Here is a 55852-nt window from a genome sequence, read left to right as displayed (position 1 = left end):
CCGCAGAAGAGCTGTCAGCAACGCCGCTTGTCCGCGCGCTCTGGTCCTCCCCCCTTTTCCGAGAGAATGTTCCATGCGTAGCGCATGCAACTCCTTCTGGAGGAACTTCCGGTAGAAGATGGCGCGATCCGCAATCCGCTTCTCCCCCGCGACCGCCTCCCGCTCCGCCTCTCGGAGAGCTTTCTCCAATGGCTTCAGGAACGGCGCCACCGGATCCGTCAGAATTTCCTTGTCAGCGCTTCCCATGGGTATTCAAAGACTCTCCATGGCTAGTTTGGGTGTAAATATCGATCACGTAGCGACCTTGCGACAAGCCCGGTATCGGGCGAATCCGTTTTCTCCGTTCGCGGAGCCCGATCCACTGGAAGCCGCACGGCTTTCGGAAGACGCGGGCGCTTCCCTCATCACCGCCCACCTTCGAGAAGACAAGCGCCACATCCAGCCGGAAGACATCCACCGGATTCGGAGCGTCGTACGCCGTTTCAACTTAGAGATGGCCGTCCTTCCCGAGATGATCGCCTTCGCCTGCGAACTCCATCCCGATGAGGTCTGCCTCGTTCCCGAGCGACGGGAGGAAGTGACCACCGAAGGAGGGCTGAATCTTCTCGGCCACGAGGAACGGTTTTCCCAAGGGATCGCCCAACTCCGCTCCTCCGGAATCCTCGTCACGGCGTTCATCGATCCTGACGAATCCCAAGTGCGCGCGGCCAGAACGGCGGGGGTCGACTGTATCGAGCTCCATACGGGCGGTTACGCGAATGCAACCCGTCCGGAAGCCGAGGAGGTCGAGTTGGCGAAGCAGGCGGCTGCCGCCGAGCTGGCGCACTCCCTGGGTTTGGAGGTTCATGCGGGGCATGGACTCACCTACCGGAATGTGCGCCGCTATGTCGCGCGTATTCCCCACGTGCGCACGCTCAACATCGGCCATTCCATCGTCTGTCGCGCTCTCTGGGTTGGATGGGAGAAAGCAGTCCGAGAAATGGTTTCTCTGGCGACGGGAGAATAACCTCCCCCGCGTCAACGGGCCAGCCGTGCCGGATTGGGATAGACGCATGGACAGCAGCCCATGACCCGGCAAAAGGCCTTGCTGAAATGGCTCAAGCTCGAGTATCCGACGGCCATGGCTGCTTCGGTGACATTGTGGTCCCCCTTCCGAAGCAGCTCCGCGGCCTTTTCCATGCGGAGCCGGCGCAGATAGGCGGGCAGAGTCTCTCCTACTTGCTCCGAAAAGATGCGGCTGAGATAAAAGGGACTGCAGCCGACCTCGCGGGAGAGAGCCTTCAAGCAGAGCGGTTCCGCAAGATGCGCCCGGAGATATTCCTCGGCTCGCTCCGCCCATCGCCGCGCGTTCCAATGGAGCCGCCGCTCCGCTTTCCGCGGGGATTCTTCGAAGAGGATCACTCCCGCAAGCTCAAGAGCACGACCCCAGAACCAGAGAGAGCGCGCTCGACCGGGCACGTCCGGAGCCACCCAGTGATTCCAGGCGTGGCCCCAATACTCCGGGAATGGACGAACTTCGCCGATCAGGGGAGCTGAGCTTCTTCCGGCAAGCCATTTCCGAACCGTCGCCGGCAGATTGTCTTCCAACCCTTCGAGTTCCTTCGCCAAACGAGAGCGAGACCACTCAAAAGTCAGAAACCGATTCGACTCCCCACCCGAGCGGGTTGCCTCCAACCCCTCTCGGCGTATCGCGTAAAAGCCGAAGAATCCCGGGAGAAACATCAGGCTCTGCTTCCCGGCCCGCACGAGTCCATGTCCGGCAAAATTGACGCAAATTTCCAAACTGTCCGGATGAAAGCTTCGCGCCCAATCGACCGCTTCCGCTGCGGAAAACTCAAGAGCTTCGACGCTCCAGCCAAGAGTGAAGATGTCTCCTTCGAGCTGTCTCCAGCCACCGACCGGCTCCCAGACGTCGGCTTCCATCGGCCTCTCTCGGGCGGTAGACATTCGGGAGAAAAACTGCCACCAACGCGTCCCAGGGGCAACCCGATTCTGTACCTGGCCGCAGGAGAAAGCTTGCGAGAAAGGGCGACTAATCCAAGAGAGCGAGACGATATCCGACCCCGGGCTCGGTCAGCAGGAGAAGCGGCCGCGCCGGCTCGACTTCGATCTTATCGCGCAACCGGCCGATGTAGACGCGCAGGTAGTGGGTCTGCTCGACCGACTTCGGCCCCCAGACCTCCTGGAGGATCTGGCGATGCGTGAGCACCTTACCGGCGTGGCGGACGAAAAGACGCAGCAGAGCATACTCCGTCCCGGTCAGATGAAGCTCCTCTCCCTTTATCCAGAGGCGTCGGGCGCTCAGGTCGACCTCCAGAGCGCCGCTGCGGAAAAGGGGGCTCTCCGCGGGACGAAGGGCCCGGCGCAGCATCACGCGGATTCGCGCGAGCAGCTCCTCGATGCCGAACGGCTTGGTCAGATAATCGTCCGCGCCTGCGTCCAGGGCGCTCACCTTCTCCTTTTCCTGGCCGAGTGCCGAGAGCACAAGGATCGGGACCTCGCTCCATTCGCGGATGCGCCGGATCACTTCCACTCCGCTCATATCCGGCAACAAGAGATCCAGCACGACCGCATCCGGCCGATTTTGTGCGACAGCCAAGACTCCATCCCGGCCGTTCACCGCCTCCACCACGGGATAGCCATGACCCTCCAGGGCTAGTTGCAGCAAGCGCCGGATTTGCGGTTCATCGTCGATCACGACGAGCCGAGGCGGATGCTCTCCGCCGGTCTCACTCTCCATTTTGACTATCCTTTTGTCGATGCCGCCGCTTCCGGAACGCGCTCCAGGGGAAAGAAGAGGGAAAACACCGCCCCTCCTCCCGGCCGATTCGCCGCTTCGACCCGCCCGCCGTGAGCCTCGACCACTCCTTTGACGATCGAAAGACCCAATCCCGTTCCTCCCGGAGGAGCTCCACTCCCACGGTAGAACTTATCGAAAAGATGGCTCCCGCCATCGGGTCCGAGCCCCGGTCCACGGTCGGAGACGCGGACGACCATCTCTTGCCGGGATCGGTCCTCCTCGACCGTCAACGCCACGGGAGTGGCCGGCGGCGTATGCATGGCGGCATTGAGCAAGAGATTCGTGAGCGCCTGCTGCACGAGTGGGAAATCGATGCGAACCAGTGGAAGATCGCTCGAAACGCGGACTTCGACTTCACGCCCTTTCAGCTCTTTCTCGGTGTCGCGAAGCGTCGCATTCACCAGGTCCTTTCCATCGCACCACTCTTTTTTGAGCTTGAAATGGCCGGAGCTAAGCCGAGCCATATCCAGCAGATTTTCGACCAGCCGGTTCATTCGAGTCGAAGCCGAAGCGATCTCCTCCAAGTAGACCTCCTCCGAGCCGAGTTTCCTGCGGGATTCCGCCGGGAGGCTCGAGACCGCTGCCGTGATGACCGCCAGTGGCGTGCGCATCTCGTGTGAGATCGAATTGAGAAGGGTTTGACTCAGACGCTCCGACTCGGCTGCCAGCCGGGAATGCTCGGCCACTTCGCAGAGATTTTGGCGATCCACCACCAGCGCGATCTGATTGGCGCAAGCCTGCAAGAGCGTCTTCTGATCGAAGGTAAGGGTCTTTTCTTCCAAAAATCGCACTCCCAGCACCCCGACCGCGTTGCCCGAGCTGACCAACGGGATGTAGTGTCCTTGCGAAAGGGGGAGATTGTCGGTGAATCGGCCCGAGGGCCGCACGTTTTCGAACGCCCATCTGGCGACAGCCACCTCGCGTTCGCTCACCCGAAAGCTGCTCGCCCAGTGCGGCACCGAATAGAGCCCCTTCTCCATCGGATTCGCCAAAAAGAAAGCGACCTCCGCATGAAACGTCCTGCCGACATGCTCCACGACCCGGGAGACAATGTCATCCATAACCGTCGCCGACGAGAGTTCCTGCGTGAGGAGATACAGGGCGGTCACCCTCTGCTCCCGCCGCCGTTCGGCCTTTTCCTGCGCTCGGGCGCGGGCAATGAACTGCCCGAGAACCAGAGCAACCACCAGGTAGGTGCCCACCATGATCCCGTTGTCGAACCCGAATACGCCCAGGGTGAAACGCGGAGAGAGGAAGAAGAAATCCCAGAGCACCGCGCTCAAGAAGGCCGCAAAGAGGACCGGCCCCCTTCCGACGAAGAGCGCCAAGAGGACGATTGCGAGCAAGTAGATCAGCCCGATCGACCGGCTGCCGAGCCAATGGTGAAGGGCGAGATTGAGAAAGCTCAAGCCGAAGACGACGGCGGCGGTCACTCCGTACGAGGAGCCGGGAGACTCTACCAGATGCCATCGATTCGGGGAGCGCGCAGGCTTCGCTTCTCCCTCCACTCGAACGATATGGAGATCAATCTCCCCACTCTCTCGAGCCAGGCGGTCGAGTAAGGAATGGCTTCGAAGCCTGTTGAGGAGACCCCTGCCTCCGGGTTTACCGAAAACGATCTGGGTCACATTATGCTGCCGGGCGACCCGAACGAGCCCGCACACTAGGTCGTCGTCGGTCGCCGTGGCGACCTCCCCTCCCAGACGGCGAACCAGATCGAGGTGATGCCCCAGTCGCGCTTCTTCCTCGGTGGAGAGCGGATGAATCGATTCCACGTAAGCAGCGACCCAGGGGCAGCCCAGGCTGTCGGCCAGCCGCCGGGTCCACCGGATCAGCGGCTCGGAAAATGGGCTTGCACTCACGGCAACCATCAGTCGATGACCGGTCTTCCATGGTCCCAAGACATGCATGAGCTGCATGTACTCGTGCACATCCTTGCCCGCCTTTTCGGCCGCCAGCCGCAGGACGATCTCGCGCAGAGCCCGCAGGTTTCCTTCCCGGAAAAAATGGAGCGCGGCGGCCCGCGCCCGGTCCGGAATATAGACCTTTCCCTCCGAAAGCCGCTTGAGCAGATCCTCCGCCGAGAGGTCGATCACCTCGATTTCCGCCAGATCGACGAACCGATCCGGCACGGTCTCTTGCACGGGAGCGCCGGTGATCTGTTGGACGGTGTCCGTTCGGCTCTCGATGTGCTGCACATTGAGCGTCGTAAAGACATCGATTCCCGCCTCCAGCAACTCTTCGACATCCTGGTAGCGCTTCGGATGGCGGCTGCCGGGAGCGTTGCTGTGCGCCAGTTCGTCGACGACGGCCAGATGCGGCCGGCGTTCGAGAAGCGCATCGAGATCCATCTCCTCCAACCGAAGCCCTCGATACTCCACCAAGCGCCTGGGAATTTTCGCAAGCCCCTCGACCAAGGCTTCCGTCTCCTTGCGTCCGTGAGTTTCGACGTAGCCAATCACGACATCGCGCCCATTCGCCTGTTCCACGCGGGCGGCCTGAAGCATCGTGAAGGTCTTTCCGACCCCTGGGCACATTCCCAAGAAGATTTTGAGATTCCCCCGGCGCTTCTCCGCCTCTTCCTTCGAGATGACGGCCAATAGGGAGTCCGGATTCGGACGCTCGTCTGACTGAGCGGGCATGCGCGGAGAAGAGTAGCATCCCCCCCTGCCCCCTTCCAACAAAACGAGGAGCGGCGCTCCTCCGCCTCGCGCCGGAGCCTCCATCGCGAGCGGAAAAAAGGAGAATTGTCGTGCACAGCCTAGGTCTTTGTGTTAATCGCTCCTTTTTCCAACCGATTCGGAGGTTCAGGTATGGCGCGTACAGTATCGCTCAAGGCTCAACAGCGCTCGGCAGTAGGAAGACACCGAGTGCGCCGTCTACGGGCGGAAGGAAGAATTCCCGCGGTGCTCTACGGCAGAAAAGGCCATCTGGCACTGGAGATCGGTGCCATGGAGTTCGTAGAGGCTTTCCAGGGGAGAGAAACCGAAAAGGTTTTGATCGATCTCCTTGTCGAGGGCACAGAGCCCTCCCAGCAGAAACTCGCTTTTTTACAAGCCGTTCAGCAGCATCCTCTGACCGATCGCATCTTGCATGTTGATCTTCACGAGCTTTCCGCCGACGAGAAGATCCATACGGAAGTCGAAGTGCACCCGGTTGGGGACCCGGTCGGGGTTCGTACCGGCGGAGGGTTGCTTCAGGTTCCGCTCCGCCATCTGCGCATTAGCTGCTTGCCGCACGATCTTCCCGAGTCAATCCTGGTCGACGTCGAGGCGCTCGGCGTTGGGGAGTCGATCCATGTCGGCGACGTCGCCCCTCCGGCCGGGGTCGAAGTTCTCAATCCGAAAGATCAAGTGCTCTTCACGATTACCGCTCCGCAAACCGAAGAGACTCCAACGGTGCAGGAAGCCAAAGAGCCCGAACTGGTGCGAGCGCGAAAGGAAGCCGAAGAGGAATCCAAGGAATAGCCTCATCCAAGAGGACGGGAACCGCGGAGGCCCGAGCCGAAGGCTTATGACAAAGCCGCTGGTCCGTCCTCAGGCTCGTCGCTCAACCGAGAACGCGAGAAGGTGTTTTCCCTGATCTTCGGATTGGGCAACCCCGGACCAGAGTACGGCGGCACGCGACACAACGTCGGCCGGATGGTCTTGGAAACCGTCGCCCGGCGCCAGAAGCTCTCCTGGCGTCCGGAGCGTTGGGGGCCGGCCTACGTTGCGGAAAGCAAGCAAGCGCTCTTCATCTTTCCGCTCTCTTATATGAACGAAAGTGGGATGGTCGTGCGTAAGTTCTTACAAAGGTTAAGAAAAAAACCCGAGGATATCCTTGTGATCGTCGACGACATCGCCCTCCCGCTCGACAAGCTTCGCCTGCGTCCAGAGGGATCGCCCGGAGGCCACCGGGGGCTGCTTTCCATTGCTTCCGCGATCGGTACGGACGCTTTCGGAAGGCTCCGGTGCGGCATTGGTCCTTTGCCCCGGGGAGTCGCCTTGGCGGATTTTGTCCTCGCCCGTTTCCGCGACGACGAATTACCCGCTCTCAAAGCCATGATCGAGCGGGCTGCCGATGCATTTGAATGTTGTCAGGAGTTCGGCATTGCGGTAGCGATGAACCGGTTCAACGCATAATCAACCAGAACGTCTTCGCAGATAGACGATAGATCGACCATGAAAGCAATTTACGACGGATTGTACATCTTAAATGTTCAGGGGAAGGATGAAAACGTGAAGGAGGCCATCGAGGAACTCGAGTCGACGATTCAGGCCGAAGGGGGAGAGTTGCTCGGCTGCCAGAAAATGGACCGACGACGCTTCGAGCGAGTGGCTGAACGAATCGACTCGGGCTACTACGTCAACTTGATCTTTTCGTTGGAGCCGAGCCGCATCGTGGCGCTCGCGGAAGGGCAGAAGGCCCATCCCTTCCTGCTTCGACAATTCTACCTTCGGAAAAAGCATGCGCCCGAGCCGGCAGGCTCCCCGGCGTAAACTGAGGATCCTTCCGTGGCTGACCTCAATCGCGTCTTTCTGATCGGCAATTTGACCCGGGATCCAGAGGTGCGCTATACCCCCAAGGGGACCGCAGTCGGCGATCTCTCCGTGGCCGTCAATACTTCCGTCCGAGGGCAAGACGGACAGGTGAAAGAAGAGACCTGCTTCGTCGACATCGTTGCCTGGGGACGTCAGGCGGAAACCTCCAAGGAGTTTCTCCACCGTGGGTCACCGATCTTCGTCGAAGGCAGGCTCCAATTCGAGCAGTGGGAAACCCGAGAGGGAGAGAAGAGAAGCCGACTCCGCGTCCGTGCGGAACGAATTCAATTTCTGGCCCGGGGCAGGTCGGCGGAGAACCCTCCGTCCGGAGAAGAACAGGGACGACATCGTGAGGGCGGAGAACCCTCCGTTCCCACCGAGGGGAGCGGCGGCGGGACGGACGAAGTTCCTTTTTAAACCCGGCTTTTTTCACCACGCTTCTGGGACCGCTCGAAAAACGATCTTCGGGAAAAGAGAATAGACGGCCGCCGCGAAGACCAATCTGAGAATCAATCAAGGGAGAAACAAGCAATGCTGGTAGAAGTGCTTCTGCACACGAAAATCGACAAGTTGGGAGCGGAAGGGGACTTGGTGAAGGTAAAAAGCGGCTATGCCCGCAACTTTTTACTGCCCAAGCGGATGGCGACCGTTGCGACCATGGCGAGCAAGCGCCATATCGAACTCTTGCGCAAGCGGCGCGCTGAGAGAGAGGCGGCCGAGTTCCAGACCGCCCAGGAGCTCGCCTCCCGCTTGCAAAAGCTCAAACTGCTCTTCACTCTGGCCTCGGGCTCCGAGGAGCAAGAGAAGGTCTTCGGCGCCGTCACGGCCCAGAACGTCGCCGATCGCCTGAAGGAGGAAGGGCTCGAGATCGATCGGAAGAAGATCCACATGGATCGGCCGCTCAAAGAACTGCGGATCTACAGCCTTGAGGTAGACATTCATCCCTATGTGACCGCCCAGTTGCATGTCGAGCTCGTTCCTCCCGCAGAAAAAGCCAAAGGGAAGGAGACGAAGACAAAGGGTGAGGCGCGCAAAAGGCCGGCTTCGAAGAAAACCAAGCATTCCGCCGCATCGGAGGCAGAGGCTTCCTCCTCCGACACCTCCGTGTAATCCCTAATGCCTGGGAAAAAGGAGACGAGGAAGAGGATTCCCTCCGGCCAAACGGCACGAGCGCGTGAAGCGAACAAGAGAGCTCCCGCCTCGGTGGCTACGCGGTGGGTCATCCCTGTTTGCTTCCCTGGTCCTTATTTTTACGTTTTGCTCTTGGGGCCAGGAAGCTCATCCAGCGGCCTCTTCCTCGGATGGCGGCGAGACGACTCCTGCGGCTTCCCAAGGGGGAGCACCCGCGGGCAGCCAATCCCTGCTTCCGCTAGAAAACCTTCCTCAAAATCCCCCGGCGCTTTTGGACCAACCTCCGACGTCAACCCTCTCTCCGCCGGGAGAAAGCCCGGCAGCTACTCCGACGCTCTCCGAGCCCCAGTCCACTGAGCCCGTCGTTCCGACTGCTCCCCGACTCACTCCGCCTCCTCCGCCTGCCGAAGAACCCTCTCCGCCGGTCGCTCAGCCGGTCCCACCCGCTGAAGAGCAGCCTCCCGTTGCCCCGCCGGCTCCAAAAGAGCGACCGAAGAAAATGATCGCTCCGCCGAGCGCATCGGGTGCGCAGGCGACCGGACCGTCCGTGAAAGAGATCGAAGTCGTCTACGTGGGACCCAAGTCGGTCAACCGGAGCATGATCCTCTCCAACATGCATACCACGGTCGGGCAGCCCTATGTCGCGACCACCGTGGAAGAAGATGTGCGCAACCTGTACGCAACCGGCCTCTTCACCAACTTGCGCATTACGAGCGAACCGATGGGAGACGGTGTCAAGGTGCTCGTCGTCGTTCAGCCTAAACCGTTGATCAAGGAGATCGTGATCAAGGGAGGAGAAGGGGTGAAGACCGAGACGATCAAGCACCAGATGAAAGCCAAGGTCGGTGATCCCTTGAGCGAATTCCAGATTTCCGCCGACGCGGAAAAGATCAAGGAATACTACCAGAATCACGGATTCGGCGACGCACAAGTCAACTACAAGATCGACGTAAACGAGGAGTTCGGTCGCGCTGTCGTCACCGTGCTGATCACGGAAGGGGAAAAGCGGTTCATCACCTTGATGAACTTCACGGGTAACACCAGCTTTCCCGCCAAGGAGCTGCAGAAACAGTTCAAGACCAAGAAAAAAAATCTCCTCTCCTTTTTCAATAAATCCGGGCTGATGAAAGAGGAGCAGTTTCAGGAAGATTTACGGAAGCTTAAGGAATTCTACCAGAATCACGGCTACATCGACATGAGCATCCGAGACATCAAGATCGAGCATCCCACCAAGGACCAGACCACCATCACCATCGCCATCCACGAAGGGGTTCAATATCACGTCGGCACGATTCAACTCTCCGGAAATCAGGTCTACTCCAATGCGGACATTCTCTCTTCGATCAAGATGACGGAAGGCTCCGTCTTTTCTCCGAAAGGGCTCGACGATGACCTCAAGGACCTGCGCGACTATTACGGTCAGCGCGGATACATCGACACGGAGATCCGGCCGGAGCGTCTGCCCAATGTGGAAAACGGGAAGATCGACCTGCTCTTCAAGATTGCCGAGGGGAGCCAGGCGTATGTGGATAAGATCGTCATCCAGGGTAACACGGTCACCAAGGATAAGATCATTCGGCGCGAGCTCGCGGTTCAGCCGGGCGATGTCTACAACAGCGTCAAGGTCGATGCGAGCCGCAAGAGGCTCGAAAACCTAGGATATTTCGAGAAGGTGGAGATCAACCCGCAAGACACCAATGTGCCCAACCGGAAGAACATGGTGATCAACCTCCAGGAAAAGCATACCGGCAATCTCAGTTTCGGGCTCGGCTACAGCACGATTGAAAGCCTTATGGGGTTCGTCGAGGTCAACCAGGGCAATTTTGACATCGCCAATCCGCCTTCCTTCACGGGAGCCGGACAGAAGTTCCGAGTCCGCGCGCAGCTGGGTATCTTCATGGAAACCTTTCTCATGTCGTTTACCGAGCCCTGGTTCATGGACAAGCCGATCGCCGTCGGCGCAGACCTCTTCTTCAACCAGTACAGCTACATGCAATACTACCAGGGCTTCAACATGACCAACATGGGCTTCGACCTGCGGGCGGCGAAGCGACTGAACCAATGGCTGATGCTCACGACCCGCTACGACCTGACGGACTACACCCTCTGGGGCATGCTGCCCCAGATCGAGCAGGTCAGCGTCTATGCCGAAAATCACGGTTCGCGCACCCAGAGCGACGTTTCGCTCGACCTCATCTACGACGGCAGGGACAGCGTGACGATCACCCGGCATGGAACCCTGGTCGACTTCAACATCCTGGGAGCCGGAGGACCTCTCCTGGGACAAACCGACATCTACAAGATGCAGATCAACGTCTCGCATTATGAGAACCTTCCGTGGGACATCATTTTCTGGTCGCATCTCAACGCCGGCTTTGTGCAGAACTACGGCAGCAGCAGCTTCGTCCCGCTTTACGACAGCTACTTCCTCGGCGGCCCTCGGAGCCTTCGCGGGTTTGATTATGCGCTGGTCGGCCCCAACTACCTTCCGGAGGATTTCCCGACCGGCGGTCAGACGATGGCCTTCACCAACCTCGAGCTCACGTTTCCCCTGGTCGACCGCGTTCGGTTGGCGACTTTCACCGACATCGGCTTCAACGCTGGTTCGCTGATCGGCCCCAATCCTTCGGTCAACGTCCCGTTCACGACGGCCGGCGAAGGAATCCAGATCGTCGCCGACGCCGGAATCGGCCTGCGCCTCTACCTGCCGATCGGACCGCTGCGCCTCGACTACGGCATTCCCTACATCACCACGTCCTGGCTCAACCGGACGGGACGATTTTACTTTGACGTTGGTTACTCCTTTTAACTACCTTGCAGAACGCGACATGAAATCAGGATTGCTCTTATTATCGGCTCTCTTTCTTTCCGCATCGCTCGCCGGTGCGCAACAACTCAAAATCGCCACCTTCGACTTCCAAAAGGCGTTTAGCGAGTACTACAAGACCAAGGACGCGGAGGCGGAACTCCAAGCCCGGGTCGCCACGTTCAAGAAAGAAGACCAGGAAAGAACCAACGATTACCGGAAGCTTGCGGAAGAGGCGCAGAAGCTTCAAGACGGCGCCCAGGACAAGACTCTTTCCGAAGGAGCGCGCCAGGAAAGGTTGAAGGCCTTTCAGACCAAGGTCCAAGAGGTACAGAACCTGCAGCGTGCGATCCAGGAGTTCCGGTCGACCCGAGGCCGCGAGCTCGAAGAGCGTTCGCAGCGCATGCGCCAAGGCCTCATCGACGAGATCACCAAGTTTGTCCTCGAAGCAGGAGCCAAAGGCAAGTACACCATGGTGATCGATAAGACCGGCCGAAGCATGACCGGTACGCCCATCCTCCTGTATACACAGGACCTTCCCGACATCACCGAGGAAGTGGTTCGCGCGATCAATGCGACCAAGGGAGCGGCACCCAAGGCGGCCTCCGCCAATCCATGACCGAGGCTGCGAGTGGCGTCTTTCCTGCTGGGAGAACTGGCCGATCTGATTAACGGCGAGGTTCACGGGGAAGGAAAACTCGTTATTCGAGGAGTCGCCGACCTGGAATCCGCGGGAGCGGGAGAGATCTCCTTCTACGCGAATCCCCGCTACGAAAAGGCCGCGCGCCGGACCAAGGCATCGGCTCTCCTGGTGAATCGCGAGCTTTCCGGAGAATTTCCCTGCGCCCTCGTTCGCGTCGATTCGCCGTCCCTGGCTTTTTCCCAAGTGGCTGCTCTCTTCGCTCCTCGGCCGATTCTCTATTCGCCCGGCATCCATCCCACAGCCGTGGTTTCTTCCGAGGCCGCTCTCCAGGAGGGAGTACACGTCGGCCCTCAGGCAATCGTGGAGGCGGGAGCGCGCGTCGGCAGGGGCAGCGTCATTGGCGCCGGCTCTTTTATCGGTGCCGAAACGGTCCTGGGAGAAGACTGCTTCCTCTCTCCTCGTGTCGTCGTCCGGGAGCGATGCACGATCGGCAATCGGGTGATCCTCCATTCCGGTGCGGTGATCGGCTCCGACGGGTTCGGCTACGAATTCATCGACGGCCGGCATCGGAAAATTCCGCAAACCGGAACGGTCCAGATCGACGACGAGGTGGAGATCGGAGCCAACGCCACGATCGATCGAGGACGGTTTGGCAAAACCTGGATCCAGGAAGGCTGCAAGATCGACAATCTTGTACAGATCGCCCACAACGTCATTCTCGGTCCTCACTGCCTGGTCGTCGCCCAAACGGGAATTTCCGGCAGCACAACCCTGGGCTCGCATGTCACGCTGGCCGGCCAAGTCGGCTTGGCGGGCCATCTCCATATCGGCGATGGAGCCATCGTCACCGCGCAATCGGGAATCACCAAAGACGTTCCCGCCGGGGCGGTGCTCTCCGGGCGCCACGGAAGGCCCGCGAACGAAACCCTTCGGCTGGAAGCCCTTTATCTTCAGCTTCCCGATCTCTGGCGACGCCTCCGCAAGCTCGAGGAGCGGAACGAGCGTCCGGCCGATAGCCCCGAATCGCGTGCGCCCCGATCCGGCCAACCATGAGCGCGCTACGGATCGGCCTAGTAGGACTGGGGACCGTCGGGGCGAGCGTCTGGAAAAATCTCCGAACCCAAGAGAATCTTTTAACGCCGCGTTGCGGAAAGATCCTTCGTATTGAAAAGGTTGCAGAAAAGAATCGCGCCCGCGCCCGGCAAGCGGATGTTCCCGAGGCGCAGCTGGTCGACGACTGGAGGGAGTTGGCGCGCGACCCCTCCTTGGACGTGGTGGTCGAGCTCATCGGCGGGACCGACGTTGCGGCCGATCTCATTCGGGAAAGTCTTTCCCATGGGAAAGACGTGGTCACCGCGAACAAGGCGCTTTTGGCCGAACAAGGGAGGGAGCTGACGGCATTCGCCGCCGAACGCGGCAAGCGCCTTCTCTTCGAAGCCAGCGTCGCCGGTGGGATCCCCCTGCTTCTGGCGTTGAGAGAAGGATTGATCGCCAACGAGATCCTCTCCCTCCACGGCATCATCAACGGAACCTGCAACTATCTGCTCTCCGCGATGACCTCCCGCGCGCTCTCCTTTCAAGAAGCCCTCCGGGAAGCCAAAGAGCTCGGCTATGCGGAGGCCGACGAAACCCTCGATGTCGCCGGTCACGACACCGCGCATAAAGCCGTGATTCTCTCCGCTCTCGCCTACGGCTTCTGGCCGGCTCTATGCGAAGTTCATACCGAAGGCATCCAGAACGTCGATCCCCTCGACCTCCATTTCGCCCAAGAGCTCGGATACCGGCTGAAGCTCTTGGCAATCCTCCGAAGCCATCCGAAGAGGGGAGAGATCGAGGTACGCGTTCACCCTACCCTCCTCCGGAAAGGCCATCTCTTGAGTTCGGTCCGCGGGGTCTTCAACGCCGTCGCCGTCCGAGGGGATGTCGTGGGCGAGACTCTTTTCTATGGTCGGGGAGCGGGCGGGGATCCGACTTCCAGCGCGGTCTTAGCCGATCTTGCCTTCCTGGCCCGGGGAAAAGCCGTCTCGCGGGAACTTCCACCCTCCTCCGGTCGGCAGACCGCGCTTACCTTGCGGCCGATGGCGAAGATCCTCTCCCGATACTACGTCCGCTTTCTGGTAGAAGATCGGCCCGGCGTCCTGGCGGAAATTGCGCGCATCTTCTCCGCCCGGAACATCAGCATTTCGTCGGTCATCCAGCCGGAAGGCCACCGCGGCCAGACCGTCCCGCTCATCGTTCTGCTCCATCAGTCGCAGGAAGCCGACGTCCAAGAGGCCTGCCGAATCATTGAAACGCTTCCCACCGTCAAAAGACCGGCTATCCTTTTACGTGTGGAAGATCTCGAGGGAGAAGAGGGATGGAGCTCATGAAGCCGTGGTCAGGTATCATTGCAGCCTATCGGGACCGGCTGCCGCTCTCGGATGACGCTCCGTCCATCACTTTATTGGAAGGCAATACCCCGCTCATCCCCTCGGTGGCGCTGCATGAGACCCTGCCGGGAAACCTCGACATTTTCTTTAAGTACGAGGGTCTCAACCCGACCGGCTCCTTTAAGGATCGAGGCATGGTCGTGGCATTCGCCCGGGCGCTGGCGCGGAAAGCCGGCATCTGCCTCTGTGCGAGCACCGGCAACACGGCGGCTTCGGCAGCGGCCTATGCGGCTCGGTCCGGTCTCCGGTGCATCGTCCTCCTTCCCGAAGGGAGCATCGCTCGCGGAAAGCTGGCGCAAGCCGCAATGCACGGCGCCAGGATCGTTTCGATCGCCGGCCCATTCGACAACGCGATGCGGATGGCGCAAGAGCTGGTGCTGGAGCGGCCGGAGATCGAGCTTGTCAACTCCGTCAACCCGTTCCGGATCGAAGGGCAAAAAACAGCCGCATTCGAAGTCTCCGATGTCCTCGGCGACGCACCTGACTTCCACTTCCTACCCGTGGGCAACGCGGGCAACATCACCGCCTATTGGAAGGGCTACCGCGAATACGCGCAAGCGGGCAAAATTTCCCGGCTTCCGCGCATGGTCGGCTTTGAGGCGGCGGGGGCCGCTCCGATCGTGGAGGGACGGATCATTTCCAACCCACAGACCGTCGCCTCCGCCATTCGCATCGGCAATCCCGCGAGTTGGAAGGGAGCCGTTTGCGCGGCCAGCGAGTCGGGCGGATGGATCGGCTCGGTTACCGATGAGGCGATCCTCGATGCCTATCAATTCCTTGCTAGACGCGAAGGGATCTTTGTCGAGCCCGCCTCCGCGGCGGGTGTGGCCGGGCTTCGCCAGGAGGTCGCCCGAGGACGAATCCCTCCCGGCAGTCGCGTCGTGATCACCTTGACCGGGCACGGACTCAAAGATCCGGATATCTCCACCCAAGTGGCCGCGCCACAACCCATCTCGATTGCCCCCGTTCTGGCGGAGCTCCAGCGAGCCGTAGAGGAGTGAACAGCATCTTTGACAGGAAGTAGGGAGAACGGGTAGAGTATCCCCTCCTGGTCATGACACTCACTGAACAACTTCTTGCCCGGGCAAGCGGAAAAAAAACCGTTTCTCCTGGAGACAACGTCTGGGTAAACGTCGATCTGCTGCTCACTCACGACATCTGCGGCCCAGGAACCATCGGCGTCTTCCAGCGGGAATTCGGCAAATCGGCCCGCGTCTGGGATCCTCGCAAGGTGGTGATCATCCCCGATCACTACATTTTCACCTCCGATTCTCAATCCAACCGCAACGTCGATCTGCTCCGCGACTTCGCCCGCGCCCAGCAGTTACCCTACTTCTACGACGTGATCGACGATGCGGACGGCCACTGGCAATTCGACTCCTCTCGAGGTCCGCTCGCCCGCCAATACGGCGACCGCTACGGAGGAGTCTGTCATGCCGCGGCCCCCGAGCGCGGCCATGTTCGGCCCGGCGAAATTTTTCTCGGCACCGATAGCCACACCTGCACCGCCGGAGCCTTCAACCTTTTCGCCACGGGCATCGGCAACACCGACGCGGGTTTTGTCCTGGGAACGGGGAAATTGCTCCTCAAGGTACCCCCTACCCTTCGATTCCGCTTGGAGGGTGAGCTCCCCAAGGGAGTCATGGCCAAAGATGTCATCCTCGAGATCATCGGACGGATCGGATTCGACGGGGCAACCTATTGCGCCATGGAGTTTACCGGCGCAGGCATTGCCAGCCTCTCCTTGGAAGACCGGATGACCATCGCGAACATGGCCATTGAAGCGGGCGGAAAAAACGGCGTCTTTCCCGCCGACGAAAAGACCCTGGCTTTCGTTCAGGAAAGCTGTCGGCGCAATGGAACCCATGCGCAGTTCGAGCCGGTGGAGCCGGATCCCGACGCGCCCGTTCTCGCGGAGCAGACCATTGACCTTTGCGTTCTCGAGCCGACCGTCGCCCAACCCCCCAATCCCGGCAACCGGGAACTGGCGCAGCGACTCTCCTCGGTGCGCATCGACCGAGCCTATCTCGGCTCATGCACAGGAGGAAAGCTCTCCGATTTTCTGGCTTTTGCCCAAGTCCTCAACGGGAAGCAGGTTGCCGTGGAGACCTTTGCCGTCCCAGCCACCCCACTCGTCGCTTCCGAACTCCATCGCCGGCAAATCGCCGGGAAGAGCGTCTGGGAGATTCTGAGTTCCGCCGGGGTGCGTCTCACGGAGAACGCCTCTTGCGCCGCCTGCCTGGGCGGACCCATGGACACCTTCGGCCGGCTCGACCGACCCATGATTTGCATTTCGGCGACCAACCGGAACTTTCCCGGCCGCATGGGTCACAAGGAATCCAAGGTTTACCTGGCATCCCCCTACACCGTTGCCGCTTCCGCCCTGACGGGACGGATTACCGATCCACGGGAGTTTCTCCCTTCGTGATCTCTTCCATCGCTCGCCTCTTTTCACCCCTTGCCGCCCTTCCCACATGGGTAACGACCTTCGCCTGCCTCCTTTTCCTGGGCCTTTCGGGCTGCGCAACCGTGACAGGCGGCTACGACCTGGTCACCAAGATCGATGCACCTCTTTATTCCCAAGGTCCTGGGCAGGAAGCGCCCGACACCTACCTCGAGAAGGGAACCCGAGTGAAGGTTCTCCAATCGGCGGGGAACTATGCCCGCGTCGAGACGACTCGGGGAATACGCGGCTTTGTCCGACTCTCCGACCTTGAACATGGGCCGGAGCAGGCAGGGATGGGGGCCTATGGCGGTTCCTCGATGGCCAGCCCTGGGATGTTCTGAGCGGCCTCGGGTGCATCAAAATCTTCTTGTCATCGGCCAAAGACGGCAGTTCTCTCAATTCCATCCCGAGGACAGGTGCCAGAGCGGTTGATTGGGCACGCCTGGAAAGCGTGTGGCCGTCACAAGCGGCCCGAGGGTTCGAATCCCTCCCTGTCCGCCAGTTCAAGTCCCTGAGCGGGCAAGTGGCTGGCTTCTGATCGTCGAGCCTGCGCGTTTCAACGGGCGGGCGCGCTCGACTCGTTCGCGCTCCCTCGGAGTGTTCAGCCCCTCCTAGAGATCGCCGCGACGCTGCACGTTAAGCCAGAAATCGGAGCTGTTGCCGAAAACGCGAGCCAGGATCAGCGCGGTCGCTGCCGTCACATTCCTGCGGTTGCCGCACAATTCGTTCACGTGCTTGCGCCGGACTCCCATCCGCCTCGCCACACTCGCCATCCCATCGGCAGCAAGACGATACCTGCCGCCGTCAGCGGCCTTATCATTCAAGTCCTCCTCCACGGGCCGAGCGCCCTTTCCTTCCTTGAGCTATGATAAATCGAAACTCCATTCTGGAAAGAAGAGCCGGTAGCGGATAGAATTCTTGGAAATGGAAAGCGCAGGCCCGCGGGGCGATATGGTTCGGTATTACTGGCGACGGAGACTCACTGCGGACCTAATCGATACCTTTGGCGCCTACTTCTCGGCTCTCGTGCTCTTCCAGATTGCAGGATTCGCCGCATCCTATTATCTGGCGAGCCATCATGCGGCGATTCCTACCTATCGGACGATCGCCTTGCCGCTGTCCTTCCTCCTCGGCCCCTGGTGCTACTTCGCCTTGCTGGAGCGCAGCGCGCATGGCGCCACGCAAGGCAAGCTCTGGTTCAACCTCCGCGTCTATACCGCCGAAGGCGAACCTGTGACTCTCGCGGGTGCCACCCGCCGCCACGCCTGCCGAATCGCAGGGGCGATCCTCGCGCTCTGGCCGCTCGCCCTCTCGGGGACCAAGATTCCCTCGATGGTGCATTGGATTCTCCTGGCGCTGAGCATGCCGGCGGCTTTCTGGCTCTACTACCGATTCGTCGATCGAATCTCCGGGACCCAAGTCGTCCCGCGCGAGTACCCTCCTCCCACGTTTCGAGGGTAAAAGGGGATGGGCTTCCCAGCTCGCTTAGCCCGCCTCGCAGGTGAATGAAAGCTCGGCTATCCGGGCTTCACCGTCACCAGAATCGCAATCGCCAGGACCGACAAGGCGATCAGCCCGGGGAACCAGCGCACAAAACCGGGAATCCGGGAATCGGGACGGGACGAATACCGGCGGAGCATTCCGGCCTGCATGCCGTTGAGTCCGGAAAGAATGACCACGAAAACGAGCTTGGCCGAGAGCCAGCTCTTGCTGAAACTTCCGCTCAGGACGCCCAGCGCGATTCCGAGCGCCCAGACCAGAAGCATCGCGGGCATGGTCACGCGGCTATCCCACTGGCGCACCGAAGCGATGAGTGAACGGGAAGATGGCTCCATGCCGCTCCGCACCAGGGCCGCGAGCAGGATGGACTGCGTGAAGAGACCACCGACCCAGACCAGAACGGCGGCGGTGTGCAGCGCTTTGAGCCAGAGATAGGTCAACTTTCCGCCTCCGTCTCGGCGCTTAGGCCAGAAGCCTCTTCCTTCCTTCTGAGGAGGCCGGCGTTCACAAATGCCCCGAACGGGAGGATGCTGCCAAGGAGGAGGCGCACAACCTCGCCACGGGGCCAGCCGCCGGCCGAGGAGGCTACCAGCAAGCTCCAGAGGAACAAGACAAAGAAAAACCCGTGCACGGGGCCGATCACCTGGACACCCAGGGGATGCCCGAAGAGATGCTTGGCGGGAACCGCCACGAAAAGGAGCAAAAGCAAGGAGAACCCCTCGAGCAGCGAAGCGATGCGCAGCCGCCGGATCTGCGCGCGCTCAAGCATGGCAACCCCCTTGCACCATTTCGCAAGCCGCAGGAGAACGATTGTGCGACAAGCAGGCGAGAATCACGGGGGAAAAGATAAGCACTGCTCCTCCAAAGCCGCGAGCAAAAAGTCTCTGGACGCCCGCAGTTTGGAGATTACCCCTCCTCTTCGAACTCCCCAGGTTCGGTAAGCTTCGGCTCCTTTTCTTTCGCTTTGACGGGAGCCGGGGGAAAGAGACGGCTTGCTCCAATCACCGGAACGAGCGTGCTTAGGAGAATGGCGATCGTCACTTGCGAATACTGCTCTCTCTGCAAGAGCCCTTTGGTTACTCCGAAGTGGGCCGCAATGAGTCCGAAGGTGAGCCCTCCGCTCGTCAGCAGGGAGCCGAAAAGCGCCTCCCGCCGGGAGAGCCGCAGCACGCGAAAAGCTGGCCAGACGGCCAACATCTTGCTCAGGAACTTGACGGCGAAGAACAGGAGGATGGGAAGGAAGCCGAAAAGCAGAATCTGCAGGGAAATATGAAAGCCCGCCTTGATGAAGAAGAAGGGAGTGAGCAAGCCGTAAGCGAGCGAGCGCATGCGGCGGACGAGTTGGCGATCGGTCGCAAAGGACTTGGCGACGAGCACGCCGGCCACATAGGCCGGCAGGACCGGCTCGGTCTGCGCGACCGAAGCAAGCGCGCCCAGGAGAGCGAGGACAAAGAAGAGGAACTTGACTTCCGGTTCGCTGACCGGGCTGCGACCCAGCCACCGGAGAAGAGGCCTCAGCGACAGCGGCAGCGCCAGGAGCAGCACGAGAGCCACGAACAGCAAAAGCGCCGAGGTCGTGGACCAGTGCGTAAAGAAGACGCCTAGAAAGAGGACCGAGAGGAAATCGGTCACGAAGCAGCTCGTCAGAAGAAGCTGGCCGAAGAGGGTGGCTTCCATCCCCTTTTCGAGGATGGCGGTGTAAACGATCGCAACCGAGGTCGTGGCCAGCGCGATCCCGGCGACGAGCGACCCTGCCGTACTCCAACCCAAAAGCAAGTGCGCTATGAGATAGACCAGGCCGAAGGGAAGAAGAAAGGAGAGAATGCCGATGACGAGGCTCGGGAAGGCGTGGTGCCGGAAGGAAGCCGGATCAATCTCAGTCCCCGCAAGGAACGCCAGCGTGACGCTGCCGAGCCTGGCCAGGAAGGTCATCCATTCGGGCGGGTCCGCCAGCCCCAGCAGGTGGCTCATCAAAATACCGACCAGAACCTCCACCAGAGCCACGGAGATCCGAAGCTGGAGCGCAATCACGGCGGCCAGAAACGCCGCGCCCATCCAAATCGTGAGGAAGACCCATGGATTCTCTAGTGGCATGGCACGATCCCGTGGCCGACCTTCCAACGGGCGTCCGAATCGTGGAGAGCGTCGGACAGTTCCGCGTGAGTTAGGACGCTCATCCTACGTAAAGAGATCGTAAATACCCAGTTAATTACTCGTGTATTTCGGTCAACAGGACGTAAATATGCCCACTGCTGGCTCAGGGATCGCCTCTGCGGGAGAGGACGGGCGGAGCAAGAGCCGAGAGCCGTTTCCGCCTTTTCGGAAGAGGTCGAATCCGGTAGAAGAACTGGTATCGCCACGATGATGCGCACTTTTCGGCCTCCACCGCCCGCGATCGCGATCGCCCTCCTCCTGTCGACTCTCGCGCACTTCTTCACCGGCTCCTCCGCTTGGGCTAGAGGAAAAAGAGAGGCATCCTGGACGTCTGGCGCCCATCACAGGGTGCATCCCTCCGCCCCTTCCCAGCGAATCATCAAAGTTTCCCTCGAGGGCCGGGTCGTCTACGTGATGGAAGGCAATCGGCCTCTCCTGGTGATGCCCACCTGCTCGGGCAGGCCAGGCCATCTCACGCCCACAGGGGTCTTCCACGTGACGGGAAAGGCCACGCGGCGGCGGTCCCGCCATTACGGCTTCTGGGTGAAGGACGGTCAAACGGTAGAAGGGACCAAGGCCGGCGGACCCCCCAGCCGGGCTCGCGGCTGGAAATTCGTCGGTTATCCGATGCCATTCTGGGTTGGTTTCTCGCCCGGGTACGGCTTTCATGAGGGGTACCTCTGGTCGACACCGAGAACCCACGGTTGCCTCCATTTGACGGGGAGAGATGCGGAGCGCTTCTTCGCATTGATCGACCGGGGAACCCCGATCTCGATCCGTCAGACCCAGCCTGAGGATCAATCCCTCGGGAAAGCGGTAGCGCACCCCGAGGATGAGAAAGTTCCCGATCCGCCCTTCTCTTTTCTCCTCTCGGACGAAAGCTTTACCACTCCATGGGAAGAAGCGCGGAAATCACAAACGGCCCAGCCGCCGCAAACTCTGAGAGCGGGGGAGCCGAAGCCTACGACTCGTAAGGAGCCTGAACCAGGTAAGAGCCAAGGGAACGGCACCGCAGGGCCCGCTGCTCGACCTTCCTGAGCGCCCGCTCCATCGGTCCCTCCTCGTCGCTCCCTTCGAGGCTGACGAAGAAGACGTAGGTGTTCGGCTGCCCCGGCACGGGTCGGGAGACGATCCGCTTCAGGTTGATTTGCTCGGTGCGAAACACTTCCAGGAAGGAGCAGAGGCTCCCCGGCTCCTGCGGCAGAGAAAACACGAGGCTCGTCTCCCTGCCGCCGGGAGAGGGCTTTTTTCTCCCCAAAAGGACGAACTGAGTGAGATTGACGATCCCTTCCTCCACCGGGTAATGGAGGATGGAAAGCCCGGTTGCCGCAGCCGCCTCACGGGTAGCCAGCGCGGCGGCGCGCGGAGTCTTTGCGGCCAACCAGGCAGCCTCGGATGTGCTGGCGGCAACCCGCAGCTCCACCTTGGGAAACCGCTTTTCGATCCACCGCCGGCAGTGACCAAGGGGCGCCCAATGCGAAAAGACGATCTGGGGTGGTTCCCCGCCATGCCCGATCAGCGCCAAATGGACCCGGAGCGCGAGCTCTTCCTGAATGAAGAGCGGCTGCTCTTCCTCTAAAAGAAGATCGACTGTCTCCAGGATCATTCCGCCCGAGGAATTTTCGATCGGAACCAGACCCAGGCGATCTTCTTCGGACTCCGTGAAGGCGATGACCTCGGCGATCGACACGCAGGGGATGAGCCGGTTTTGGGGAAATCTCCTTCTGGCGACTAGGTGCGAGAAGGTGTGCTCCGGTCCGAGATACGCGATCGTGTGCAACGTAGGAGTCTCCTTTTCCGCCGAAAAGATCTCATCCTTTATCCTTTGAGAGAATTCCCGGTCGCGCAAGCCTCTTTCTCGAGGTGCCAAGGAGAGGCAATCGATCCCTTGTTCGGGCTGCGCCGGTCTCCGCACGAAAAAGGAGATGCCATTTGACAGAGAAAGACGGTTGGGTTACCCCTTGCGTGCGTGCTTCTCGCTTCCGACCGACTAGATCTGCTCCTGACTCGTTTTCGCAGCCTCCGCACTCTGGTCATCGGAGACCTCATGCTCGACGAATTCCTCTGGGGACGAGTCCGCAGGCTCTCTCCGGAAGCGCCCGTCCCCGTGGTAGAAGTGCAGCGCTCCTCCCGTTTTCCGGGAGGTGCCGCGAATGTCGCCCGGAATCTTTTAGAGTTTACTCCGCTGGTCACCCTGTGCGGGGCGGTCGGCGACGATTCCCCGGGGGAGGAGTTGATCCACGGGCTAAAAGGGACGGGCTGCGATATCAGCGGGATTTTGCGACTTCCCGGAAGAGCAACGACCCTCAAGACCCGGGTCTTCGGAAGGCAGCAGCAGATCGTCCGGGTCGATCGCGAGACGCGGGATCCCCTGCCTCCTTCTGCCCGGGGAGAGCTGCTCGCTTTCCTGCGACAGACCATTCCTGCCTGCGACCTGATTCTCCTCGAAGACTACGCCAAGGGACTCCTCGATCAGGAGATCGTCGATCTGGTCCTGGAAGAGGCGACCCGAGCCGGGAGACTCACCGCGGCCGATCCGCACACCCTCAATCGGCTATCCTGGAAGGGAGTCAGCGTCCTCAAGCCCAATCGCTCGGAAGCCCTCGCTCTCAGTGGTCTGGAAGATCCCGAGGAGAGCCTCCCCTCGATCGAGAAAGCGGCCCGCCTTTTGCAAGAACGCTGGGGCTGCCTCCATCTTCTAGTAACCTTGGGCGAAGAGGGGATGCTTCTGCTCGACGAAATGAGCCGGAGCCGTCGAATTCCGACCGCGGCGCGCGAAGTCTTCGATGTTTCGGGAGCCGGAGACACCTCCCTCTGTCTCTTCTCGCTCGCCCTGGCAGCGGGATCGGAAGCTTGGGAAGCCGCGAAGCTGGCCAACCTCGGGGCGGGAATCGTGGTTGGGAAGCTCGGGACCGCAACGGTCTCCCCGGAGGAACTCCGGGCTCACCTCACTGCCGGTTCATGAGAGTGAGGGCTGTTTTCTTCGATCGGGATGACACCCTGATTGAAAATGTTCCCTACCTGGACGATCCAGAGAAGGTGGTCCTCGTCGAGGGGGCGCAGGACTGCCTGACCCGGCTGAAAGCCGCCGGCTTTCTCCTCTTCCTGGTCAGCAACCAATCGGGGGTCGGACGGGGATGGATCCGCCGGGAAGACGTCGATGCGGTGAACCGGGCGATCCTGAGCCGGCTCCGGGCTCCGTTCTTCTCTAAGATCTATCTCTCCTTTGCGGCCCCCGGCGACGATCCGTCATGGGACCGGAAGCCCTCTCCCCTCTTGCTCTGGCGCGCCTCGCGCGAGTTTGCTCTCGAGCTGAGCCGGTCGTTTTTCGTCGGGGATCGGATCGCCGATGTTCTCTGCGGGCGCAATGCAGGCTGCCGGACCATCCTTCTTACCGCAAGAGAATCGGAGAAAGAAGGCCTTCGGGCGCGGCAGTGGGCCCGGAGCCTAGCCGACCATGTCGCGCCCAACCTGCAGAAGGCGACGGACTGGATCTTGCGGTCCGTAGGAGAGGATTCATAAGGACCGATGGCGGAAAAGGCAGTTCTGGTCATTCCCGCTCGTTGGGCATCGACCCGCTTCCCCGGAAAGCCGCTGGTCATGATCGCCGGAAGGCCCCTGATCCAGTGGGTTTGGGAGGCGGCGACGCGCTGCCGGAGAGTGCGCGAAGTGGTGGTGGCCACCGATGACCGGCGAATCTTCGAGGCCGTCCGTCTCTTCGGAGCTCGGGCGGAGCTTACCCGGTCGGACCACCCATCGGGAACCGATCGAATGGCCGAGGTCGCTGCGCGGATCCCCGCCGACCTTTATGTGAACCTCCAGGGAGACGAACCAACCATTGAGCCTGCGGAAATCGATCGACTGATCGCCGGGATCGGCTCGGATCCGATCGCGACCTTTCGCCGAACGCTTGCACCAGAGGAGGCCACCAATCCGAATGTCACAAAAGTGGTTTGCGACCGGCGCGGTTACGCGCTTTACTTCTCCCGAGCGTCTCTCCCTTTTGTCCGCGACGTTGGTCGGGACGTGCCCCGATGGGCTCATGTGGGAATTTACGCGTTCCGGGCGGAAGCTCTTCGGCGTTTCGTCCGTTTCGCTCCCGGTGAGCTGGAGCAGGCGGAAAGTCTGGAGCAGTTGCGCGCCTTGGAAAATGGCCTGCCGATGATGACCGTACCAACCGCCATGCGCTGCGCAGGGGTCGACGTTCCCGAAGACGCCGCACGCATCGAGCAGATTTTGAAGCAAAGATGAAATATGTGTTTGTCACCGGTGGAGTCGTTAGCTCCCTCGGAAAGGGATTGACCGCCGCCGCCTTGGGCACGGTTCTCGAGCACCGGGGACTCAAGATCGCCCTCCAGAAACTCGACCCCTACCTCAACGTCGATCCGGGCACCATGAACCCGTATCAGCATGGGGAGGTCTACGTGCTGGAGGATGGGGCCGAAACCGATCTAGACCTGGGCCACTATGAGCGATTCACCTCGGTTCAGCTCACGCGGAAGAACAACGCGACCACGGGCCAGATCTACGAATCGGTCATCCACAAAGAGAGGCGCGGCGACTACCTCGGAAAGACCGTCCAGGTCATTCCCCACGTCACCGATGAAATCAAGGAGCGGATTCGAGCCGCCGCCACCGCCGGCGACTACGACCTGCTCATCACCGAAATCGGCGGAACCACGGGAGACATCGAAGGACTGCCCTTCCTGGAAGCCGTCCGTCAGCTCGCCCTGGAAGTCGGACCCGGAAACGCCCTCTTTCTCCATGTCACCCTCGTTCCCTATCTCCGCGCGGCCGGAGAACTCAAAAGCAAGCCGACCCAGCAGAGCGTGGCGAAGCTCCGGGAGATCGGCATCCAGCCCAATATCCTTGTCTGCCGCTCGGAATGGCCGCTGACGCCGGATATTCGACAGAAGCTCTCCCTCTACTGCAGCGTACCCCTGGAGGCCGTCGTAGAAGAGGTCGACTTGGAGCATTCGATCTACGAGCTGCCGCTCCTACTCCAGAGGGAACGGCTCGACGAGCTGGTCGCCCGCTCCCTGCGTCTCTCGCTGCCTCCGGCGGATCTTCGAGACTGGCAAAAGTTCCTCCATCAGATCCTCGCTCCGAAGTACCGAGTCCGCATCGCCATGGTCGGCAAATACATCGAGCATCAGGACGCCTACAAGAGCGTTTCCGAGGCCCTAGTGCATGCCGGGGCCTCCGTGCAGGCCGGGATCGAGCTCATTCCCGTCGATGCGGAAGAGGTGGAGAAGAGGGGGGCGGAAGAGCTGCTCGGCCAGGCACAAGGCATTGTCGTCCCGGGAGGCTTCGGCCATCGGGGCGTACAGGGAAAGATTATGGCCGCCCGTTTTGCGCGGGAGCGGAAGATCCCCTATCTTGGTCTCTGTCTGGGGATGCAAATCGCGGTGGTCGAGTTCGCTCGGCATGTCCTCGACATGCCCGAGGCTCACAGCACGGAGTTCTGCCCGACAACCTCCGACCCGGTGATCTGCCTGCTCGAAGAGCAACGGCAGACGGTCCAAAAAGGAGCTTCGATGCGGTTGGGCGCTTCCCTTTGCCATCTCGTTCCGGGTACCAAGTCTCAAACGGCCTATCAGGCCCTTTCCGCTCGAGAACGCCACCGCCACCGCTACGAGTTCAACAACGCCTACCGGGAAGCCTTCGAGCGGGCCGGCTTCCTGGTGGGGGGAACCTCCGAGGACACCAAGCTTGTCGAGCTCCTGGAATTGGCCGATCATCCCTGGTTCGTGGGTTGTCAGTTCCACCCTGAGTTTCACTCGCGTCCCAACGCTCCCCATCCCCTCTTTGCCGGCTTCCTGCGGGAAGCACTACGGGTTTCCGCCGGCTAGCCATGTTTCAGGAGAGTTCATCCTTTTTTCTGATCGCGGGGCCCTGCGTGCTGGAATCCGAAGAGTTGGCCATCCGGATCGCCTCGCGCCTTCAAGAAGTCGCTTCGCGCCTCGGGCTTTCCTTCTGCTTCAAGGCTTCGTTCGACAAGGCCAACCGCTCTTCCATCGGCTCCTACCGCGGGCCGGGATTAGAAGGAGGCCTGGAAATCTTGGGACGGATTCGGGAGAGACTGGGAGTTCCCGTCACCACCGACGTCCACGAAAGCAGCCAAGCGGTACCCGTAGCGGAGGTCGCCGATCTTCTACAGATCCCAGCCTTTCTCTCGCGGCAGACCGATCTTCTTTTGGCCGCCGCCGCGACCGGAAGACCGATCAACGTCAAAAAAGGGCAGTTCCTCGCGGCTTCGGACATGGATCGCATCGCGGAAAAGCTCCGTTCCGGTGGCTGTCAAAGCTTTTTCTTTACCGAGCGAGGCACCTCTTTCGGCTATCATGACCTTGTCGTCGACATGCGGAACTTGGTACAGATGAGGAGACGAGGATACCGCGTCATCTTTGATGCCACGCACTCGGTCCAACGGCCCAGCGCCCTGGGCTCCGCCTCCGGCGGAGATCGGGATCTGGCCTTTCCGTTGGCGCGGGCGGCCGTGGCCGTGGGAATCGACGGGCTCTTCCTGGAAACCCATCCCTCGCCTGAGGAATCCCCCTCCGACGGAGCGACCATGATCCCCCTAGCTCAAGTCTCTTCTCTTCTCGAAAAGCTTCTGGAGATCCATGCAGCGGCTAAAGACGGCAAGTCCGCATAGAGTCCTCTCCCCTTGCGGGGCCTTCCCGGCCGCCGGCAAGCGGACAGCAGACGCAAAGAGGGACAAACTGCTTCTTCTCTTCGCGGTCGCCCTCTGCTCTTGGATGGTCGCCTCTGCTCCCGCGACAGCCCGGGCGGATTCCGCCTCGATCCCGCTCGGCTCGGTGGTTAAGGAGTTTCGCCTTCCTCAAAGGAATACCCAGGGGGCACTCGATGGAATGATCACGGGTCGGGAAGCTCATGCGATCAGTGTCAACCGAACGGAAATCCTCGACATGAAAATCGAGCTCTATGACCAAGGCAAGATCAGCACCACCATCCTCTCCCCGCGCTGCGACCTCTGGAAACTCGAGGATCGCCTCAGCACGCAATCCGGAGCGGTCGTCGAGCGGCCCGATCTGCGGCTCACGAGCCAGATCATGGATTGGGAGGTCCGCGAACACCGGGGCGTTTTCCGGCAGAACGTCCGCGTCGTCCTTTATCATCTCCCGCTGGCAAAGCCTTCGAGCCAGCAGAGCGCCGAAAAGAGCGCTCCCGTCTTGCGACAAGGCGCTTCTCCCTCCTTAAAACCGCTAGGATCCTCGCAATGAAACCCTTTCTTTCGTTCTTTGGCTGCCTGATCCTGGTTAGCTTGTCGACCAGCGAGCTTCGGGGACAGTTTCCCGAGGGAAAGCCCTCGGAGTTGCAAGGCCATCCGGACGCCACGGTCGTCACCTCCAACACGTTCCGATTGGACATGAACATCCACCAAGGTTTCTTTAACGGAAACGTGATCCTGGTCACCAGCAACATGCGGGTGAGGTCCAACGAAATGACTGTCTTCTTCGACGAGACGGGCAACCAGGTGAAGCGACTGATCGCCCGCGGTGACGCCATTCTCGAGCAGACCACCCGGACGGGAAAATCGAGCCAGATGGAGTATATCGTCGCCGAAAATAAGCTCATCATGACCGGAAATCCCGAGGTGATCGACGAGAAGAATCATGTCACCGGAACCGTCATCACCCTCTTTCGGGATACCGATCAGATGCAGGTCGACGGTCACAGCAAGGTCGTCCTCTACCAAGGACAGAATGCGGGGCAGCCGTCGCCGCAACCTCCGCAACAAAGATAGAAGAGAGCCCACGCCATGTTTCGCCGAAGAATTCTCATCCTTTCCACGAGCGCCGGCACCGGCCACGTAAGAGCCGCCGAGGCTTTGGACAAGGTCTTCCGCCATCAGCCGGAAACCGACGAGGTCCTGACCGTCGACGTCCTCAAGTTCACCAACAAGATCTTTCGCGACTTTTATTCGAGCCTCTACACTCAGCTCGTGGAGAAGGCGCCCACCTTCCTCGGCTGGTGGTACAAGATGACCGACGAGCCGTGGAAGACCGATCGCATGCGCTTGATGTTGGACCGGCTCAATACGGGACCCCTTGTCGAATTCATCGAAAGCTTTTCTCCCGATGTCACCGTCTGCACCCATTTCCTACCCGCGGAATTAATCTCCCACCTGATCTCCCAAGCGGGATTGCGCACGCGTCTTTCGATTGTCGTGACTGACTTTCACTTCCACGCCATGTGGCTCTGCCGACTCTTCCATCGTTATTTCGTCGCTACCCAAGAGACACGGGTCCACTTGAGTCGCCTCGGGCTTCCCGAAGAGCGCATCACGGTCAGCGGGATCCCCATTGATCCCGTGTTTTCGCTGCCCCTGGATCGCTTCGAGGCTCGGCGAGCCCTGGGATGCGATCCCAACCTTCCCCTTCTTCTGGTCTCCGCCGGCGCGCTCGGGGTGGGCCCGGCGGAAGTCGTCGTCGAATCCCTTCGGAGCGTGAGCAGACCCGTCCAGATCGTCGTCATCTGCGGCAAGAATCCGCTTCTACAAGAGCAGCTCCTACAAACGAGGGCCGAGTGGACGAACTCCTTCCCCCTCAAAGTGCTCGGCTTTACCCACGAGATGCACCGGTGGATGGCGGCCGCAGACCTCTTCATTGGGAAACCCGGAGGGCTCACCGCGTCCGAAGCCATGGCCAGAGGCCTGCCGATGATCATCGTCGCTCCCATCCCAGGTCAGGAAGAGCTGAATAGCGATTACCTCCTGGAGCAGAGGGCGGCCGTCAAATGCCACGAATTCACCACACTCGCCTTTAAGGTCGACTCCCTCCTTTCCGATCCTGCCCGCTTGCAGGACATGCAGCGGGCGGCGCGGGAAACCGCCCGGCCGAATGCGGCCCAGATTATCGTCCGCCGCCTATTGGATGACGAAGCCCAGGAGCCCGAACCCGTTTGGATCAATCGCAAACAAAAGCAGCAGATCGCGCAGGTAGCCAAGGCGGTCAAGCTCTAGCGAAGAGTCTCGGCCTGCCGGGGATCCCTCCTCAGCCCGCTCTCCCGCCCGCCGAGGCGCGTCTTCCCCATTTCCTCTGGGGAGTCGCCACCTCCGGCTACCAGCACGAAGGAGGGATCAATGGGGCCGGAGAACCCCTCAACAACTGGGCGTGGGCCGAGCGCGAACGACTGGTCGAGCCCTCGGGCCGGGCAAGCAACTTCTGGGAGCTCGCCGAAGCCGACCTGGAGCGGGCGGCACGGCTCGGACTCAACGCCTTTCGCCTGGAGCTGTCTTGGAGCCGGATCCAGCCGATCCGTACCCTTCCGGATGCCGAGTCGGGCGCTCCCCCCCCTCCCTTCGATTCCACGGCGGTCGAGCGCTACGCCGCGATCCTGGCCCACTGCCGACTTCTGGGACTCGAACCGATCGTCACCCTTCACCATTTCACCCATCCGGCTTGGCTGGGACTCGACGCTTGGTTGCACACGGAGACGATCGACCATTTCGTCACCTACGTTCGTTACACCGTTCAATCCCTTCTCGAGCTTCTCTCCCAGAAGCATCGGGTGCAGCCACCCCGCGTCTACCTCACGACCAACGAACCCAACATGCTCGCGGCCTGCCACTACCTTTACGGCTATTTTCCCACAGGTCCGCGGCGGGGAGTACCCTCCGCTGCCAAAGCCCTCATGCACCTCTTGGAAGGCCATGTCCGCGCCTACCAGGTCATCCATGAAGCCTATGAAACCACGCGCGTGCGACCGCTTGTCGGATTCAACAACTACGCCAACAATCTCTATTGGCTCGACCAGGCTTGGCTCGATCTTCTCTACTGCCCCTTCCGGGGGATTCCCAAGCAGAAGATCTTTTCTCATCTCTGGGAAAACGCCCGCCGGTGCGATCGGGATTTCCAGCGCGCCCGGTTTCCTACGGTCTCCTTCCTCCCGAAAGTGCTCGGCAGTGCCATCAAGACCGTGCAGCACTTCCTGGCCTACGCCTCTTCTCTCGGAGACACCTGGGACCGGCTGGTGGAAGTCATCTACTCCTCCCCGACTCCTCCCTTGGACTACGTGGCCTTTGATTACTACGACCCTTTCGTCGAGCATGCCTTTCGCTGGCCCCATTGGCGCGATGAGCTCCCGCGCCGCAATAAGGCCTTTCATGAGTGGCTCGTGGAAGGCTTTACGAGCAAATGGTGGGACTGGCATATGCTTCCCGAAGGACTCGCCTTCATCATCGGACAGCTCCGCCGTTTTGGACTGCCCCTCTTGATTGCGGAAAATGGGATCGCCTATCGGGGGAATTCCTCCGGCAGCTTGGAAGACCGGGAAGACGCCGTCCGTCGGACCGATTACATCCGCACGCACGTCCGGATGGTGACCCAACTCTGGGAAGAGGGAGCGCCTCTCTTCGGTTATCTCTACTGGTCCCTCGTCGACAACTACGAGTGGGGCAGCTATGCTCCCCGCTTCGGCCTCTACTCGATGGGCAAACCGGACTCTTGGGAAAGAGAGGAAAGCGGACTCGAGGGAGAAAACCCCGCGCAAACCTACGCCGAAGAGGTGGCGCGCGCTCGAGCGCGAATGACCAAAGCAAAGCCCGCATGAACCAGGAGCTTCAGACCTTCGTTGGCGGCCCTCTCCAGACCAACGCCTACCTCTTCCCTGGCGAGGAGGGATGGGTCTGCGTCGATGCGCCGCAAGGAATCGCCGCCTTCCTGCGGGAGAAGAAGATGCGCGTCGAAACCCTCCTTCTCACCCACGGCCATTTCGACCATATCTGGGATGCGGCACAGCTCGTTTCCGAACACCGAGCCGTGGCCTACGGCCATCCGGCCGACCTTCCCATCCTGCGTCATCCCATCGGCTATCAGAACTACGGCATTCCCGGGAAGTGCGCGCCGCTCGAGCAGTTGACCCCGCTCCCCCTGCCCCCTCACGGCCTCGTCCGCTGGGGCTGCAGCGGCCATGAATTCATCCTCTACCACATTCCAGGCCACTGCCCCGGCAGCGTCGCCTACTACGAGCCTCGCTGCGCCCGCCTCTTTGGCGGCGACATCCTCTTCGCAGGCGGCGTCGGCCGCTGGGACATCCCCGGAGGCTCCCGCCAAGATCTCCTGGAGGGCATTCGTCGCTACCTGCTTCCCCTGCCCCCGCAAACCACGGTCTACCCCGGTCACGGCCGGCCGACGACCATCGGCGTCGAGCGCGAGACCAACCCCTTCCTCCGGGAGGAAGGCCCGTAGGAGCTCCTCCCGCTCCCGAACACCGGGGTCCATCGATTCTCCTTTCCCGAGAAAAGATCGTGACTTTTGAGAAGGCGCGGGCTTCTTTGAAAGGCAATGAACCAGGGAATTCTGGAAGGCAAAACCGCCCTCGTTTTTGGCGTCGCCAACAAGCGGAGCCTCGCCTGGTCGATCGCCCAGGCATGGAGCGCCGAGGGTGCGTCGCTGATCCTCGGCTGCCAGGGAGAACGGCTGCGCAAGAATGTCGAAGAGCTCGCGGAATCCCTCCCGAAGCCCGGGAAGGTCTTCTGCTGCGACCTCGCCGAGGATGCGCAACTCGAATCGTTTTTTTCCGAAGTCGCCCGTGTAGCGCCGACCATCGATCTCGTCCTCCATAGCGTCGCCTTTTCGCCCAAGGACGCGCTCGAGCACGAGCTTTCCGAGGTCAAGCGCGACGACTTCCGGGTGACCTTCGACATCAGCGTCTATTCCTTTCTGGCGATCGCCGGGCACGTGAAGCGGCGGATGTCTCGAGGGGGGCTCCTCCTCACCCTCAGCTATTACGGGGCCGAAAAGGTGACTCCTCAATATCACATCATGGGAACCGCCAAGGCGGCCTTGGAGGCCTCGGTCCGGTATCTGGCCTACGAGCTGGGCCCTCAGGGGATCCGGGTCAACGCCCTGAGCCCGGGACCGGTCAATACGCTTGCCGCCCGTGGCATCTCGGGCTTCACCCAGATGCTCAAACACCATCAGGAGACCGCCCCCTTGCGGAAGCCCGTCGACCTTGCGGAAGTGGGCGCCACGGCCCTCTTCCTCGCCAGCGAGGGCGCGGGCGCGATCACCGGGCAGACGATCTACCTGGATTGCGGCTATTCCATCCTGGGCGCGTAGCCCGTCGGCTCCAGTTTTGCACGGAAGATGACGACGCTCCGGATCATTCTTTGGGATATCGACGGGACCCTCCTGGAGAGCGGAGGGGCGGGGGTGACGGCCATTGTGCGTACCGCACGCGAACTCCATGGACAGGAACTTTCGCTTGCGGAGCTCGATTACCGGGGGCGAACCGATTCCTTGATCGTCCGGCAGATCTTCACCCGGTTCCAGATCCCCTGGTCCGAGGAAAACCTCACTCGGTTTCGCAACCGTTACCTGCAGTATCTGCAGGAAGAGATCTCACGCTCTTCGGGCCGCGTCTACCCCGGAGTGGAGCGGCTGCTTTCGGCGATCCAAGAGAGAGCCGGATGGCGCCAGGGGCTTCTCACGGGGAATTTCGAGCGCGGCGCCCGGATCAAGCTGGCGCACTTCGGGTTGGAGCGCTTCTTCTCGTTCGGCGCCTTCGGCGACCGCTGGGAGTGCCGGAATGAACTCGCCCGATCCGCGATGCAGCTTCTGCGAGAGCGGTGGGGAGAGGAGCTCTCGGCCCGGCAGGTCTTCCTGATCGGCGACACCCCGCACGATGTGCTTTGCGCCCAGGCGATCGGCGCCTATTCCATCGCCGTGGCCACGGGAGGCTATTCCCTGGCCGAACTCGCCGGCTGCCGTCCCACGATGCTTTTGCCGGATCTGGAGCAGTTCGAGCCGCTTCTTGCTCTCGTCGAGGGCCGCTCGTAGCCGCACCCTGGTTTGGGACCCGAGCAAGGGAATGGTCACCCGGACAAGATGGCCGGACAGGGAAAACAACGGTGGACAGACATGGAGCCCCTCTTTGATGTAGCCGTGATCGGCGGCGGCAGCGCCGGATTCGCCGCCGCAAGGACGGCGGCGGCCATGGGCGCCCGCACGGCTCTGGTGGAGGGCGCTGAGCGGCTGGGCGGTCTCTGCATCCTCGCCGGCTGCATGCCGACCAAGGCCCTGCTGGAAGCCAGCCGGAGGTGGCACACGATTCGAGAGGCGGACCAATTCGGCCTGCAGACGCAGCCGGTCCGGGCTGACTTTCCCGCGATCATGGCCCGGACGCACCGCCTCGTCTCGGAGTTTGCCGCCGATCGGCAAAAGGAGCTAACCCAGGGCGGATTTCAGCTCATTCGCGCTCACGCCTCGTTTCTCGATCCACACCAAGTCGCGCTCGCCTATCCCGATGGTCAAAAAAGCATCCTGCGCGCCAAAACCTTCGTGATCGCCGCGGGATCCCGGATCAGCCATCCCCCGCTGCCGGAACTTGCGGAGATCGGATTTTGGGACAGCAATACCGTGCTCCGGCAAACGGAGCTTCCCCAGAGCCTGATCGTCCTCGGGGGCGGCCCCGTCGCCGTCGAGTACGCACAGTTCTTCGGACGGCTCGGCGTCGGCGTCCGCCTCGTCCAGCGGGGACCTCGGATCCTGAAACGGTTTGATTCCGATCTTGCGCTCGTCTTAGAAGAAGCGTTTCGGGATGAGGGCATCGAGCTGTTCACGAACGCTTCGCTGGTTTCCGCAGGCAGGAGCGGGAAGGAAAAGCGGCTCCGTCTCGTCCAGCACGGAGCGGTCCACGAGCTGGTCGCAGAGGAGATCTTCCTGGCGACGGGACGAACTCCCGCCCGGGAAGGCCTGCACCTCCCCGCCGCCGGGATCGAGTGCCGCGAGAAAGCTCCCGTGGTCGACCTCCAGATGAGGACAAGCGTGCCGCACCTCTTTGCCGCGGGCGACTTCGCTGGAATCGAAGAGGTCGTTCATATCGCCGTGCTCCAAGGCGAGGTGGCCGGGGAAAACGCCGCGCGCCTGGCCCTGGGAAGAGGCGCGCCGTTTCGGCAGATGGACTACCGGCTCACGATGGAGATCGTCTTCACCGAGCCCGAAGTGGCCCGCCTCGGACTGACCGAGGCAGCGGCGCACCAGTCCGGCCGGCCCGTCTTGGTGGCGCGCTATCCCTTTGCCGATCACGGAAAGGCGCTCCTCAAGGGAGCCACGCGAGGCTTCGTCAAGCTGCTCGCGGAGCCTCAGAGGGGCGAGCTGCTCGGTGCCGGCATCGCGGGACCGGAGGCCTCGGAGCTGATCCACGAGCTCGTCGCTCTGCTCTCCGTCCATGCCACCGCGGAAGACCTGTACCGGCTGCCCCACTACCATCCGACCCTTTCCGAAATCCTGACCTATCCGGCCGAAGAGATCGCCCGGCGGGTCGCCGCTTCCCCGCAGATTCTCCCGCCATCGCCGCACCCGCGGCCCTCCACCCCATGACGCACTGCCGCAGCCCTCTTCATCTCTTCAACACCTTTTCACGAACCCTCGAAGAGTTTCGGCCGATCGCCCCTCCCAAGGTTCGGATTTACGCCTGCGGACCGACGGTCTACGGACGCGCCCACATCGGAAACTTTCGAACCTTTCTCTTTGTCGACCTGCTCCGTCGGGTGCTCGCTCTCTTCGGATTCGAGCCCGAGCAGGTCATGAACTATACCGACGTGGACGATAAGACGATCGCCGCGGCGCAGGCGGCATCCCTGCCTCTGCGCGAGTTCACGAGCCGATATATCGACCTCTTCGAGCAGGACATGAAGACCCTCCATATCCTGCTGCCGGATCGGCGGCCGAAGGCGACCGACCATATCGGGCTGATGATCGCCCTGATCGAAAAGCTGCTGCAAAACGGGCACGCCTACGTGGGAGAGGACCGCTCGGTCTACTTCCGGATCGACTCCTTCCCGGATTACGGGAGGCTCGCCCATCTCGACCGCCGGGGACTCCAGCCGGGGGCGCGCATCGCGCAGGATGAGTACGTCAAGGAGAGCGTCGGCGATTTCGCACTCTGGAAGGCCTGGAAGCCGGAGGATGGGGAGGTCGGATGGGACTCCCCCTGGGGAAGGGGAAGGCCCGGCTGGCATATCGAGTGCTCCGCCATGAGCATGCACTATCTCGGGGAAGAGTTCGACATCCACTGCGGAGGCAGCGATCTGGTCTTTCCTCACCATGAAAACGAGATCGCCCAGAGCCGGTGCGCCACGGGGAAAGCGTTTGCTCACGTCTGGCTCCACTGCAGCCACGTGCTCGTCGACGGGGAAAAAATGTCGAAGTCCCTCGGCAACGTCTATTCGGTCGCCGACGTCCTGGCCAAGGGATACACCGGACGGCATCTTCGTTTCCTGCTGCTCACGGCCGCCCACTATCGCCAGACTTTGAACTTCACGTGGGATGCGCTCGCCGCCGCCAAAGCCGCCGTCGACCGAATCGACGACTGGCTGGCCCGCTGGCGGCCGCTCCCCGCCGAAAGATTCGCCGCCGCGACGCCCGAAGGAGAAACGCTCTTGAGCTCTTTCTGCGGCGCCCTGGCCGAGGATCTCAACCTCCCCGACGCGCTCGGCCACTTCTTCGACTTCCTCCGCGCGACCAATCGCGCGCTGGATCTGGGTGCGCCCCTGCCGAACCTGCCGGCGATCTGGCAAGCCGTCGACTCGGTGCTCGGGCTGGGGGAGCCGCTCGACACCCCCTCCTCCCTCGTCCAGGAACTGGCCGGCCGACGCGCAGACGCCAGAAGCCGGAAGGACTGGAAAGAGAGCGACTCCCTGCGCGAGGCGATCGAGCAAGAGGGCTGGACCGTTCGGGACACGCCCAAGGGGCAAGAGCTTCGGAGGCGATGATGCAAGCGAAGCCCCTTCGGTTCATCACCTTCGAGGGATCGGAGGGTGCCGGCAAATCGACCCAGATCCGGAGGCTCGAAACCCGGCTGCTTTCCTTGGGAGAGCCGGTTCTCACGATCCGGGAGCCGGGAGGCACTCCCCTGGGAGAACGGCTGCGCCGGCTCCTCAAGGAGTCGGCCCCCGAACCCGCCCTCTCCCCGGAATCCGAGCTTTTCCTCTTTTTGGCCAGCCGGGCGCAGCTCGTCCGCGAGACGATCCGTCCCGCCCTCGCCAGAGATTGCTGGGTCCTTTCCGATCGCTTCAGCGACTCCACCCTCGCCTACCAGGGGGGCGGCCGCGGCTTTTCTCCCGTTCTTCTTCGCTCCCTCAATGAGCTGGCCTGCGCGGGCCTCTCTCCCGGGATGACTTTTATCCTCGACCTTCCCTTGTCGGAGGCGGCGGCGCGCCTCGCCCGGCGCAAGCGGGAGAGCGCGCAGGGAGATCGGATCGAGCAGGAGCCGCCGGAGTTCTTCGAGCGGGTCCGCAGCAGCTATCACGATTTGGCTCGCCTCGAGCCCGATCGGATCCGGCTGATCGACGGCGGCCGGCCGGAGGACGAGGTCGCCGAGGGCATTTGGGAGGCCGTGAGCCATGTCTTTGGACTCTGAGACGATTCTCTTGCGCCTGCAGCAGGCCTTGGCGTCCGATCGCCTCGCTCACGCCTACCTTCTCTTGGGGACAAGCTCTTCCCAACTCGAAGCGCTGGCGATGCGGATCGCCGAACTTTTGCTCGGGCCCCGTCCCGAGATCCAACCGGACTTCCACCTTGCCAGGGCCGAGTCGCGGCTGCGCCGGATTCCCATCGAACGAATGCGGGAGCTCATGGAAATGCTCTCCCTCAAGCCCTATCGCAGCCGCTTTCGGGTTGCGCTGGTCTGCGATGCCGAGCGCATGTGTCTCGGAGGGGGAGAAGCGGCGAACTCCTTCTTGAAAACGCTGGAAGAGCCGCCACAAGATGTGGTGATCTTGCTCACCAGCACCCAGCCCCAGATGCTTCTCCCTACGATCTCTTCCCGCTGCATCCCGCTCACCGTTCAAGCCGATCGAGCGGCGCGGGAGCAGGCGGATCCGCGGGAAGCCAAGTTTCTCGCCGACTGGTTCGCCGCTAGCCAAACTCCCCTGCTGCGGGCCTTCCGGCGAGCGGCCATTCTGGAAACCGCGTTGCTGGAGATCCGCAAAGAGATCGAAAGCGAACTCGGCGATGCCGACCAGGGCGAGCCCGAGGAGATCCGAGCCGCCCTCGTCGAGTCGGCGGTCGATCTCCGGCGCGAACGGCTTTTGTCCCGGCTCGAGGAAGCGTATGCGAGAGAGCAGCGCCTGCGCGAAGCCGGCCCGGGGCCGGGAGGAGTCCCCGGACGGGAAATCCGCCTCCTCGAGGAGCTGTTGCGAGACCTTCGGGGGGGTCTCGATCCGTCGCTTGCCTATGCCCGAGCTTGCCTCGAGATCGAGGAGTCGACGAAGATGAACGGGTCCGACGCGAAAGAGTCTTCATGGAAACCAAAGAAATTGCCGAACTGATCGAGTTGATGGCCAAAGGAAACCTCTCGGAGATCGAGGTGGAGCGGGAGGGCTTTCGCTTGCGGCTCCGGAAAGAGCCTCCGCCGGTCGCCTCCCATCCGCACATGATCTATGCCTCCCCGACTTCGATCGTCGCGCCGGAAAAACCCAGGGAGTTGTCCGCTGCCTCGGTCGAGGTCTCCCGGGAAATCCGCTCCCCCATGGTCGGGGTCTTTTACCGGTCCCCCTCGCCCGATTCGGCCCCCTACGTCGACGTCGGCCAAGAGGTGCACGAAAACACGGTCGTCTGCATCATCGAAGCCATGAAGGTGATGAACGAGATCAAGGCCGAGATGCGCGGGGTCATCACCGAAGTCCTGGCCGAGAACGGCAAAGCCGTCGATTTCGACCGGCCCCTCTTCCGGGTCCGCCCTCTACCCTGATTCCGGTTCTTCCGGAGAACGATCCGTTCGCTTCCGAATCGACCCCTTGCGTTTCTTTTCCTCGTCGACGACTCTCTTTCCATGCTCGAAGGCGACGCCTCCCGCGAACGGGAGAGAATGAGGGAGCCGATCGATTCCCCTTCCGCGGGCAAGACCGATCCCTCCGGTCCGCCGAACTCCTTCTTCGCCAAGAGAAAGATGCTCCTGGCGGGAGTAGCCTTGATCGGGCTGCTCGCTTCCCTTCTCGCCGGGCTTAAATGGTATATCGACTCCCTCGCCCGGGTCGCGGTCACCGTCCCGCCCCACAGCTACTTGAGCATCACCCCGGCTCTGGCCGGCATCCCCTACGAGGACTGGACGACGACCAGCGAAGACGGCGTCAAGCTCGCCGCCTGGTTCATTCCCGCCGAAGGGGCCCCCCGCAAGCCCCCCCTCATCGTGGTTCATGGCCTCGGGGCCAGCAAGGAATTCCAGATCAACTACATCGTATTAGGCCACCGACTCGGCTTCCCCGTGCTGGCGATCGACCTCCGGGGCCACGGGAAGAGCGAGAAGACCCTGACCACCCTCGGTTGGAAAGAGCCCCTCGATCTCAAGGCGTGGACGGACGAGCTGGGGAGCAAGGGCTACTCCTCCCCCTTGGTCTGGGGCACTTCCCTCGGCGCCGTAACCGCCTTGCGCTTCGTTTCCGAAGATCCACGCGCCGGCGGGGTAGTCGCGGACGCCCCCTTCGACAACCTGCGCAACTCGATGGCCGTCCATGCCCGGCTCTTCTTCGGCCTCCCCGCCTTTCCCTTCGTCGATCTCGTCTCCTGGGAGCTCGAGCGCCTCTACTCGCTCGATCCGAGCAAGGTCGACTGCGTGGAAGCGGCGCAAAACATTCATGTGCCGATCCTCGTCATCGCGGCCGAGGAAGACCGGCGGATGCCGGTGGGCGTCGTGCATAAGATCTACGATGCCGCCCCCGAGCCGAAAAGGTGGTGGGTGATCCCCCACTCGTCCCACGAGGAGCGGACGTTCGCCCCCGACTTCTGCCGGGTGGTGGGGGATTTCCTCGACTTTGCAGCGACCTATCCCGGGCAGAAGCCTTGACGCAACGCTCGGGCCGATAAGAGCGAGCAGCCGCTCTGACTGCCGCCCAATACCGCTACATTCCATCCGAAAACATCGCGCCCGGCGCGGTCGCTCCCGATCCTCCCCGGAGAATACGGCTCAGAATGGAGAGACGGCGGCAGGCGGTTTTCCGCTCGCGGCTCTTCTGGCGCTCCATGATCGTGACTCCATGACGGCGAAGGAGCTCTACGAACGGGACTTTTACGCCTGGACGCAGGAGACGGTTTGCGTAGAGAGACAACCCTTTCGTCCGAGAAGGTCACGTTCTTCTCGGCCGCTGGGCCGTCCGGATCGGCGCCAAAATTGACAAAGCCGGATGGTCTGTAGTACACTATAGTACAGACAACAAAAGGAGGTCTTAGCAATGGCGAAGATTCAAGCTCGGGTGCCTGACGAGATTCAGGACGTTGCAAGCGCGGTCATCAAGTCCACGGGTCTAACCGTGTCCGATGTGGTGCGCATGTTCATGACGCGGATTGCCACGGACCGGACCTTGCCGCTCGACCTGTTCCAGCCCAGCCCGGAAACAGTGCGCGCTATTGAGGAAGCGCAGGCTGGCAAGCTTACGCCGACGACGATTGAGGGCATCATGGCCGACATAGAAGAGGCGCGCAGGGAAGGCCGGAAGCGGTAAGCCCGCATGCGGCAAATCCTAGAATCCGGGCCGTTCGAACGTGACGTGGCACGCGAGGCCAAGGGGAAGCACGGCAAAACGCTTGCGGCAATGCTGCGGCCGGTTCTGGTGGCGCTGGCGAACGATGAGCCGTTAGAGCCGCTCCATCGGGAGCATGCCCTAAGCGGCAATTGGCACGGGTGCCGTGACTGCCACGTCAAGCCGGACGCGGAAACGCTGGAACTGCTGCGGCTCGGCTCCCATTCGCAACTGCGCTTATGACTGGATGCCCGGCCTTTTTTGATTGCGGCCGCTTTTGTGCGGCGTGACCGTGACTCCATGACGGCGAAGGAGCTGTACGAACGGGATTTCTACGCCGGGACGCAGGAGACAGCCCGGCTTCTGCGCGAGGGGCGGTTCGAGAAGCTGGATATAAAAGCCTCGTTGATGAGGTCGAGGACTTGGGAAGCAGCCAGCGGAGCCATTTGGAGAGTCGGCTCGAACTCGTGATGGAGCATCTTCTCTATATCGCCTTCCTGAAGAGAGATCCGGAGAGGGATGGGCAGGGATGGGAACGCACCGTCAAGGAGGATCGGCGGCAGATCCCTCGTTTGTTAAAGAAAAACCCAAGTCTAAGACACAAGTGGGACGAGATCATCGCGGAAACGTACGAAGGCGCGCGCAGCCGCGTCATCGATAAGTCCGAGGAGATGTGGGAGCAGAAGAAACTGAAGCAGCGTCTAGTTGAGGAGGATCTTCCGCAGAGTTGCCCGTGGGACATCCACGAACTCTTGAAGCAGGGGCTTAACTTCACGCGGGAGCAGCTCGAAGAGCGGATGCAGCGGATGGAACGTCCCGGCTTCCGGATGTGACGTGCTAAATGAAGCCCGGGCCATGAGGCCTGGGGAACCGGTTCGCTCCAACACTGAGTTCGAGTGTAGGTTTTTTCAGCCGTCTGTTCGACGACCAACCCCTGGAAGGCCACGCTTTCGGCGAATATTATCTTCCTGGCAGCCTGTTGCCTCAAAAATCGACAACACCCTAATTGGTGATGTTCTTGGCCCGGAGAGGCTTGCCTTTCCGGGCTGCCTGCATTACGTTGTCATACAATTAAAGCATAACGGAAAAACCATGTCTGCCAATCAACTCGTGCAGGCGCGTATTGATAGCGCGACCAAAGAGGAAGCTTTCGCAGTATTGGCCGCGATGGGCCTTCCCGTGTCCGATGCGGTCCGGATGCTGCTCAAGAAGGTGGCCCAGGACAAGGCGCTGCCTTTCGAGCCTCTAATCCCGAACGCGACGAAGAATGCGGCCGTTTTGAGCGCGAAGCCGCAGTTCTCACCTTGTTGTTATCCACGCTCCGCGACGCGGAACATGACGCCGGTGAGCGCTATCTGTCGCTGGTGCTAAACCGCGTCCGTCGCTATTTGCAACTCCTGTTTCCCGGTGTCGATATCGCGATCAATGAAAACCTCCGCATCACCGGCGTCGTCAAGGAAGCCGGTCACGAGGAAGCGTTCCACCACCTCAGCATGGGCACGCAGGAACAGATCGCCTTTGCCGAAATGCTGGTGGAGCGGGGGCACCCAGCAACGGTTGTTCTTGACGATGCACTGGTCTTTCCCGACGACCGGCGGATGAGCCGTATGTTTGTCATTCTCAACATGGCGGCGCGCAACGTGCAGGTCATCGTCTTGACCTGCCGCGAGCGGCTTTTCCCGGGACTCGGCGGGCGGCAATTGCCTTTGGAGACTGACACCAGCGAAGAACAGATATCGGCATGATCGGTAGCAATGCATTCGCGGCAGGACCAGTCGCAATTGGATTCTTGATGCAATGACATAACAGACCGCTACGTGCGCGGGAGCAGTGATGGCACATGAAGCACTTCTCGATTGGGCTGAGGGACGCCCGCTATGGCAGCAGGACGCCTTGCGGCGACTTGCCCAGCATGGCGAACTGACTGAAGACGATTTTGCGGACCTGCGCTCCCAGATTGAGATTGCGCAGGGCTTACCCGCTGAAAACCCGACCGAGGTTGCCCCGCTCGCCGCCGAACATCTTTCCGAGGCCGCTAGCGACGAGCCAAAAACCGTCCTCGCTTCGCTCGGCCCGGTGAAGAATATTGACCGGCTCGAATCTGACCAACCCCCAATGCGTTTTGCGGTGAACGGCGTCACGTTGGTCTACGGGCCGAACGCTTCCGGCAAAAGCGGATATTGCCGCATTATCAAGCAGCTCTGCCGCTCACTCACCAGCGCCCCTCTTCGCGGCAACATCTACAGCAGGGACAAGGCACCAACTGCGGAAATTGGTCTTGGCTTCCGCGTCGGCGATGATGCCCAACCGAAAACCGAGATCATTTGGAAGGGCAGCGATCCGCCGCCATCCGAACTGGCCCGCATATCGGTTTTCGATACTGATACCGCGCGCGTCTATGTGGACAAGCAACGAAAGATCAAATTTCTCCCCTACGAACTCGATCTGCTCAACAAGCTCGGCGTTGCATTGCAGATGCTGGACACCGGCTATAACGCGCGTGAAGACGCATTCAATGCCACGGTGAATGTCCCTCTGCCGGCCGGCTACACTCAGGGTACTGCGGCCTCTCGGCTCGTGTCGAAACTGACGACGGCCACATCACTCAATGACCTTCCCTCCGAGCAGGCGCTCCGCGATCTCGCCAACTGGTCCGCCGAAACTCAAACCGAGCTTGACCGCCTCACTGAAGAATCCAAGAACGATCCGCAGACGCTCGCGCGCCTGCGCATCGAAGCGCGCCAGGCTCTTGAAACCCTCAAGGTCGATATCGCCACAATTCGGGAAAAGCTTGCGGATGCGGCGATCGTGACACTGTCGCAAAAGCGGCAGGACGCTGTAGCCAAGAGCGCAGCAGCGGAAGCATCGGCCCATGATCTATTCAAGGACGAACCAATTCCAGGCGTGGGATCGGAAGTCTGGCGGCATATGCTCAAATACGCACGCGAATTTGCCGCGAGTGCGTTCCCTGACCGTAATCCCCCTCAGATCGCCACCGCAGAGCGGTGCGTTCTTTGTCAGCAGGAACTCGATGAACCCGCTGCGGTGCGCCTCGCCGCGTTCGATGCCTATCTGACCGACAAGGCCGCCGAAGAGGCCACGACAGCCACGCAGATGTTTGATGCAGCCGTTACCGCGATGCTGGCGTTGACGACGAAGACCAGGGCCAACGTCACAACTCTTCTCGCCGGTTACGCCGCCCTCTCTCCGCAGAAAAAGGAATATGCCGAAACGCTCGCGGCCTTCTTCGAGAAGGCAGCCGCCCGCCTGCGCGTCGTCAAGGCGACCCTGACCGCGCAGGAGTACGACAACCTGGATCACCTCGAAGCGCTTCCCGATTCTCCCGCGCAGCTCATTGATGATGAAATCGCGGCGCTGAATACAGAGGCGGACAACCTGAATAATGCGAAACGCGATGACGCTGCGGCCCAGCAGCGCGCGGCGCGACTGGCGGACCTCACGGACAAAAAGAAGCTTGGCGAAGAGATAGAAGTGATTGTCGAGCGGCGGAACCGTCTCGAAGAACGGCACAAGGTCGCTGCCTGTCGCCGTGATTGCCGCATCACGGCCATCACGCAGCAGATCACCAGACGTCGCCGGGAAATTCTAACGCCGACGTTAAAGCAGGCGCTCGAATGCGAACTCTCTGCGCTTCATCTCACACACATTCCCCTTCGCCTTGCTGATCGCGGCGACCTTGGCAGCAGTATTATCGAGATTGCCCTGTCCACGCAGCAGCGTATCGCCAACAATAGTGACGTGCTCAGCGAAGGCGAACAGCGTGGTCTTGCGCTTGCCTGCTTTCTTGCCGAACTCAACGAAGTTGGGCGCGATCACGGAATCATTATGGACGATCCCGTGTCATCGCTCGACTACTCGCGCATGGAGTCTGTCGCAGGCCGCCTTGCGCAAGAAGCCGCCAGCGGTCGTCAGGTCATCGTATTCACCCACAACATTCTTTTCCATGACATGCTGAGCAGTGCAGCCCGCAGGGCCGGTGTCGCTTGTCACAAAGAATGGATGACAAGCCTTGGCGACGATCGTTTCGGGATTATCGACAATGCCCGAAAGCCCTGGCATGTGAAGCCAGTCACGGAGCGATTGACCGAGATCGATCAGGCGGTGCGCGCGCTCAAGGACGCGGGCTATGATCGTAGCGACGAGAAGTTTCGCGGCGATGTCACAAGGCTGTACACGCAAATGCGGACAACGTGGGAAAGAATCGTTGAAGAGATATTGTTCAATAAGACGATCCAGAGATTCCGGTGCGAGATCATGACACAACGCCTCAAGGCCGCCTGTTTTGATACCAAAAACGATTATCCTGTTATCTTCGAGGGCATGAAACGAACCTCGCATTACTCCGGTCACGATCTTGCCGAAGAGCTGCCGCCCGAACTTCCTGCGTCCGAGGACATCGACCGCGACCTTGAGGATCTGCGGAAATTCGCCGCTTTTGCGAAGAAGCGCAAGACAGATCTCGAAAACACAGTCGGCAAATACGAAGCTGGCGTGGAGCCGGTCCTTCTTTGACCGGCGGCCTTCCGCTTTCTTACGTTTCAACTGTACAATCGTAGCGAGGGCACGTCCGGCTGATGCCGGACCAGGCCCGCGCACCGCGAATGCGACGCTTCCCGAGCCGCCTTCAGATCCCGCGAGCAGGATGCGGCGTCTCGGCCGTCCGGTGACGGTCCTTCGCGTGCAACGGCGGCTTGAGGCCACCTTGAATTGGTCGCGGCGCACGCCGCCGCGCAGCTTTTCCTCTCTTTCACCGCTTTCGGCCTGAGTCATTGGCGGGCAGACGTCCGCTTTTTTTTGGGGCCTGCGGCCCCTGACCGTCAAGGCAACCCCTGAGCCGAACTTCCGGGCCAAAAATGGTAAGTAGTTGCGAGAGAACAACCGGATTTTTCTTTATGGCTACGCCGCCGCCCAGGGGCGGTTCCGAAACCGGACGTTCGCGTCCGGTGGGCGTGTATCCTAAGGGACGGCGGTTCTTGCGAGAGTGTCCGCCTTTGGGCGGCTACTTCGCTCCCAGAGTGGAGGAGTGCAGAGCCTCCCGGTTCGGCCTCGCTACCGCGGCAGGAAGATCACCTCGACCCGCTCGCCGACCTCGATGCACTCCGATTCCTCGGGCAGGAGCGCCAGGAGATCGGCGGAGGCGGAGGGAAGCAGCCCCGCTCCGTCCGTGCGACTCACCGGGTGAAAGGCGGGTTCTCCCCTCGGTCCGGCGACCAGCCGGCACGCCCGATACTCGGTTCGGCCCGCGCGTTTCTGCATCCGGGAGAGGGCCGGCAGCCGCATCCGCTCTCGCGACGGCGACTCCCCCATGCGACGTCGTAGGAGAGGCCCAACCAGGTCGTAGAAGAGCACGAAGACTGCGGCGGGTGTCCCCGGAAGCCCAAAGAGCGGTCTCCCCCGCCAGCGGGCAAAGAGAAAAGGACGGCCCGGCTTGACCGCGATCTGCCGAAAGACGATGGCATTCCGCTGCGCCAGCAGCTTGCCGACGTAATCGCCTTCGCCCACCGAGACCCCACCGGTCGTCACCAGCAGATCGACCTTCTCCGCGAGCCGATCGAGCTTCTCCTCGAGCAACTCCGGATCGTCATCGACAATTCCGGCGTCGATCAGGTCGACCCCGAGTTCCGCAAGAGCGGCCGAAAGAAAGACCCGATTGCTGTCGTAGACCTCCCCGGGGCCGAGGGGCTTTCCGAGCGGTCTCAACTCCTTCCCCGTGCAGAGCAGCCCGACCCGAAGCCTGGGGCGAACCGGGAGCTTCTCCCTGCCGACGGCAGAGAGCAGCGCCAGCATCCGGGGGCCGATCCTCGTTCCCGCGGACAAAAGCTCCTGGCCCTGAGCGAGACTCTCCGCTTTGAGCCGAACGTTCTCGCCGACGCAGCGCCCTCCGGGCAAGAGCACCTTCTCACCCTGGAGAACAACCTCTTCTTGCGGGATCACGAGGTCGGTCCCCTCCGGCAGAAGGGCTCCCGTGAAGATCCGCACGCAGCTCCCTTCCGATGGAGAACCCAAAAAAGGAGCTCCTGCGGCGGAAGTACCGGCGAGGGAGAACTCCCGGCCCTGCTCCCCCAGGTGAGCCGCGCTTACCGCATAGCCGTCCATCGCCGCCGTCGGCGCGGAGGGAAGATCGACGGGAGAAGCCAGGTCGGTCGCCAGGATGCGTCCCACGCTTTGCGACAGACCGACCTCCTCCGCCGCCATCCTCTCCGGTGTCATCGCCTCCCAAAGAATCCTCCGCGCTTCCTGGAGCGGGAGCGGGCCTCTCGCGCGAGGGAACGACCCGTTACCGCCTCCTTGGGAACGAGGGGCCAGACCAGCCGCCTGAAGAATCAGGAGAGCGACTCCTTCGGCGTCGTTCCGATCGAAGGAGACCGGGCCATCCGGAGGGGAAAGAGCGCCCTCGGAGGCTACGGCCAGAAGATCGGGATCCCTCTCACACAACAGTTGACCTAAAGATGGATCATAAAGCTCGATCTTCGGCATCCCCTCCGCCCGGAACCCTTCCACCAGCAGCAAGTCGATCGGGCTGCGGCCCAAGGAGGCGACTGCTTCCCAAAGGTCGGGCTCCGCTGCGGGCGCCACCTCCTCCAGCCAAGCGCGCCGCATCGGCGAGAGGAGAAGCACTGGATTGGCCCCCGCCTCCCGCAGGCGCATGCTGTCCTTCCCGGGATAATCGATTTCGAATCCCTTATGGGCATGCTTGATCGCGGCGACGCGGATCCCCTGGGCGGCAAGGATGCGCACGACCGCACAGAGAAGGGTCGTCTTGCCCGCACCGCTCCTGCCGACGAACGCCACGACGGGCACCCCGCTCCGACGCCTCACGCCCCTCCCTGCCCCTGTGCGGCTCTCCGGCAGATCCGGTCCCAATCGTCTGCGTCGTTCACGTTCCCAAAATCGGCGGCTCGATCCGAAAAATCAACGGCGGTCGCACCCGTCTCCCGTAAAAACTCCTCTACCCTCCTCCCTCCCCGATCGAGGAATCCTCGCAGGAGAGCCCCGCACCCGCGCTCGAAGAGCGCGCAGAGGAACTGCCCCCTCACCCCGTCATGGGCATAGGCGCTCTTCCGCCGGTCGGCGACCATCCCGTGATAGAGGCGCTCGGCGAGATCGACGGGCAAAAACGGCGCGTCCCCGGGAGCCGTCAAGAGAAAGGAGAGGGAGGGAGGCAGAGCGACCATGGCCGCTTCCACGCCGGCCAGCGGCCCGAGAAAACCCGTGCGGAGATCGGGAAGAACCGGAAAGCCGCAAGCCCCGTACTCCTCCCTTTCCCGGTTGGCGCTGATCGCAAGCCAGCCTACCTGCGGCTGCAGCCGCTCGGCGGCGTGCTGGAAAAGCGGCTTCCCCTCCAAGCGGAGCAGCCCCTTCTCGATGCCTCCCAGGCGCCGACTCCGGCCGCCGCAGAGGAGGATGCCGCCGATCCTCGCCGCGGGACTCCGCTCCGTTTCGGGAAACAAGCGTGGCTCCCTCACTCGCGGCGGATACGCCGCGCGGGGAGGAGAGGCCGCGTCACGACCTACGATCCTGCGGCAGGTTTCTGAAGACGAGACAGCGCCGCCCGCACCGGCTCCGAGAGCTGCTTCCCGTCCCGTTGGGCATACTCGATCAGCTTTTCGCGCATCGAGGGGGTCCAGAACTTCTTCAGATGCTCGGCGATTCCCGCCGCCGCCTCTTCCTGCGAGGGATCACTGCCGAAGAAGTCGCCGATCTGATTGGCCATCCGTACCAGGTCTTCGATCATCGGGCCCCTTTGGCTATTCTCCGGCGGCGGGCACAATCTCCCGCCGTCTTGGCGCCTTCCCGTTCTCCCGCTCCTCGCCCCGCACCGGTTCGAAGACCCGGCTCACCTGCACCGCCGTCACCTTGTATTCGGGGCAATTGGTCGCCCAGTCGGAATTCTCGGTCGTCAGCACATTGGTGCGGTTCTCCGGAAAGTGGAAGGTCGCATAGACCGTTCCCGGCGCGACCCGCTCGGTCACGATGCAGTGCATGACGGCACTCCCCTTGCGGCTCCGCAGCTCGGTCTTGTCTCCGTCGCGAATGCCACGCTCCTCCGCGTCGCTCGGGTGGATCTCCAGCAGATCCTCCTTGCTCCAGGTCGAGTTCGCCGTCCGGCGGGTCTGCGTCCCCACGTTGTAGTGAAAGAGGATGCGGCCCGTGGTGAGCAGCAAGGGGAAACGCTCGGAGACCTTTTCCTGGGTCGCGACGTAGCCGGTCAAGGCAAAGAAGCCTTTGCCGCGGACAAATTGTTCCTGGTGCAGGACCGGGGTCCCCTCGGGCACCCGATCATTGCAAGGCCACTGGATCGACCCGAGCTGCGCGAGCTTTTGAAAGCTCACTCCCGAGAACGTCGGGGTCAGCCGGGCCACCTCGTCCATGATTTCCGAAGCATGGTGGTAGTGCATCGGATAGCCCATTGCCTGGGCAATCTCTTGCATCACCTCCCACTCCTGCTTGCCGCAGAGGGGCGGCATCACCTGACGCACCAGTTGGATTCGCCTCTCCGCGTTGGTGAACGTCCCGTCCTTTTCGAGGAAGGAGCAGCCGGGGAGGAAGACATGGGCATACCGGGAGCTCTCGTTGAGGAAAATATCATGGAGAACGACGAGCTCCATGTTCCGCAGCCCCTCGATGACGTGAGAAGCATCGGGATCGGATTGCACCAGATCCTCCCCATGCATGTAGAGCCCCTTGAATTCCCCGATCGCCGCCGCCGAAAGCATGTTGGTGATCCGATACCCGGGCTCCGGATCGATCTCGACCTCCCAGGCCCGCTCGAAGCTTGTCCGCGTCGTCTGGTCGGAGACGTGCCGATAGCCGGGAAGCTCATGGGGGAATGAGCCCATGTCGCAAGAACCCTGGACATTGTTTTGGCCCCGCAGCGGATTGACCCCTGCTCCCTCCACGCCGACGTTGCCGGTCAGCATGCCCAGATTCGCCAGACACATGACACCGGTCGATCCCTGCGAATGCTCGGTCACGCCGAGCCCGTAGTAGATCGCGGCAGGCTTGGTCGTCGCGTAGAGACGAGCCGCCGCCCGAATCGTCTCGGCGGGGACTCCCGTCACCGGAGCCATCGCCTCCGGCGAATTTTCCGGCCGCAGGATGAACGCACGCCACTTCTCGTAGGCCGACAAGTCGCACCGGGCCTCGATGTACTCCCGGTTCTCGAGCTTCTCCTCCAGGATCACATGGGCGAGTGCGTTGAGAAGGGCGACGTTGGTTCCCGGCCGCAACGGAAGATAGAGATCCGCCTGAATATGCGGGTTGCGCACCAGGTCGATCCGGCGCGGATCGGCGACGATCAGCTTTGCCCCCGCCCGCAGCCGCTGCTTCATGCGGGAGCCAAAGACCGGATGCCCGTCGGTCGGGTTCGCTCCCACGACGAAGATCAGGTTCGCCTGGTCGACCGAGTCGAACGGATTGGTCCCGGCCGATTCTCCAAAAGCCTTCTTGAGCCCGTAACCGGTGGGAGAGTGGCAGACCCGGGCGCAGGTATCGATGTTGTTGTTGCGGAAGACGGCGCGCACGAGCTTCTGGACGATGTAATCCTCCTCGTTGGTGCAGCGGGAGGAGCTCACCGCTCCGATCGAATAGCGGCCATGTTTCTCACGAATCCGCAGAAATTCGGAGGCCACGTATTGGATCGCCTCCTGCCAGCTCACTTCCTTCCACGGGTCCTCGATGTTCTTGCGAAGCATCGGCTTGGTAACCCGATCGCGCGAAGTGGCGTACGACCAGGCAAAGCGTCCTTTGACGCAGGAATGACCGTGGTTCGACAAGCTCTCCTGATTGGGCGTCATCCGCACGACGGTCGCCCCCTTGGTTTCCGCATGGAAGGAGCAACCAACCCCGCAATAGGCGCAGGTCGTATCCGTCGATTCGCTGGGCAGGCCGAGATCGATCACCGCCTTCTCCATCAGGGCGGAAGTCGGGCAGGCCAGGACACAGGCGCCGCAGGAGACGCACTCCGAACTCAGAAACTCCCCCGTGGGTCCCGGCTGGATCAGCGAATCGAATCCGCGGCCCTCGACCGTGAGGGCGAAAGTCCCTTGGATTTCGTCACAGGCCCGCACGCATCGAGAGCAGACGATGCACTTGGCGGGATCGAAGGTGAAGTAGGGATTGCTCTCCTCTTTTGCGGCTTGAAGGTGGTTCTTCCCCGCATAGCCGTAGCGGACTTCCCGCAATCCCACGTCGCCGGCCATGTCCTGGAGTTCGCAATCCCCGTCGGCCGGGCAGGTCAGACAGTCGAGCGGATGGTCGGAGATATAGAGCTCCATCACCCCCCGGCGGAGCGAGGCCAACCGCTCGGAGAAGGTCTTCACCTTCATTCCCGGCTCGACCAGCGTCGTGCAGGAAGCGGGAAAGCCTCTCTTTCCCTCGATTTCGACGAGGCAGAGCCGGCAGGATCCGAACGGCTCGAGCGTATCGGTCGCGCAGAGCTTGGGCACGCCCACTCCCGCGAGAGCCGCTGCACGCAGAACCGACGTCCCCTCGGGGACGCAGACCTCTTTCCCGTCGATCGAGACCGTGACTTCCCGAGCCGATCGGTCTACGCCATGACCGTTGCGACCGCCGAATCCGCATTCACACCCTCGGCTCGGCGTTCCTAAATCCGCATGCTGCTTGGTCAACATATTGCACCCCTCCGCCATTACCCTCTCATGCTCCTCATGTACCTTTTACACCTTTTGGAGCAACGGTTCCACTTCCTCCTTCGCATATCCAAAATCTTCCGGGAAATGTCGCAACCCGCTCAATACGGGAAAGGGAGTCATGCCTCCCAAGCCGCAGAGCGAGGCGTTGATCATCACATCGCAAAGATCGACCAGAAGTTGGATCGAGCCGGGGGCCTTTTTCCCGGAAAGAATCTTGTCCATCAACTCCATGCCGCGGGTCGAGCCGATCCGGCAAGGCGTGCATTTCCCGCAGGACTCCTCGGCACAGAACTCCATCGCGTACCGGGCCATCTCGCCCAGGTTCACAGTGTCGTCGAAGGCGACGATTCCCCCATGGCCGACAATTCCCCGGACCTTGGCGAGCTCTTCGTAATCCAGGGTGACGTGAAAAAGCGATGCCGGCAGATAGGGTCCCAAGGGGCCGCCAATCTGAATCGCCTTGAGCGGACGGCCGCTCGCCGTGCCGCCGCCATATTCGAACAGCAGATCCTCGAGCGTGATCCCAAAGGGCACTTCCACGAGGCCGGGCCTGCGAAGGTTGCCCGAGAGCTGCACCGGCAAGGTTCCCTTCGAGCGCCCCACCCCGAGCTGCGCATAAGCTTCCGCACCCTCGGCCAAGATCACCGGAACCGAGGCGAGCGTGATCACGTTGTTGACCACGGTCGGCTTTTGCCAGAGGCCGTGGACGGCGGGCAGCGGGGGCCGCGGACGGATCATCCCCCTCTTCCCCTCCAGGCTTTCCAAGAGGGAGGTCTCTTCCCCGCACACATAGGCGCCCGCCCCCACGTAGAGATTCAGGAAAAAGGATTTTCCGCTTCCCAGGATATCCTTCCCCAGGATTCCGCCCGCCCTGGCTCTTTCAAGCGCTTCCTCGAAAATCCGGCGAGCCAGAGGATATTCCGACCGGAGGTAGACATAGCCCTCGGTCGCACCCACCGCCAGACCCGCGATGATCATCCCTTCGATCAGAAGAAAGGGATCCCCTTCGATCACCATCCGATCCGAAAACGTGCCTGAGTCTCCCTCGTCGGCGTTGCAGACAATGTACTTCTGATCGTCCACGGCCTGGAGGGTCGTCTTCCACTTGATTCCCGTGGGAAATCCCGCCCCGCCCCGGCCGCGCAATCCGGACTTGGTCACCTCCTCCACGATCTGCTGCGAAGAGAGGGTCAAGGCTCGCGTGAGGCCGGCAAGCCCGCCCTGCTTCCGATACTCGTCGAGGGCAAGCGGGTCGTTTTTCCCGATCCGGCGAAAAACGAGCCGTTTCTGCCGGCGCAGATAGGGAATCTCTTCGGGGTTTCCCTGTCGGGAAGGATGCTCCTTGCCTTCCAGGAAGTTCCGGTCGAAGAGGCTTTCCACCTCCTCTTCGGATACCGGTCCGTAGGCTACCCGTTCTCCGTTGCTCTCCACCTCCACGAGCGGTTCAAGCCAGTAGAGCCCCCGAGAGCCGTTCCGCACCAGTTCCAGGGTAATGCCTCTCCTTCGCGCCTCTCGTTCGATCGCGCGCGCCACTTCGTCGGCTCCCAGGGCGCAAGCCGAGAAATCTCGAGGTACGTAGACCCTCATGCCGATGCCCCCATTCCGCGCAGAATGCGCTCCACTCTTTCCGCGCTCATCCGGCCGTACAGCTTTCCATCGACCGCAACCGACGGGCCGCAGGCGCAATTGCCGAAGCAATAGGTCGGCAGAAGCGTCACTTCTTCGTCGGCCGTCGTCTCTCCAAAATCGACTCCCAATTTCCGCCGAAGATGGTCGATGACGGCCGCCGATCCATTGGCTTGGCAAGCCTCCGCCCGGCAGACCGAGACGACATGTCTTCCCACCGGCTCGAGCCGAAAATCGTGATAAAAGGTCAAAACACCGTAGACGTCGGCCTGGGAAAGGTTAAAGGCGCGGGCGATCTCCGGAAGCCGCTCCTTGGGAATATACCCATAACGGTTCTGAATGGCATGAAAGGCGGGAATCAACCCGTTTGCCAGACGCGAAAAGCTCTCCAATATGTCTTCTAACTCACCCTTGCTCTCGACCTTGCCGTTTTCCATTCCCTCTCCGCTAAATAGAGGAGCCGCCGAGGTCGGTCCGTCTCCGATCCTCGCCTCCACCCACAACTACTACCATTCGGAGAGCAATCGGCAATAAGCAATTTACATCTTTGGAAGATGCTTCCTTGCGATCCGCAGCGGGCTCGTATGCTAGGGCCCTTGTAAAAAGAACTTGTGGGTCGATGGTGGGATCAGTAAATTGGCTTGTATCCGTGGCGCGGCTTCCGACCGAGAGAAAGCCGGCCGAACGAGGAGGCCAAAAAATTATGAAATGGGTAAAGCCGGAATTCGAGGACATCAGCCTCTGCATGGAGGTCACCGCTTACGTCAACGTAGCGGGCAAATAAGCCCTCGCAGGTTCCAAGAACGGGGTGAGCCTCAACGCTCACCCTGTTTTTTCTCGCTGCCGCTCAACGTTTCGTCGGTTCCTTTGGCGATCACCCAAGATGCGACTGCTCGTGCTTGGCTCCGGGGCGGGCGGGGGAGTGCCGCAGTGGAACTGCCGTTGTCCTAATTGCACGCGGGCCCGAGAGGAGCGCGACCTTCCCCCCTCCAGAAAGAGCTTCCGCCACACGCAAGCTTCGATTGCGATTGCGGAAAGGGGAGAACGTTGGCTTTTGGTCAACGCATCGCCTGATCTCTGTTCCCAATTCGCCGACCGGGCGGAGCTCGCCCCGCCGGAAGGGTCGCTCCGCGGCTCGCCTCTGGCGGCCGTCGCGCTGACCGACGGCCAAATCGACCATACGACCGGGCTTCTCTTCCTGCGGGAGGGAGGGGAGTTAACCCTCGTCTGCACCGACCCCGTCTGGAAAAGCCTCGGCTCCACCTTCCCGATCGTCTCCATTCTCGGTCACTTCCTTCCGGTCCGGAGGCTCGCCTATCCGGCCGAGCTCGCCTCCCTGATCGTGGAAGCTCTTCCGCTTCCTGCGGCTCCCGCCCCCTACGACCCCCCCTCGAACGAGAGCGGACATGTCGTCGCCCTCCGCATCACCGGAAAAAAGAGCGGACGGCGGGTGGTCTACGCTCCGGGTCTTCCCGGAGTGTCCCGGGAGTTCGCGGATTTCGTCGCGGGATGCGACGCGCTTTTCGTCGACGGGACATTCTGGTCGGAGGAGGAGCTCGCCCCGATGAACCCCGAACGCCAGCGATCGATTCTCCGAAGCCACTTGCCCGTCTCCGGCCCGGGGGGAACGCTCGCCTGGCTTTCGGGGCTGCCGATCCGGGAAAAATTCTACATCCATATCAACAATACCAACCCCATCCTCGATCCGGGGTCCTCTCCGGCAAAACAAGTGAGGGAAGCCGGGGTACAAATTGCCTATGACGGGATGCTCCTCCGGCTCTATCCTTCCCCATCATGAGCTTACCCTTTTACTTCCAACTCGACACCGACCCCCCTCTCTCTCGGGACGACTTCGAACAGAGGCTCCGGGCCATTGGAGCGAGAAGCTATCACGACAAGCATCCCTTCCACGTCTTGATGAACGAGGGGAGGTGCAATGAGGAGCAGATTCGCGGCTGGGTCGCCAACCGTTTCTATTATCAGGTCCAGATCCCGATCAAGGATGCGGCGATCCTCTCGATCTGTCCGGACCGGGAACTCAGACGGGAATGGATCCGCCGCATCCACGACCACGACGGCTTTCAGGACGATCCCGGCGGCATCGAGCGCTGGCTCCTGCTCGGAGAAGCGGTCGGCTTGACCCGCCAGGAACTCTTGGAGCAGAGACGGCTTTTGCCGGGTGTCCGTTTCGCGGTCGATGCCTACGTCCACTTCTGCCGCAGCCACTCCTGGCTGGAAGCGATGGCCTCCTCCCTGACCGAACTCTTCGCCCCGTCGATTCATCAGAAACGGATCGACGCCTTTCCGCAATTCTACCCTTGGATTCAGGAAGAGGGGCTTCGCTACTTCCGCAAGCGCCTCACCCAAGCGCCCAAGGACGTCAACTTCACCCTCCGTCTGGTGCTGGATCGGTGTAGAACCAGGGCGGCGCAGGAAGCGGCCTTGTCCGCCCTCCGCTTCAAGTGCGAACTTCTCTGGTCGATGCTCGACGCCATGTACATGGCTTATGTCTTGCGGATCCAAATGCCCTCCCTGGATGAACAGTAGAAAGGGAACTCCTCGGCTTGCCTCCAAAGCCCGCTTGCGGTGGGATCCCGTTCGGAGAAAGCCCATTCTCCTCTATCCCGAAGGAGTGCTCATCCTCAACCCGTCGGCGGAGGCGATCCTCTCCCTTTGCGACGGCCGTCGCTCGGTCGCCGAGATCGTCTCCGCATTGGCGGACCGCTACGCGGTAGAAACGGTTGCGCTCGAGGCCGACGTGGGAAACTTTATCCAGGGACTGGTCGAGCGCGGGCTCCTCTCCTTCCCGGATGCCATAGAGGACTAAATGCCACAAGCCAGAGCCAATTCGGTCGCGACGGAAGCAGGGGCCGGAGAGCAGTCCAAGGCCTTGAATTCGGGTTATCCCTTCTCCCTTCTTTGCGAGGTCACCTTCCGCTGTCCGCTGCAATGTCCCTATTGCAGCAACCCGCTCGGCTTTGCCCGCTCGCTGCGCAACGAGCTCCAGACCAAGGAGTGGCTTCGGGTCCTGGAGGAGGCTGCGGGACTCGGCGTGCTGCAAGCCAACTTCTCCGGCGGAGAGCCGCTTCTGCGAAAGGACCTGCCCGAACTGATCGGGGCCGCTCATTCTCTCGGGCTCTATCCCAACCTCAGCACGGGCGGCACCCTCCTCACCCCTGAGCTCGCCAAGAAGCTCAAGGAAGCGGGGCTCGGCGGCTTTCAGCTCAGCATCCAGGACAGCCGACCGGAAAGCGCGGAATGGACTGCCGGGATGCAGGGGAGTTTTGCCAAGAAGGCGGAGGCGGGGCGGATGGCGCGCGAGGCGGGCTTCGCGCTGGGGATCAACGCCGTTCTCCATCGCCAGAATCTCGATCGGATCGAGGAGATCATTGCCCTCGCCGAAGAGTGGGGAGCAGAACGGCTCGAGTTGGCGAACGCCCAGTACAACGGCTGGGCGCTCGAAAACCGACGATGGCTCTTGCCGACGCAGGCTCAAGTCGAGCACGCTGCGAACGTTGCGGCAGCAGCCCAGAAACGGCTGAAGGGCAAGATGGATATCCTCTTCGTCATTCCCGATTACTACGCCACCTATCCGAAAGCCTGCCTTCATGGCTGGGGGCGCGCTTTCC

The 55852-nt window shown here is 61.5% G+C and carries 58 protein-coding genes, 1 tRNA gene and 2 pseudogenes (1 of these 61 cut by a window edge); 45 read left to right on the top strand and 16 right to left on the bottom strand.

All coding sequences use genetic code 11. The features are described from left to right. Positions 1–246: the beginning of a [protein-PII] uridylyltransferase gene (glnD, locus tag MAMT_RS09750; RefSeq protein ID WP_246186638.1), read on the bottom strand. It extends 2520 nt beyond the left edge of the window; the window shows 246 of its 2766 coding nt (coding positions 1–246); the start codon lies at positions 244–246; its stop codon lies beyond the left edge, outside the window. Between the two features lie 19 nt (positions 247–265). Here glnD and MAMT_RS09745 point away from each other — a divergent pair, with 19 nt between their 5' ends. Next, on the top strand, positions 266–1006 hold the full coding sequence (locus MAMT_RS09745) for a pyridoxine 5'-phosphate synthase (protein WP_142660839.1): 741 nt from the start codon (positions 266–268) through the stop codon (positions 1004–1006). An 11-nt stretch (positions 1007–1017) separates the two neighbouring features. Here the strand turns inward: MAMT_RS09745 and MAMT_RS09740 are convergent, their stop codons facing one another. From MAMT_RS09740 to MAMT_RS09730, 3 genes are all read right to left on the bottom strand, one after another. Continuing rightward, positions 1018–1923 (bottom strand): helix-turn-helix transcriptional regulator, encoded by a 906-nt coding sequence (locus MAMT_RS09740; RefSeq protein ID WP_178087065.1) that lies wholly within the window; start codon positions 1921–1923, stop codon positions 1018–1020. 109 nt (positions 1924–2032) lie between these two features. Next, positions 2033–2740, bottom strand: coding sequence for a response regulator (locus MAMT_RS09735; RefSeq protein WP_142660837.1), 708 nt, complete (start codon positions 2738–2740; stop codon positions 2033–2035). A 5-nt stretch (positions 2741–2745) separates the two neighbouring features. Further along, positions 2746–5442 carry an ATP-binding protein gene (locus tag MAMT_RS09730; protein ID WP_142660836.1) on the bottom strand — a complete coding sequence of 899 codons (2697 nt, stop codon included), beginning with the start codon at positions 5440–5442 and terminating at the stop codon, positions 2746–2748. Between the two features lie 171 nt (positions 5443–5613). On the opposite strand from MAMT_RS09730, the gene MAMT_RS09725 reads away from it, so the two are divergent. The 13 genes from MAMT_RS09725 (at position 5614) to MAMT_RS09665 (ending at position 17279) form a co-directional block, all read left to right on the top strand. Next, the gene (locus MAMT_RS09725; protein WP_142660835.1) at positions 5614–6267 is read left to right on the top strand and encodes a 50S ribosomal protein L25; all 654 of its coding nucleotides are present in this window, start codon (positions 5614–5616) and stop codon (positions 6265–6267) included. Between the two features lie 102 nt (positions 6268–6369). Next, a complete protein-coding gene (gene pth, locus MAMT_RS09720; protein ID WP_142660834.1) occupies positions 6370–6924 on the top strand; it encodes an aminoacyl-tRNA hydrolase in 555 nt (184 codons plus the stop codon). Positions 6925–6963: 39 nt separating this feature from the next. Then, positions 6964–7281, top strand: a complete 318-nt coding sequence (locus tag MAMT_RS09715) for a 30S ribosomal protein S6 (protein ID WP_142660833.1) — start codon at positions 6964–6966, stop codon at positions 7279–7281. Between the two features lie 15 nt (positions 7282–7296). Beyond that, positions 7297–7740: a single-stranded DNA-binding protein gene (ssb, locus tag MAMT_RS09710; protein WP_142660832.1), complete on the top strand. Its 444-nt coding sequence runs from the start codon at positions 7297–7299 to the stop codon at positions 7738–7740. 114 nt (positions 7741–7854) lie between these two features. Next, positions 7855–8433 (top strand): 50S ribosomal protein L9, encoded by a 579-nt coding sequence (rplI, locus tag MAMT_RS09705; RefSeq protein WP_142660831.1) that lies wholly within the window; start codon positions 7855–7857, stop codon positions 8431–8433. 520 nt (positions 8434–8953) lie between these two features. Beyond that, entirely contained in the window at positions 8954–11263 is a 2310-nt protein-coding gene (gene bamA, locus MAMT_RS09700) for an outer membrane protein assembly factor BamA (protein ID WP_246186637.1), read from the top strand. A gap of 19 nt (positions 11264–11282) precedes the next feature. Then, positions 11283–11879 carry an OmpH/Skp family outer membrane protein gene (locus MAMT_RS09695; protein WP_142660829.1) on the top strand — a complete coding sequence of 199 codons (597 nt, stop codon included), beginning with the start codon at positions 11283–11285 and terminating at the stop codon, positions 11877–11879. Positions 11880–11891: 12 nt separating this feature from the next. After that, positions 11892–12956 (top strand): UDP-3-O-(3-hydroxymyristoyl)glucosamine N-acyltransferase, encoded by a 1065-nt coding sequence (lpxD, locus tag MAMT_RS09690; protein WP_142660828.1) that lies wholly within the window; start codon positions 11892–11894, stop codon positions 12954–12956. Continuing rightward, positions 12953–14272, top strand: a complete 1320-nt coding sequence (locus MAMT_RS09685) for a homoserine dehydrogenase (protein ID WP_142660827.1) — start codon at positions 12953–12955, stop codon at positions 14270–14272. Before lpxD ends, MAMT_RS09685 begins: the two co-directional genes overlap by 4 nt. Then, positions 14269–15333 (top strand): threonine synthase, encoded by a 1065-nt coding sequence (gene thrC, locus MAMT_RS09680; RefSeq protein ID WP_142660826.1) that lies wholly within the window; start codon positions 14269–14271, stop codon positions 15331–15333. The genes MAMT_RS09685 and thrC overlap by 4 nt, the downstream gene beginning before the upstream one ends. A 53-nt stretch (positions 15334–15386) precedes the next feature. Beyond that, the gene (locus tag MAMT_RS09675) at positions 15387–16760 is read left to right on the top strand and encodes a 3-isopropylmalate dehydratase large subunit (RefSeq protein ID WP_142660825.1); all 1374 of its coding nucleotides are present in this window, start codon (positions 15387–15389) and stop codon (positions 16758–16760) included. Beyond that, positions 16757–17119, top strand: coding sequence for an SH3 domain-containing protein (locus MAMT_RS09670; protein ID WP_142660824.1), 363 nt, complete (start codon positions 16757–16759; stop codon positions 17117–17119). Before MAMT_RS09675 ends, MAMT_RS09670 begins: the two co-directional genes overlap by 4 nt. A gap of 69 nt (positions 17120–17188) precedes the next feature. After that, positions 17189–17279 (top strand) — tRNA-Ser (locus tag MAMT_RS09665). A 2-nt stretch (positions 17280–17281) separates the two neighbouring features. On the opposite strand, the pseudogene MAMT_RS11840 reads toward MAMT_RS09665, so the two are convergent. Continuing rightward, positions 17282–17545: pseudogene (locus tag MAMT_RS11840) on the bottom strand (HigA family addiction module antitoxin); the annotation flags it as partial. A gap of 157 nt (positions 17546–17702) precedes the next feature. On the opposite strand from MAMT_RS11840, the gene MAMT_RS09655 reads away from it, so the two are divergent. Next, a complete protein-coding gene (locus MAMT_RS09655; RefSeq protein ID WP_142660823.1) occupies positions 17703–18239 on the top strand; it encodes an RDD family protein in 537 nt (178 codons plus the stop codon). A 56-nt stretch (positions 18240–18295) separates the two neighbouring features. On the opposite strand, the gene MAMT_RS09650 is transcribed toward MAMT_RS09655, so the two are convergent. The 3 genes from MAMT_RS09650 to MAMT_RS09640 all read right to left on the bottom strand — a co-directional run bounded on the left by MAMT_RS09650 (position 18296) and on the right by MAMT_RS09640 (position 20372). Beyond that, a complete protein-coding gene (locus MAMT_RS09650; RefSeq protein WP_142660822.1) occupies positions 18296–18718 on the bottom strand; it encodes a CopD family protein in 423 nt (140 codons plus the stop codon). After that, positions 18715–19047, bottom strand: a complete 333-nt coding sequence (locus MAMT_RS09645; protein WP_142660821.1) for a DUF3817 domain-containing protein — start codon at positions 19045–19047, stop codon at positions 18715–18717. The genes MAMT_RS09650 and MAMT_RS09645 overlap by 4 nt, the downstream gene beginning before the upstream one ends. Positions 19048–19184: 137 nt before the next feature. Further along, on the bottom strand, positions 19185–20372 hold the full coding sequence (locus tag MAMT_RS09640; RefSeq protein ID WP_142660820.1) for a cation:proton antiporter: 1188 nt from the start codon (positions 20370–20372) through the stop codon (positions 19185–19187). Between the two features lie 267 nt (positions 20373–20639). Between MAMT_RS09640 and MAMT_RS09635 the strand changes: the two genes are divergently transcribed. Next, positions 20640–21470, top strand: a complete 831-nt coding sequence (locus MAMT_RS09635; protein ID WP_246186636.1) for a L,D-transpeptidase — start codon at positions 20640–20642, stop codon at positions 21468–21470. Here the strand turns inward: MAMT_RS09635 and MAMT_RS09630 are convergent. Continuing rightward, on the bottom strand, positions 21394–22212 hold the full coding sequence (locus tag MAMT_RS09630) for a prephenate dehydratase (protein WP_246186635.1): 819 nt from the start codon (positions 22210–22212) through the stop codon (positions 21394–21396). The two genes, MAMT_RS09635 and MAMT_RS09630, sit on opposite strands and share 77 nt — an antisense overlap. A 189-nt stretch (positions 22213–22401) precedes the next feature. On the opposite strand from MAMT_RS09630, the gene MAMT_RS09625 reads away from it, so the two are divergent. The 18 genes from MAMT_RS09625 (at position 22402) to MAMT_RS09540 (ending at position 39248) form a co-directional block, all read left to right on the top strand. Beyond that, positions 22402–23397, top strand: coding sequence for a bifunctional heptose 7-phosphate kinase/heptose 1-phosphate adenyltransferase (locus MAMT_RS09625; protein ID WP_142660819.1), 996 nt, complete (start codon positions 22402–22404; stop codon positions 23395–23397). A 2-nt stretch (positions 23398–23399) separates the two neighbouring features. Next, the gene (locus MAMT_RS09620; protein ID WP_246186634.1) at positions 23400–23954 is read left to right on the top strand and encodes a D-glycero-alpha-D-manno-heptose-1,7-bisphosphate 7-phosphatase; all 555 of its coding nucleotides are present in this window, start codon (positions 23400–23402) and stop codon (positions 23952–23954) included. A 6-nt stretch (positions 23955–23960) separates the two neighbouring features. After that, positions 23961–24683: a 3-deoxy-manno-octulosonate cytidylyltransferase gene (gene kdsB / locus MAMT_RS09615; protein WP_142660817.1), complete on the top strand. Its 723-nt coding sequence runs from the start codon at positions 23961–23963 to the stop codon at positions 24681–24683. Then, entirely contained in the window at positions 24680–26284 is a 1605-nt protein-coding gene (pyrG, locus tag MAMT_RS09610; RefSeq protein WP_142660816.1) for a CTP synthase, read from the top strand. Before kdsB ends, pyrG begins: the two co-directional genes overlap by 4 nt. A 2-nt stretch (positions 26285–26286) precedes the next feature. Continuing rightward, positions 26287–27090 carry a 3-deoxy-8-phosphooctulonate synthase gene (gene kdsA, locus MAMT_RS09605; protein WP_142660815.1) on the top strand — a complete coding sequence of 268 codons (804 nt, stop codon included), beginning with the start codon at positions 26287–26289 and terminating at the stop codon, positions 27088–27090. Then, positions 27059–27679, top strand: coding sequence for a hypothetical protein (locus MAMT_RS09600; RefSeq protein ID WP_142660814.1), 621 nt, complete (start codon positions 27059–27061; stop codon positions 27677–27679). Before kdsA ends, MAMT_RS09600 begins: the two co-directional genes overlap by 32 nt. After that, the gene (locus MAMT_RS09595) at positions 27676–28203 is read left to right on the top strand and encodes an LptA/OstA family protein (RefSeq protein ID WP_142660813.1); all 528 of its coding nucleotides are present in this window, start codon (positions 27676–27678) and stop codon (positions 28201–28203) included. The genes MAMT_RS09600 and MAMT_RS09595 overlap by 4 nt, the downstream gene beginning before the upstream one ends. 15 nt (positions 28204–28218) lie before the next feature. Continuing rightward, the gene (locus MAMT_RS09590; protein WP_142660812.1) at positions 28219–29421 is read left to right on the top strand and encodes an MGDG synthase family glycosyltransferase; all 1203 of its coding nucleotides are present in this window, start codon (positions 28219–28221) and stop codon (positions 29419–29421) included. Then, positions 29361–31010 (top strand): glycoside hydrolase family 1 protein, encoded by a 1650-nt coding sequence (locus tag MAMT_RS09585; RefSeq protein ID WP_246186633.1) that lies wholly within the window; start codon positions 29361–29363, stop codon positions 31008–31010. The genes MAMT_RS09590 and MAMT_RS09585 overlap by 61 nt, the downstream gene beginning before the upstream one ends. Next, on the top strand, positions 31007–31648 hold the full coding sequence (locus MAMT_RS09580; protein ID WP_142660811.1) for an MBL fold metallo-hydrolase: 642 nt from the start codon (positions 31007–31009) through the stop codon (positions 31646–31648). The genes MAMT_RS09585 and MAMT_RS09580 overlap by 4 nt, the downstream gene beginning before the upstream one ends. A gap of 96 nt (positions 31649–31744) precedes the next feature. Then, the gene (locus MAMT_RS09575; protein WP_142660810.1) at positions 31745–32521 is read left to right on the top strand and encodes an enoyl-ACP reductase FabI; all 777 of its coding nucleotides are present in this window, start codon (positions 31745–31747) and stop codon (positions 32519–32521) included. 27 nt (positions 32522–32548) lie between these two features. Further along, positions 32549–33241, top strand: a complete 693-nt coding sequence (locus tag MAMT_RS09570; RefSeq protein ID WP_142660809.1) for an HAD family hydrolase — start codon at positions 32549–32551, stop codon at positions 33239–33241. 81 nt (positions 33242–33322) lie between these two features. After that, positions 33323–34783 (top strand): dihydrolipoyl dehydrogenase family protein, encoded by a 1461-nt coding sequence (locus MAMT_RS09565; protein WP_178087063.1) that lies wholly within the window; start codon positions 33323–33325, stop codon positions 34781–34783. Continuing rightward, complete coding sequence (gene cysS, locus MAMT_RS09560) at positions 34780–36177, top strand: cysteine--tRNA ligase (protein ID WP_142660807.1); 1398 nt, start codon at positions 34780–34782, stop codon at positions 36175–36177. Before MAMT_RS09565 ends, cysS begins: the two co-directional genes overlap by 4 nt. Further along, on the top strand, positions 36174–36824 hold the full coding sequence (tmk, locus tag MAMT_RS09555) for a dTMP kinase (RefSeq protein ID WP_246186632.1): 651 nt from the start codon (positions 36174–36176) through the stop codon (positions 36822–36824). The genes cysS and tmk overlap by 4 nt, the downstream gene beginning before the upstream one ends. Beyond that, positions 36808–37734, top strand: coding sequence for a DNA polymerase III delta subunit-related protein (locus tag MAMT_RS09550; RefSeq protein WP_142660806.1), 927 nt, complete (start codon positions 36808–36810; stop codon positions 37732–37734). Before tmk ends, MAMT_RS09550 begins: the two co-directional genes overlap by 17 nt. Beyond that, a complete protein-coding gene (accB, locus tag MAMT_RS09545; protein ID WP_142660805.1) occupies positions 37707–38156 on the top strand; it encodes an acetyl-CoA carboxylase biotin carboxyl carrier protein in 450 nt (149 codons plus the stop codon). The genes MAMT_RS09550 and accB overlap by 28 nt, the downstream gene beginning before the upstream one ends. Positions 38157–38237: 81 nt before the next feature. After that, on the top strand, positions 38238–39248 hold the full coding sequence (locus MAMT_RS09540; protein WP_246186631.1) for an alpha/beta hydrolase: 1011 nt from the start codon (positions 38238–38240) through the stop codon (positions 39246–39248). A gap of 55 nt (positions 39249–39303) precedes the next feature. Here the strand turns inward: MAMT_RS09540 and MAMT_RS11795 are convergent, their stop codons facing one another. Beyond that, entirely contained in the window at positions 39304–39426 is a 123-nt protein-coding gene (locus MAMT_RS11795) for a hypothetical protein (RefSeq protein WP_281289119.1), read from the bottom strand. A gap of 207 nt (positions 39427–39633) precedes the next feature. Between MAMT_RS11795 and MAMT_RS09535 the strand changes: the two genes are divergently transcribed. The 6 genes and pseudogenes from MAMT_RS09535 (at position 39634) to MAMT_RS09505 (ending at position 44454) form a co-directional block, all read left to right on the top strand. Next, the gene (locus tag MAMT_RS09535) at positions 39634–39903 is read left to right on the top strand and encodes a type II toxin-antitoxin system RelB/DinJ family antitoxin (RefSeq protein WP_142660804.1); all 270 of its coding nucleotides are present in this window, start codon (positions 39634–39636) and stop codon (positions 39901–39903) included. Between the two features lie 6 nt (positions 39904–39909). Beyond that, entirely contained in the window at positions 39910–40164 is a 255-nt protein-coding gene (locus tag MAMT_RS09530; RefSeq protein ID WP_142660803.1) for a type II toxin-antitoxin system RelE/ParE family toxin, read from the top strand. A gap of 57 nt (positions 40165–40221) precedes the next feature. Beyond that, a pseudogene (locus MAMT_RS09520) lies at positions 40222–40754 on the top strand (DUF29 domain-containing protein). Positions 40755–41013: 259 nt separating this feature from the next. Further along, a complete protein-coding gene (locus MAMT_RS09515; protein ID WP_142660801.1) occupies positions 41014–41292 on the top strand; it encodes a type II toxin-antitoxin system RelB/DinJ family antitoxin in 279 nt (92 codons plus the stop codon). Continuing rightward, positions 41226–41666 carry an ATP-binding protein gene (locus MAMT_RS09510; RefSeq protein ID WP_142660800.1) on the top strand — a complete coding sequence of 147 codons (441 nt, stop codon included), beginning with the start codon at positions 41226–41228 and terminating at the stop codon, positions 41664–41666. The genes MAMT_RS09515 and MAMT_RS09510 overlap by 67 nt, the downstream gene beginning before the upstream one ends. A gap of 88 nt (positions 41667–41754) precedes the next feature. After that, positions 41755–44454, top strand: a complete 2700-nt coding sequence (locus MAMT_RS09505) for an AAA family ATPase (RefSeq protein ID WP_142660799.1) — start codon at positions 41755–41757, stop codon at positions 44452–44454. A gap of 537 nt (positions 44455–44991) precedes the next feature. Here the strand turns inward: MAMT_RS09505 and mobB are convergent. Genes mobB through MAMT_RS09475 form a run of 6 tightly spaced genes read right to left on the bottom strand, consistent with a single transcriptional unit; the run spans position 44992 to position 52660 of the window. After that, positions 44992–46761, bottom strand: coding sequence for a molybdopterin-guanine dinucleotide biosynthesis protein B (gene mobB / locus MAMT_RS09500; RefSeq protein ID WP_178087062.1), 1770 nt, complete (start codon positions 46759–46761; stop codon positions 44992–44994). After that, positions 46758–47393 carry a molybdenum cofactor guanylyltransferase MobA gene (mobA, locus tag MAMT_RS09495; protein ID WP_178087061.1) on the bottom strand — a complete coding sequence of 212 codons (636 nt, stop codon included), beginning with the start codon at positions 47391–47393 and terminating at the stop codon, positions 46758–46760. The genes mobB and mobA overlap by 4 nt, the downstream gene beginning before the upstream one ends. Positions 47394–47452: 59 nt before the next feature. After that, entirely contained in the window at positions 47453–47677 is a 225-nt protein-coding gene (locus MAMT_RS09490) for a formate dehydrogenase subunit delta (RefSeq protein WP_142660796.1), read from the bottom strand. Positions 47678–47690: 13 nt separating this feature from the next. Further along, positions 47691–50576 carry a formate dehydrogenase subunit alpha gene (fdhF, locus tag MAMT_RS09485; protein WP_142660795.1) on the bottom strand — a complete coding sequence of 962 codons (2886 nt, stop codon included), beginning with the start codon at positions 50574–50576 and terminating at the stop codon, positions 47691–47693. Positions 50577–50621: 45 nt separating this feature from the next. After that, positions 50622–52184: a formate dehydrogenase beta subunit gene (locus MAMT_RS09480; RefSeq protein WP_142660794.1), complete on the bottom strand. Its 1563-nt coding sequence runs from the start codon at positions 52182–52184 to the stop codon at positions 50622–50624. Continuing rightward, positions 52181–52660 (bottom strand): NADH-quinone oxidoreductase subunit NuoE family protein, encoded by a 480-nt coding sequence (locus MAMT_RS09475; protein WP_142660793.1) that lies wholly within the window; start codon positions 52658–52660, stop codon positions 52181–52183. Before MAMT_RS09475 ends, MAMT_RS09480 begins: the two co-directional genes overlap by 4 nt. A 182-nt stretch (positions 52661–52842) precedes the next feature. On the opposite strand from MAMT_RS09475, the gene pqqA reads away from it, so the two are divergent. The 5 genes from pqqA to MAMT_RS09450 form a co-directional block, all read left to right on the top strand. Next, complete coding sequence (pqqA, locus tag MAMT_RS11895) at positions 52843–53007, top strand: pyrroloquinoline quinone precursor peptide PqqA (protein ID WP_142660792.1); 165 nt, start codon at positions 52843–52845, stop codon at positions 53005–53007. Positions 53008–53106: 99 nt separating this feature from the next. Next, positions 53107–54021: a pyrroloquinoline quinone biosynthesis protein PqqB gene (gene pqqB, locus MAMT_RS09465; protein ID WP_142660791.1), complete on the top strand. Its 915-nt coding sequence runs from the start codon at positions 53107–53109 to the stop codon at positions 54019–54021. Further along, the gene (gene pqqC / locus MAMT_RS09460; RefSeq protein ID WP_142660790.1) at positions 54018–54770 is read left to right on the top strand and encodes a pyrroloquinoline-quinone synthase PqqC; all 753 of its coding nucleotides are present in this window, start codon (positions 54018–54020) and stop codon (positions 54768–54770) included. The genes pqqB and pqqC overlap by 4 nt, the downstream gene beginning before the upstream one ends. Further along, complete coding sequence (gene pqqD, locus MAMT_RS09455; RefSeq protein ID WP_142660789.1) at positions 54760–55050, top strand: pyrroloquinoline quinone biosynthesis peptide chaperone PqqD; 291 nt, start codon at positions 54760–54762, stop codon at positions 55048–55050. Before pqqC ends, pqqD begins: the two co-directional genes overlap by 11 nt. Then, the coding region (locus tag MAMT_RS09450; RefSeq protein WP_142660788.1) for a radical SAM protein at positions 55051–55852 on the top strand (802 nt) is incomplete at its 3' end. It lies immediately after the preceding gene.

Source organism: Methylacidimicrobium tartarophylax (assembly GCF_902143375.2).
Classification (GTDB): Bacteria; Verrucomicrobiota; Verrucomicrobiia; order Methylacidiphilales; family Methylacidiphilaceae; genus Methylacidimicrobium; species Methylacidimicrobium tartarophylax.
The sequence above is the reverse complement of the archived record's forward strand: the minus strand, read 5'-3'. Positions and strand labels throughout refer to the sequence as shown.

Excerpts from the sequence above, each read along its gene's own strand:
- MAMT_RS09735 (WP_142660837.1), bottom strand. The coding sequence starts at position 2,740 with ATGGAGAGTGAGACCGGCGGAGAGCATCCGCCTCGGCTCGTCGTGATC.
- MAMT_RS09590 (WP_142660812.1), top strand. The coding sequence starts at position 28,219 with ATGTTTCGCCGAAGAATTCTCATCCTTTCCACGAGCGCCGGCACCGGC.
- MAMT_RS09550 (WP_142660806.1), top strand. The coding sequence starts at position 36,808 with ATGTCTTTGGACTCTGAGACGATTCTCTTGCGCCTGCAGCAGGCCTTG.
- MAMT_RS09490 (WP_142660796.1), bottom strand. The coding sequence starts at position 47,677 with ATGATCGAAGACCTGGTACGGATGGCCAATCAGATCGGCGACTTCTTC.
- MAMT_RS09475 (WP_142660793.1), bottom strand. The coding sequence starts at position 52,660 with ATGGAAAACGGCAAGGTCGAGAGCAAGGGTGAGTTAGAAGACATATTG.
- MAMT_RS09635 (WP_246186636.1), top strand. The coding sequence starts at position 20,640 with ATGATGCGCACTTTTCGGCCTCCACCGCCCGCGATCGCGATCGCCCTC.
- cysS (WP_142660807.1), top strand. The coding sequence starts at position 34,780 with ATGACGCACTGCCGCAGCCCTCTTCATCTCTTCAACACCTTTTCACGA.
- MAMT_RS09570 (WP_142660809.1), top strand. The coding sequence starts at position 32,549 with ATGACGACGCTCCGGATCATTCTTTGGGATATCGACGGGACCCTCCTG.
- MAMT_RS09645 (WP_142660821.1), bottom strand. The coding sequence starts at position 19,047 with ATGCTTGAGCGCGCGCAGATCCGGCGGCTGCGCATCGCTTCGCTGCTC.
- MAMT_RS09595 (WP_142660813.1), top strand. The coding sequence starts at position 27,676 with ATGAAACCCTTTCTTTCGTTCTTTGGCTGCCTGATCCTGGTTAGCTTG.
- MAMT_RS09745 (WP_142660839.1), top strand. The coding sequence starts at position 266 with ATGGCTAGTTTGGGTGTAAATATCGATCACGTAGCGACCTTGCGACAA.
- MAMT_RS09695 (WP_142660829.1), top strand. The coding sequence starts at position 11,283 with ATGAAATCAGGATTGCTCTTATTATCGGCTCTCTTTCTTTCCGCATCG.
- thrC (WP_142660826.1), top strand. The coding sequence starts at position 14,269 with ATGAAGCCGTGGTCAGGTATCATTGCAGCCTATCGGGACCGGCTGCCG.
- MAMT_RS11795 (WP_281289119.1), bottom strand. The coding sequence starts at position 39,426 with ATGGAGCGCCAGAAGAGCCGCGAGCGGAAAACCGCCTGCCGCCGTCTC.
- MAMT_RS09480 (WP_142660794.1), bottom strand. The coding sequence starts at position 52,184 with ATGAGGGTCTACGTACCTCGAGATTTCTCGGCTTGCGCCCTGGGAGCC.
- accB (WP_142660805.1), top strand. The coding sequence starts at position 37,707 with ATGGAAACCAAAGAAATTGCCGAACTGATCGAGTTGATGGCCAAAGGA.
- MAMT_RS09505 (WP_142660799.1), top strand. The coding sequence starts at position 41,755 with ATGGCACATGAAGCACTTCTCGATTGGGCTGAGGGACGCCCGCTATGG.
- MAMT_RS09515 (WP_142660801.1), top strand. The coding sequence starts at position 41,014 with ATGTCTGCCAATCAACTCGTGCAGGCGCGTATTGATAGCGCGACCAAA.
- tmk (WP_246186632.1), top strand. The coding sequence starts at position 36,174 with ATGATGCAAGCGAAGCCCCTTCGGTTCATCACCTTCGAGGGATCGGAG.
- MAMT_RS09535 (WP_142660804.1), top strand. The coding sequence starts at position 39,634 with ATGGCGAAGATTCAAGCTCGGGTGCCTGACGAGATTCAGGACGTTGCA.
- kdsB (WP_142660817.1), top strand. The coding sequence starts at position 23,961 with ATGGCGGAAAAGGCAGTTCTGGTCATTCCCGCTCGTTGGGCATCGACC.
- MAMT_RS09675 (WP_142660825.1), top strand. The coding sequence starts at position 15,387 with ATGACACTCACTGAACAACTTCTTGCCCGGGCAAGCGGAAAAAAAACC.
- bamA (WP_246186637.1), top strand. The coding sequence starts at position 8,954 with ATGATCGCTCCGCCGAGCGCATCGGGTGCGCAGGCGACCGGACCGTCC.
- MAMT_RS09580 (WP_142660811.1), top strand. The coding sequence starts at position 31,007 with ATGAACCAGGAGCTTCAGACCTTCGTTGGCGGCCCTCTCCAGACCAAC.
- MAMT_RS09730 (WP_142660836.1), bottom strand. The coding sequence starts at position 5,442 with ATGCCCGCTCAGTCAGACGAGCGTCCGAATCCGGACTCCCTATTGGCC.
- pqqD (WP_142660789.1), top strand. The coding sequence starts at position 54,760 with ATGAACAGTAGAAAGGGAACTCCTCGGCTTGCCTCCAAAGCCCGCTTG.
- MAMT_RS09600 (WP_142660814.1), top strand. The coding sequence starts at position 27,059 with ATGCAGCGGCTAAAGACGGCAAGTCCGCATAGAGTCCTCTCCCCTTGC.
- pqqB (WP_142660791.1), top strand. The coding sequence starts at position 53,107 with ATGCGACTGCTCGTGCTTGGCTCCGGGGCGGGCGGGGGAGTGCCGCAG.
- MAMT_RS09740 (WP_178087065.1), bottom strand. The coding sequence starts at position 1,923 with ATGGAAGCCGACGTCTGGGAGCCGGTCGGTGGCTGGAGACAGCTCGAA.
- pyrG (WP_142660816.1), top strand. The coding sequence starts at position 24,680 with ATGAAATATGTGTTTGTCACCGGTGGAGTCGTTAGCTCCCTCGGAAAG.
- MAMT_RS09565 (WP_178087063.1), top strand. The coding sequence starts at position 33,323 with ATGGAGCCCCTCTTTGATGTAGCCGTGATCGGCGGCGGCAGCGCCGGA.
- MAMT_RS09685 (WP_142660827.1), top strand. The coding sequence starts at position 12,953 with ATGAGCGCGCTACGGATCGGCCTAGTAGGACTGGGGACCGTCGGGGCG.
- pqqA (WP_142660792.1), top strand. The coding sequence starts at position 52,843 with ATGGTGGGATCAGTAAATTGGCTTGTATCCGTGGCGCGGCTTCCGACC.
- rplI (WP_142660831.1), top strand. The coding sequence starts at position 7,855 with ATGCTGGTAGAAGTGCTTCTGCACACGAAAATCGACAAGTTGGGAGCG.
- MAMT_RS09530 (WP_142660803.1), top strand. The coding sequence starts at position 39,910 with ATGCGGCAAATCCTAGAATCCGGGCCGTTCGAACGTGACGTGGCACGC.
- MAMT_RS09725 (WP_142660835.1), top strand. The coding sequence starts at position 5,614 with ATGGCGCGTACAGTATCGCTCAAGGCTCAACAGCGCTCGGCAGTAGGA.
- MAMT_RS09640 (WP_142660820.1), bottom strand. The coding sequence starts at position 20,372 with ATGCCACTAGAGAATCCATGGGTCTTCCTCACGATTTGGATGGGCGCG.
- MAMT_RS09655 (WP_142660823.1), top strand. The coding sequence starts at position 17,703 with ATGGAAAGCGCAGGCCCGCGGGGCGATATGGTTCGGTATTACTGGCGA.
- MAMT_RS09715 (WP_142660833.1), top strand. The coding sequence starts at position 6,964 with ATGAAAGCAATTTACGACGGATTGTACATCTTAAATGTTCAGGGGAAG.
- kdsA (WP_142660815.1), top strand. The coding sequence starts at position 26,287 with ATGTTTCAGGAGAGTTCATCCTTTTTTCTGATCGCGGGGCCCTGCGTG.
- pqqC (WP_142660790.1), top strand. The coding sequence starts at position 54,018 with ATGAGCTTACCCTTTTACTTCCAACTCGACACCGACCCCCCTCTCTCT.
- MAMT_RS09575 (WP_142660810.1), top strand. The coding sequence starts at position 31,745 with ATGAACCAGGGAATTCTGGAAGGCAAAACCGCCCTCGTTTTTGGCGTC.
- MAMT_RS09540 (WP_246186631.1), top strand. The coding sequence starts at position 38,238 with ATGCTCGAAGGCGACGCCTCCCGCGAACGGGAGAGAATGAGGGAGCCG.
- fdhF (WP_142660795.1), bottom strand. The coding sequence starts at position 50,576 with ATGTTGACCAAGCAGCATGCGGATTTAGGAACGCCGAGCCGAGGGTGT.